44 protein-coding genes and 3 riboswitches are annotated in these 53,576 nt (G+C 37.1%); of the genes, 20 read left to right on the top strand and 24 right to left on the bottom strand.

Going from position 1 to position 53,576, the window contains the following annotated elements; translation table 11 throughout:
• Positions 1-50: 50 nt before the first annotated feature.
• Entirely contained in the window at positions 51-2,354 is a 2,304-nt protein-coding gene (locus PKC55_RS16240; RefSeq protein WP_291129243.1) for a TonB-dependent receptor, read from the bottom strand.
• A 136-nt stretch (positions 2,355-2,490) separates the two neighbouring features.
• Between PKC55_RS16240 and trhA the strand changes: the two genes are divergently transcribed.
• Positions 2,491-3,144 (top strand): PAQR family membrane homeostasis protein TrhA, encoded by a 654-nt coding sequence (gene trhA, locus PKC55_RS16235; protein ID WP_291129241.1) that lies wholly within the window; start codon positions 2,491-2,493, stop codon positions 3,142-3,144.
• A gap of 3 nt (positions 3,145-3,147) precedes the next feature.
• Here the strand turns inward: trhA and PKC55_RS16230 are convergent, their stop codons facing one another.
• Positions 3,148-5,301: a helix-turn-helix domain-containing protein gene (locus PKC55_RS16230; protein WP_291129239.1), complete on the bottom strand. Its 2,154-nt coding sequence runs from the start codon at positions 5,299-5,301 to the stop codon at positions 3,148-3,150.
• Positions 5,302-5,377: 76 nt separating this feature from the next.
• Between PKC55_RS16230 and PKC55_RS16225 the strand changes: the two genes are divergently transcribed.
• Positions 5,378-6,445, top strand: a complete 1,068-nt coding sequence (locus PKC55_RS16225; RefSeq protein WP_291129237.1) for a DUF6340 family protein — start codon at positions 5,378-5,380, stop codon at positions 6,443-6,445.
• 37 nt (positions 6,446-6,482) lie between these two features.
• On the opposite strand, the gene argS is transcribed toward PKC55_RS16225, so the two are convergent.
• Entirely contained in the window at positions 6,483-8,276 is a 1,794-nt protein-coding gene (gene argS / locus PKC55_RS16220) for an arginine--tRNA ligase (protein ID WP_291129236.1), read from the bottom strand.
• 126 nt (positions 8,277-8,402) lie between these two features.
• On the bottom strand, positions 8,403-8,669 hold the full coding sequence (locus tag PKC55_RS16215; RefSeq protein ID WP_006841918.1) for an HU family DNA-binding protein: 267 nt from the start codon (positions 8,667-8,669) through the stop codon (positions 8,403-8,405).
• A gap of 253 nt (positions 8,670-8,922) precedes the next feature.
• Here PKC55_RS16215 and PKC55_RS16210 point away from each other — a divergent pair, with 253 nt between their 5' ends.
• Genes PKC55_RS16210 through PKC55_RS16200 form a run of 3 tightly spaced genes read left to right on the top strand, consistent with a single transcriptional unit; the run spans position 8,923 to position 11,621 of the window.
• The gene (locus tag PKC55_RS16210) at positions 8,923-9,624 is read left to right on the top strand and encodes a rhomboid family intramembrane serine protease (RefSeq protein ID WP_252638043.1); all 702 of its coding nucleotides are present in this window, start codon (positions 8,923-8,925) and stop codon (positions 9,622-9,624) included.
• A complete protein-coding gene (locus tag PKC55_RS16205; RefSeq protein WP_283685320.1) occupies positions 9,599-10,483 on the top strand; it encodes a rhomboid family intramembrane serine protease in 885 nt (294 codons plus the stop codon). Before PKC55_RS16210 ends, PKC55_RS16205 begins: the two co-directional genes overlap by 26 nt.
• Positions 10,467-11,621 carry an endonuclease/exonuclease/phosphatase family protein gene (locus tag PKC55_RS16200; protein WP_291129235.1) on the top strand — a complete coding sequence of 385 codons (1,155 nt, stop codon included), beginning with the start codon at positions 10,467-10,469 and terminating at the stop codon, positions 11,619-11,621. Before PKC55_RS16205 ends, PKC55_RS16200 begins: the two co-directional genes overlap by 17 nt.
• An 86-nt stretch (positions 11,622-11,707) precedes the next feature.
• Here the strand turns inward: PKC55_RS16200 and PKC55_RS16195 are convergent, their stop codons facing one another.
• The 6 genes from PKC55_RS16195 to dapB all read right to left on the bottom strand — a co-directional run bounded on the left by PKC55_RS16195 (position 11,708) and on the right by dapB (position 18,567).
• Positions 11,708-12,523, bottom strand: a complete 816-nt coding sequence (locus PKC55_RS16195; RefSeq protein ID WP_135105724.1) for a DUF3108 domain-containing protein — start codon at positions 12,521-12,523, stop codon at positions 11,708-11,710.
• Positions 12,524-12,555: 32 nt separating this feature from the next.
• The gene (locus tag PKC55_RS16190; protein ID WP_291129233.1) at positions 12,556-14,622 is read right to left on the bottom strand and encodes an Ig-like domain-containing domain; all 2,067 of its coding nucleotides are present in this window, start codon (positions 14,620-14,622) and stop codon (positions 12,556-12,558) included.
• Between the two features lie 81 nt (positions 14,623-14,703).
• On the bottom strand, positions 14,704-15,339 hold the full coding sequence (locus tag PKC55_RS16185; protein WP_291129232.1) for a WbqC family protein: 636 nt from the start codon (positions 15,337-15,339) through the stop codon (positions 14,704-14,706).
• Positions 15,340-15,346: 7 nt separating this feature from the next.
• Positions 15,347-16,336 (bottom strand): signal peptidase I, encoded by a 990-nt coding sequence (gene lepB / locus PKC55_RS16180; protein ID WP_291129230.1) that lies wholly within the window; start codon positions 16,334-16,336, stop codon positions 15,347-15,349.
• A 24-nt stretch (positions 16,337-16,360) separates the two neighbouring features.
• Entirely contained in the window at positions 16,361-17,842 is a 1,482-nt protein-coding gene (lepB, locus tag PKC55_RS16175; RefSeq protein WP_291129228.1) for a signal peptidase I, read from the bottom strand.
• A gap of 8 nt (positions 17,843-17,850) precedes the next feature.
• Positions 17,851-18,567: a 4-hydroxy-tetrahydrodipicolinate reductase gene (gene dapB, locus PKC55_RS16170; RefSeq protein ID WP_291129227.1), complete on the bottom strand. Its 717-nt coding sequence runs from the start codon at positions 18,565-18,567 to the stop codon at positions 17,851-17,853.
• A gap of 782 nt (positions 18,568-19,349) precedes the next feature.
• On the opposite strand from dapB, the gene PKC55_RS16165 reads away from it, so the two are divergent.
• Positions 19,350-20,795 (top strand): C10 family peptidase, encoded by a 1,446-nt coding sequence (locus tag PKC55_RS16165; protein ID WP_291129225.1) that lies wholly within the window; start codon positions 19,350-19,352, stop codon positions 20,793-20,795.
• A 73-nt stretch (positions 20,796-20,868) separates the two neighbouring features.
• On the opposite strand, the gene PKC55_RS16160 is transcribed toward PKC55_RS16165, so the two are convergent.
• The 10 genes from PKC55_RS16160 to lysS all read right to left on the bottom strand — a co-directional run bounded on the left by PKC55_RS16160 (position 20,869) and on the right by lysS (position 32,155).
• Entirely contained in the window at positions 20,869-22,164 is a 1,296-nt protein-coding gene (locus PKC55_RS16160; RefSeq protein ID WP_135105713.1) for an inositol-3-phosphate synthase, read from the bottom strand.
• Positions 22,165-22,404: 240 nt separating this feature from the next.
• Positions 22,405-23,130 carry an HAD family hydrolase gene (locus tag PKC55_RS16155; protein ID WP_291129223.1) on the bottom strand — a complete coding sequence of 242 codons (726 nt, stop codon included), beginning with the start codon at positions 23,128-23,130 and terminating at the stop codon, positions 22,405-22,407.
• A gap of 13 nt (positions 23,131-23,143) precedes the next feature.
• Positions 23,144-24,061: a CDP-alcohol phosphatidyltransferase family protein gene (locus tag PKC55_RS16150; protein ID WP_283685330.1), complete on the bottom strand. Its 918-nt coding sequence runs from the start codon at positions 24,059-24,061 to the stop codon at positions 23,144-23,146.
• A 67-nt stretch (positions 24,062-24,128) separates the two neighbouring features.
• Positions 24,129-24,998 carry an ATP-grasp domain-containing protein gene (locus PKC55_RS16145; protein WP_291129220.1) on the bottom strand — a complete coding sequence of 290 codons (870 nt, stop codon included), beginning with the start codon at positions 24,996-24,998 and terminating at the stop codon, positions 24,129-24,131.
• Positions 24,999-25,028: 30 nt separating this feature from the next.
• Positions 25,029-25,724, bottom strand: coding sequence for a sugar phosphate nucleotidyltransferase (locus tag PKC55_RS16140; RefSeq protein WP_252637887.1), 696 nt, complete (start codon positions 25,722-25,724; stop codon positions 25,029-25,031).
• A 35-nt stretch (positions 25,725-25,759) separates the two neighbouring features.
• Positions 25,760-26,845, bottom strand: coding sequence for a 4-hydroxythreonine-4-phosphate dehydrogenase PdxA (gene pdxA / locus PKC55_RS16135; protein WP_291129218.1), 1,086 nt, complete (start codon positions 26,843-26,845; stop codon positions 25,760-25,762).
• Positions 26,846-26,920: 75 nt separating this feature from the next.
• On the bottom strand, positions 26,921-27,973 hold the full coding sequence (gene rlmN, locus PKC55_RS16130; protein ID WP_291129216.1) for a dual-specificity RNA methyltransferase RlmN: 1,053 nt from the start codon (positions 27,971-27,973) through the stop codon (positions 26,921-26,923).
• A gap of 69 nt (positions 27,974-28,042) precedes the next feature.
• Entirely contained in the window at positions 28,043-29,389 is a 1,347-nt protein-coding gene (locus tag PKC55_RS16125; protein WP_291129214.1) for a glucose-6-phosphate isomerase, read from the bottom strand.
• A gap of 9 nt (positions 29,390-29,398) precedes the next feature.
• Complete coding sequence (locus PKC55_RS16120) at positions 29,399-30,397, bottom strand: NAD(P)H-dependent glycerol-3-phosphate dehydrogenase (RefSeq protein ID WP_006841900.1); 999 nt, start codon at positions 30,395-30,397, stop codon at positions 29,399-29,401.
• Between the two features lie 30 nt (positions 30,398-30,427).
• Positions 30,428-32,155 carry a lysine--tRNA ligase gene (gene lysS, locus PKC55_RS16115; RefSeq protein ID WP_291129212.1) on the bottom strand — a complete coding sequence of 576 codons (1,728 nt, stop codon included), beginning with the start codon at positions 32,153-32,155 and terminating at the stop codon, positions 30,428-30,430.
• A 237-nt stretch (positions 32,156-32,392) separates the two neighbouring features.
• Between lysS and PKC55_RS16110 the strand changes: the two genes are divergently transcribed.
• The 3 genes from PKC55_RS16110 to PKC55_RS16100 all read left to right on the top strand — a co-directional run bounded on the left by PKC55_RS16110 (position 32,393) and on the right by PKC55_RS16100 (position 36,109).
• Positions 32,393-33,166: a DUF2334 domain-containing protein gene (locus tag PKC55_RS16110; protein ID WP_291129210.1), complete on the top strand. Its 774-nt coding sequence runs from the start codon at positions 32,393-32,395 to the stop codon at positions 33,164-33,166.
• A gap of 140 nt (positions 33,167-33,306) precedes the next feature.
• A complete protein-coding gene (locus PKC55_RS16105; protein WP_291029632.1) occupies positions 33,307-34,677 on the top strand; it encodes an MATE family efflux transporter in 1,371 nt (456 codons plus the stop codon).
• A gap of 1 nt (position 34,678) precedes the next feature.
• Positions 34,679-36,109 (top strand): TldD/PmbA family protein, encoded by a 1,431-nt coding sequence (locus PKC55_RS16100; RefSeq protein ID WP_324373576.1) that lies wholly within the window; start codon positions 34,679-34,681, stop codon positions 36,107-36,109.
• An 86-nt stretch (positions 36,110-36,195) separates the two neighbouring features.
• Here the strand turns inward: PKC55_RS16100 and PKC55_RS16095 are convergent, their stop codons facing one another.
• From PKC55_RS16095 to PKC55_RS16085, 3 genes are read right to left on the bottom strand one after another with little or no spacing between them, the layout of a single operon-like run.
• Complete coding sequence (locus PKC55_RS16095) at positions 36,196-37,926, bottom strand: phosphoenolpyruvate carboxykinase (protein ID WP_135105689.1); 1,731 nt, start codon at positions 37,924-37,926, stop codon at positions 36,196-36,198.
• 30 nt (positions 37,927-37,956) lie between these two features.
• Positions 37,957-38,463, bottom strand: coding sequence for a threonine/serine exporter family protein (locus PKC55_RS16090; protein ID WP_291127768.1), 507 nt, complete (start codon positions 38,461-38,463; stop codon positions 37,957-37,959).
• A 2-nt stretch (positions 38,464-38,465) separates the two neighbouring features.
• Positions 38,466-39,308, bottom strand: coding sequence for a threonine/serine exporter family protein (locus PKC55_RS16085; RefSeq protein ID WP_291127765.1), 843 nt, complete (start codon positions 39,306-39,308; stop codon positions 38,466-38,468).
• A 150-nt stretch (positions 39,309-39,458) separates the two neighbouring features.
• Positions 39,459-39,643: riboswitch (cobalamin riboswitch) on the bottom strand.
• A 166-nt stretch (positions 39,644-39,809) separates the two neighbouring features.
• Positions 39,810-40,012, top strand: a riboswitch (cobalamin riboswitch).
• A 173-nt stretch (positions 40,013-40,185) separates the two neighbouring features.
• On the opposite strand from PKC55_RS16085, the gene pflB reads away from it, so the two are divergent.
• From pflB to PKC55_RS16035, 10 genes are all read left to right on the top strand, one after another.
• Entirely contained in the window at positions 40,186-42,417 is a 2,232-nt protein-coding gene (gene pflB / locus PKC55_RS16080; protein ID WP_291127763.1) for a formate C-acetyltransferase, read from the top strand.
• A gap of 83 nt (positions 42,418-42,500) precedes the next feature.
• Positions 42,501-43,220: a pyruvate formate-lyase-activating protein gene (gene pflA / locus PKC55_RS16075; RefSeq protein ID WP_291127760.1), complete on the top strand. Its 720-nt coding sequence runs from the start codon at positions 42,501-42,503 to the stop codon at positions 43,218-43,220.
• 210 nt (positions 43,221-43,430) lie between these two features.
• Positions 43,431-43,620: riboswitch (cobalamin riboswitch) on the top strand.
• Between the two features lie 117 nt (positions 43,621-43,737).
• The gene (locus PKC55_RS16070; protein ID WP_324373575.1) at positions 43,738-45,945 is read left to right on the top strand and encodes an anaerobic ribonucleoside triphosphate reductase; all 2,208 of its coding nucleotides are present in this window, start codon (positions 43,738-43,740) and stop codon (positions 45,943-45,945) included.
• Positions 45,938-46,426, top strand: a complete 489-nt coding sequence (gene nrdG, locus PKC55_RS16065; RefSeq protein ID WP_291127754.1) for an anaerobic ribonucleoside-triphosphate reductase activating protein — start codon at positions 45,938-45,940, stop codon at positions 46,424-46,426. Before PKC55_RS16070 ends, nrdG begins: the two co-directional genes overlap by 8 nt.
• A gap of 158 nt (positions 46,427-46,584) precedes the next feature.
• Positions 46,585-47,565, top strand: a complete 981-nt coding sequence (locus PKC55_RS16060) for a hypothetical protein (protein ID WP_291127752.1) — start codon at positions 46,585-46,587, stop codon at positions 47,563-47,565.
• 396 nt (positions 47,566-47,961) lie between these two features.
• Positions 47,962-48,957 (top strand): hypothetical protein, encoded by a 996-nt coding sequence (locus tag PKC55_RS16055; RefSeq protein WP_291127749.1) that lies wholly within the window; start codon positions 47,962-47,964, stop codon positions 48,955-48,957.
• 406 nt (positions 48,958-49,363) lie between these two features.
• Positions 49,364-51,271 carry a hypothetical protein gene (locus tag PKC55_RS16050; RefSeq protein ID WP_291127745.1) on the top strand — a complete coding sequence of 636 codons (1,908 nt, stop codon included), beginning with the start codon at positions 49,364-49,366 and terminating at the stop codon, positions 51,269-51,271.
• Positions 51,272-51,559: 288 nt separating this feature from the next.
• A complete protein-coding gene (locus PKC55_RS16045; protein ID WP_291127742.1) occupies positions 51,560-51,991 on the top strand; it encodes a hypothetical protein in 432 nt (143 codons plus the stop codon).
• Complete coding sequence (locus tag PKC55_RS16040) at positions 51,948-52,319, top strand: hypothetical protein (RefSeq protein ID WP_291127739.1); 372 nt, start codon at positions 51,948-51,950, stop codon at positions 52,317-52,319. Before PKC55_RS16045 ends, PKC55_RS16040 begins: the two co-directional genes overlap by 44 nt.
• Positions 52,320-52,408: 89 nt before the next feature.
• Positions 52,409-52,861, top strand: coding sequence for a GNAT family N-acetyltransferase (locus PKC55_RS16035; RefSeq protein ID WP_291127736.1), 453 nt, complete (start codon positions 52,409-52,411; stop codon positions 52,859-52,861).
• 75 nt (positions 52,862-52,936) lie between these two features.
• Here the strand turns inward: PKC55_RS16035 and PKC55_RS16030 are convergent, their stop codons facing one another.
• Positions 52,937-53,173, bottom strand: a complete 237-nt coding sequence (locus PKC55_RS16030) for a hypothetical protein (protein WP_291127733.1) — start codon at positions 53,171-53,173, stop codon at positions 52,937-52,939.
• Between the two features lie 239 nt (positions 53,174-53,412).
• Between PKC55_RS16030 and PKC55_RS16025 the strand changes: the two genes are divergently transcribed.
• A partial coding sequence (locus tag PKC55_RS16025; protein ID WP_324373577.1) for a helix-turn-helix domain-containing protein occupies positions 53,413-53,576 on the top strand: 164 nt, incomplete at its 3' end.

The raw sequence follows: 53,576 nt of genomic DNA, 5'->3' as shown, positions 1-53,576 counted from the left end.
GACCTTTTTATAATTCATAATTAAATAGCTGTCGAAATGAAGCTACAAAATTACAACTTTATTATCAAAGATGCACCCCAACGCATAGGTTTTCCTTTCTGAGCAAAATATTTACTATCTGATCCAAACAAAAATGTATTGTAATCACGATCGAGAATATTTTTACCCCAGAATTCTAATGAGAATATATTTTTTTCTAAAGTGAGGTTAGCATTGAGTGTTCCGTAAAATCCTTGCGACATCACATTATCTTCAGCCCAATAAGTTTTTCCGATTCCTGCAAAATTGGTATCGAAGGTTATTCTATCCAGCAATGTATTCTGTTTGAAATCATACGAAACACTGCCGCCGATGCTGAATGTAGAACCGGGAGCAAAAGGAATATGATTGCCTGTATAGTCTTTTACAACTTCTCCCGCACTATTCCTTACTTTATTATCCTTGAATGTAGCATCAGCCAAGCCATAATTCGCATAAAGATAAAAACCTTTACAAGGGCGGGCCTTCAAGCCTATTTCAAAACCTTTACTTTCTGCTTTACCGGCGTTGCTTACCATACGTCCACCCCGGTTGTTTACAAACTGGGTAATCTGTACATCACGTATATCCATATAATATACGGCAAAGTTTGCCTGCAATGAATTTTCTATAATATCAACTTGTCCGCCAAGTTCATAACTCCAGCTATATTCAGGATTATAAGAGATACGGTTGTTAACTGGTGTACCGGCAGATGCAGAATGACCGCCACCCATACTCGGTGGTAGCATACCCATCATTTTAGCTTCGAGGGCTTCTTGCAGAAGATCGGCAAATATCTGAATATTATGTCCTCCTGCTTTGTAGCCGCGCGACGCTGAACCATATACAAATGAGTTTTCATTTATCTGATATTTTAATACGGCTTTAGGCAGAAACTCCAAAAAATCTTTAGAATTAGTACCTACAATGGCAGTATCCGCTGCAAAAGACATTGGAGGCATCGGTGAGTTGGGTATCTTCACATCAAAGTTAGCTACAGTTTCAGCATTGTAGTCCAGCTTTGTTTTTTCATAATCGATACGCAAACCTAAAGTAAGGGATAGCCCCTTTGCTTTGAACAAATTATTGAATGTTGACTGATGAAAAGCAGCTAAGCCATAAGTCGGACGTTTATATTGTCCATTCAGGTCTATCTGATCATCCGTAAAAGTAATGGGAGCCCCAACAGCCGTTAATGGAGCCTGCAAATACTTCTGAATTCCATCCGACATCATATATACAGGAGGAGTGGTATGCAAGTAGTCATAAAATCCATATCCGCCAAACGACCATTGATAATCAGAAGGCTTAGTAGATTTTATTGTGACTTCCTGGCTTAGTGAATTTTGTCTTTGTTTCTGATTAATTTGAAACATAGATAATCTTGTATAATCCTGATCCATGTTCATATCATCGTTCAGGTATTGATAGCCCGTTGTAGAGTTAATCTCATAGCCCTGACCCGTATAGCGAAGCGCTAACCCGTTTGTCAATAGTTTTCTTTTGTAATAGCTATCAGAATTATAATCAACCTCTTCTGTCTCTATATTGGCATACGGAAATGCCCCCTGATCTACATAGTCGAAACTTACAGAATAGGTAGCAGACAAACGTGGATTAATATCCCAAACTAACTTGGCACGTCCTCCCGCATTTTTCATATCATCAACCTTTTTGCCGGTAAATAGATTCTTAAAATAGCCATCATCTTGTTTGTAGTAACCTCCTACAGAAAATCCCATCTTACTATTTATCCGCTGATAGTGTGAAGCGTTTCCCGAGAGCTGACCGTGATTACCAGCCCCTATTTTTATTGTCGTACCCTCGTAAGTCAGAGGAGAATAGGTATAAACATTGATAATTCCGCCCATCGCATTCCGCCCATACAATGTACCTTGTGTTCCCCTCAGCACTTCTACACGCTGAATATCAAACAATTCAGAGTCAAACGAAGTTGTATTGAAATAAGGAATATTATCCACATACATACTTACTGTTTGCTCACCCGAACGTGCGCCGACACCTCTTATATAAAGCGGGGCAGTCATTTTAGAACCATAGTCAGCAGCAAAATAATTCGGTACTATCGCACTGAGGTCTTTGATAGAATGCACTTGCAAGCCGTCGAGATTCTTAGGCGAGAAAACCGAGACTGCTGCCGGAAGCGATTTCAAACTATTTGTCTCTTTTGTAGATGAGAGAACAACAATATCATACTTCAATTCTGTATAGAGCGTATCTTTGGGCATTTCACCTTTGCCTAGCACAAATAAGAAAGAGAATAATAAAGATACAGTAAGAAATAATTTTTTAGTAGAGTTATATAATTTCATAGATTCTATTTATAAAAAAAAACAAAGAAACATATTTTTATAATATCCTTCAATCACTACTTCTAGTGATTTGGAAACAAATCCTTATCTTGCACAAAATTTCCAAACCTTCCATTTCGAGAAAGAAATTATAAAAATGAGTACAGCTAAATATTACACACGTGGAGAAGAAATCGCAAATACCGTATCTCACGGATTAGGCATACTAATGGGAATTGCAGCGGGTTTCGTACTACTCTCCGCCGCCATCAACAGTGGAAACAATTGGGCTATAGGTAGTGTCATCGGTTATTTGTTCGGGATGCTGGCATCTTATATCACATCCACTTGCTATCACGGATGCACACATGAAAAGCGAAAAAGTCTACTTCGTAAATTCGATCATAGCGCTATCTATTTACATATAGCGGGGACCTATGTTCCTTTTACGCTGATCGTGCTTCGCAATGAAAGCGCATGGGGCTGGAGTCTTTTTGCCTTCATCTGTATTGCCGCTATTACAGGACTGGTCATGAGCTTTACCAACTTAAAGAAACATAGCAACTTAGAAACAGTCTGCTTTGTACTGATGGGTGGTGCTATCCTTGTTGCATTTAAGCCTCTTTACGATGTGCTATCTCAAACAGGTCAAATCGATGCGCTATATTGGCTCATTGCAGGAGGCGTATCGTATGTGATAGGAGCGTTGTTTTATTCGTGGACAAAGAAAAAATACATGCACACTGTCTTTCATGTATTCGTTCTGATGGGAAGTTTATGTCACATCATTGCCATATACACTATTCTATAGGTCTTATCTCCCATCAAGATATTTAATGTAATTAATTACGGCTTTTATATCCAGGTATGAGCATTCTTTGGGTAACTTCTCCTTGATTTCCGACAAAGAGGATTTTACACCCATCTTTTTGATTACAGGAAGCATATATTGCACTTTGTTATCGGGAACTAACTCTAAAACATCCAACTCTCCGGTAAGGATAAAGCTCACAAGATGCCCTTCTACCGTAGTTGGTGAAAGATTTCTGTCTATGGCAATCTCTTTCACCGATTTTCCTTCGGTAAAGAGAGACAATGAGAGTCGGTGGCTATCCCCTTTTTGAGGCTTCACTTTTTCCGATGAAGCTACATTTTCGGAAGGAACTTCTACCTTCGAGAAGATTAATTCCTCAGTTAGGTTAATATTTCCATAGTTGATATGCTCTATGCGTGATAGCAGCTTGAGCAATGTATTGTATACATCGTTGGCTTTATTTAAGTATGCCTTTACTTTCGACTTCGTTTTGAATCTCTCCAAATGCAGCATCAATGGGGAAATAATACATTCAGAAACATCTTTATGGAAATATACAGCTGCTTTCTGCACTCTATCTTTCAATCTTGTCAGATCAGGATTGGGAGCAGATAATATATAATTCAGCTCTTTTATAAAGCTCTGTGCTATCTCTTGCTGCTCAATCGCTTTACTACACATTTGAGCAATCATAGACTGTACCTCTTCTTTTTCGGGAATCTTCTTTTCAGCGGCCAGCTCATTCAAAGAATGAAGGCTTCGAATAAAAGGCGTCCAATCAAAATATCTGACTAATTGCTTCGCACAGTAACGAGGTTTCTCTTTTTGCAGTATTCCATCCAAATAGACTATATCCTGTTCTTTTTTTGCAAACTCTATAGCATATGGATCAGTACTTATGCTCTGCTGGGTTATAGGAGAATATAGTACAATACCATCCAACGACGTACAACGGCTAAGTGCCACATACACCTGTCCGGCTGCAAAAGCCTGTCCGGCATCAATTATTACCCTATCGAAAGTCAAACCCTGGCTTTTATGAATGGTTATCGCCCAAGCCAAACGTATAGGATATTGTGTAAATGAACCTAATTCCTCCTCCTCTATTTCGCCCGACTCCTCATTCAACGAATAACGAACATTCACCCACGAGTCAGGCTCCAGTTCCATTTCATCTCCATTTTCAAATCTGACAAGGATATAATCTTCTTTCAGCTGCGTCACTGTAGCCAACTTACCATTATAATATCGACGATTTTCGCCAACATCGTTTTTCACAAACATAACCTGAGCTCCTTCTTTCAGAAGAAGTTCACATTCGGTAGGTAAAGAATTTTCAGAAAAATCTCCTTTTATCTCTCCTTTAAAGACATACCCTTTGCCCGGTAGCTGCGCCAGTTCTTCATTGTTAATGCGGTCAGTTTTATAGTTATGAGTACATAGCGTAACGTAGCTATCACCTTTAACAGGTCTGAAAGCAGGATTATATTTTTGGTTTAATATCTGTAGATCTTGCGAAGTGGTACAATTATTCCTCACACGATTGAGGATATCTATAAATCGCTGGTCTTGCTGCCTGTATATTTTCTTTAACTCAATATAAAGCAGTGGGTAATTATCCAGTACCTGCGCATGAAAGAAGAAAGGTGATGGATAGTAATGCTTTAATTGTTCCCATTCTGCGGTTTGTACCACAGGAGGAAGCTGAAACATATCTCCGATAAAAAGTATCTGAACTCCTCCGAATGGCTGCTGATTGTTACGGTACCTGCGAAGCATGTAGTCGATAGCATCAAGCATATCGGCACGAAGCATACTTACTTCGTCGATAATCAACAAATCGAGTTCTCGCAGCATCTCTATTTTCGATTTGCGAAGCTTGAAGTGATAATCCAGCTTCTTTTTTCCTTCGAAGTTCGGAATAAATGGCTCGAACGGGAGTTGTAGCAATGAATGCAAAGTCACACCACCCGCATTGATGGCTGCAACACCTGTTGGGGCTGCAACGATCACATTCTTATCTATTGTTTTACGTATATGATGCAAAAAGGTGGTCTTTCCCGTTCCGGCCTTTCCTGTGAGGAAAACGGACTGAGATGTATGTTTGACAATATCACTTGCCAATTCAAAGACCTTGTTGACAGACACATCCATTATTTGGTAATATTTTCAATCGTATTTACAAATATAACTCTTATTTTTGTATCACTAGTTCATAACTTAGACCGCTATGACAAAATATATATTCATCTTTTTTTGTATTATTCTTATTCCCTCTTGCACGGTGACGAACCTTGTTTCAATCGAAGTACGTGAACCTGCACTAATTTCTTTCGAAAACCCTCAACAAAAAAACATTGTGATAGTCAACAATAGTGCTTCACAATCGAGCGAGGGAGTAGAGGCAAACGGAGAGGCTCTTAAAGATTCTTCTGTAATGCCCACAGATACAGCAAAAGCCATATTCACAAACTCTTTGCGGCAATATCTGAGTGAAGAAAATTATTTCTCGAAAGTAGAACTCTATCCATACCCAACCAATGGCGGTGCAGCAAATGAAGTCAGATCATTATCGGCAAGGAAGGTACAAACGATATGCAAAGAACAAAATGCAGATGTTTTACTTTCACTTGATTTATTCATTGCATCGGCATCATTAGAATCGGTGAATGTAGAATACTTTAATAATTACAGCATCTTGAGTTCACAAATCGGAGTATTGCTCAAAGCCTACAGTCTGGATGGCAGTCTACTGGCTCCTCCTATAGCATATGTAGATAGTCTTTTCAGAGAGTCTTCTGTTTCTTGGAATAACATGAAAAACAATATTCCGGAAATCAACGATCTGGTAACCGAGATAACCATGAAAGCGGCCGACGCAGTCACCTCCTCTATTGTTCCTTCGTGGAAAACAGATAACCGTTGGTATTATTCGGATAGCTCTAAAGGGATGAGAGAGGCGACCAACATGGTTTTAGCCGGAAAATGGCAAGAAGCAGCTGACATTTGGAGTGAATTGTATGACAAGGAGAAGAATACGAACAAAAAAATACGACTTGCATCGAATATAGCTCTGGCCAATGAGAACCTCGATGATATAGAAAATGCATTAGCATGGATCAATATAGCCTACGATCTCTTACCCCAAAAAAGCAATTCAGATCTTGCCTCACAAGTCTTTTTTTATAAGGAAACTCTGACAAAAAGAAATTTAGACAAAAACAAGCTGTATAAGCAATTGGGAATAGATCCTCCGATCAACGAGGATTATGAAATAGAAAAAGAGGCTACTGAATAAGTAACCTCTTTTTAGTTTTGTTTTTATCCTGTCAATTTTACATTCTGTCGGGAACTTCAATACCTAAGAGAGACATTCCACTTTTCACGACACGCCCTACGTTATCGGAAAGTATCAGCCTGAAATTCTTCAAATCTGCATTTTCTTCTTTCAGGATAGTATAGTCATGGTAAAACTGATTGTATTCTTTTACCAAATCATATATGTAATTTGCTATCAGAGCCGGATTATATTCATCTCCCGCCTGCTTTACAATTGATGCGTATTCGGCAACTTGTTGCACAAGACCTTCTTCTTTTACACTTAGCGAGATATCAGCAGAGAGTGTTGTCGGAATAGAGATTCCTTGTTCTGCAGCCTTACGCAGTATCGATTGTATACGTGCATGTGTATATTGAATAAACGGACCTGTATTACCATTAAAATCAATCGACTCCTTTGGATTGAAAGTCATATTCTTTTTAGGGTCTACTTTCAAGATAAAGTATTTCAGAGCACCCATACCTACCATACGGGCAATGTTATTAGCCTCTTCTTCACTTACCCCATCAAGCTTACCAAGCTCTTGCGATGTTTCTTTTGCTGTAGCAATCATTTCATCTACCAGATCATCGGCATCGACAACAGTACCTTCGCGCGATTTCATTTTACCTTCGGGCAATTCCACCATTCCATAAGAGAAATGCACAAGTCCTTTGCCAAACTCAAAGCCTAATTTATCTAAAAGGATAGACAGCACCTGGAAGTGATAATTTTGCTCATTACCTACAACATATACCATTGTATTGATCGGAAAATCATCAAAGCGCAACTTAGCCGTTCCTATATCCTGTGTCATATACACAGAAGTACCATCGCTACGGAGCAGTAGCTTGTGATCTAATCCATCTGCGGTAAGATCTGCCCATACAGAACCATCCTCTTTCTTATAAAAGATATTCTTTTGCAAACCTTCAAGTACGGTTTCCTTACCGTCTAGATAAGTTTGAGATTCGTAGTATATCTTATCAAAGTCTACACCCAAACGCTTATATGTTTCGTCAAATCCGGCATAAACCCAACTATTCATATTTTCCCACAACGAAACTACTTCAAGGTCTCCGGCCTCCCAAAGACGAAGCATATTGCGAGCCTCGGCCATCAATGTAGACTGAGCCTCGGCCTCTTCTTTAGACAGACCTTTAGATTGTAATTCTGCAAGTTCTGCTTTGTAATGTTTATCGAACATTACATAGTAATCACCAACGAGGTGATCACCCTTCTTGCCACTAGATTCAGGAGTTTCTCCATTTCCCCATTTCTGCCAAGCGAGCATCGATTTACAGATATGGATTCCCCTATCATTTACTATATTTGTTTTTACAACTCTGTTTCCATTTGCTTTTAACACTTCGGACAGAGCAAATCCCAACAGGTTGTTTCGTATATGCCCCAAATGTAAAGGTTTGTTTGTATTTGGAGATGAATACTCTACCATTACCAAAGGAGAATTATCATCAGCCTTTGTTATGCCATAATTTTCTGCGGTATGAACTTCATTTAACACATCAATCCAGCAAGTAGTAGCAATGGTAAGATTAAGAAATCCTTTGATCACATTAAAGCTACTTACCTCCGATGCATTCGCTTTAAGCCACTCTCCTATCTCCTGCGCTGTTTGCTCAGGTCCTTTCTTCGACATTTTCAGAAAAGGAAATACAACTAAAGTATAGTGACCTTCAAACTCTTTCTTTGTTTTTTGTAAAGAAAGCTGTCCTACTGTCACCACTTGTCCATAGAGTGAGTCTATGGCATTAATTATTACCTCCTGTAATCTTATCTCTAGCTTCATATATGATTTTGAAAATTACTTATTCAGGTTGCAAAGCTAAGAAAAAAGTACCCTATAAGGTAGTTTTAGGGCATAAAAAAAGTAGGAAAGATTATTCCCTACTTCTTTTTTCTTTTTTTTAATCAATTATAGTGCAGCTAAATCAGCACCAGCTTTAAACTTAACAGTTTTCTTAGCCGGGATATTGATAACAGCTTTAGTTCTAGGGTTAATTCCTTTTCTTGCTGCTTTTTGAGTTACAGAGAATGTACCGAAACCAACTAGGGCTACTTTGCCATCTTTTTTCACTTCTTCTGTTACTGATTCAATAAAGGCTTCAAGAGCTTTTTTAGAATCAACTTTGCTCAATCCTGATTTTTCAGCAATTGCATTGATAAGTTCTGTCTTGTTCATAATAATTGAATGTAAATGATTTAATTAAACATTATATAACCGAATTGTTTTTTGAATACATTTCTAGTTCTGGCACTCAAATATAAGTGTTTTATTTAATAATCATAAAAAAAAATAGGAAAAACTCATTAGAATTCAGAAAATATCTAAACGTAAAGTGATTTTCCTCAAGAAAAACAAAAAATATCTGTAATTTTGGGCTTTTGAAACAAAAAAACAAGATATCAAGATGAATCAAAATAGCTCGGGATTCATGAGTTCGATTCCGGTAGTTACCCGAAACCTTCTCATCATTAATATACTAGTATGGCTAGCTCAGTTTTTATTAGGTAGGGTTATAGAAATAGATAAATACCTGGCGCTACACTTTTTTGAGTCAGATCTTTTTATGCCTCATCAAATAATCACTTACATGTTTCTGCATGATCCATCTAGCCCCGCCCATTTATTTTTTAATATGTTTGCTGTTTATATGTTCGGTAGAACACTTGAAATGGTATGGGGGCCGAAGAGATTCCTTGTATACTATTTATTAACTGGAATAGGAGCAGCAGTAGCACAAGAGTTAGTATATGCAATAGAATACAGAGAAATTGTATTTAACTCAGCAATAATAAATGTAAATATAGGAGAACAAATAATTAACAAACAAGATTTCTACAACATACTGCCTCCAACATTAGGAGCTTCCGGCGCAGTATTCGGAATATTGGTTGCTTTTGGTATGTTATTCCCTAATGTTGAGCTGATGATGCTTTTCTTCCCTGTACCGATAAAAGCAAAATGGTTTGTTATAGGATACGGAGTAATTGAGCTCTTTTTAGGAATTGCAAATAGTGCAGGAGATAATGTCGCACACTTTGCGCATTTAGGGGGATTGATCACCGGATTTTTCATAATACTTTACTGGCGTAAGAAAGGAAAAGCAAATGGGCACAATTTTAGAGAATATTAAATATCGATTTAAGCAGAAAGATATACTCATACAGCTTATAATCATTAATATCGCTGTATTCTTGATTCTTTCTGTTATCGGGATTATAGGTAAGTTATTTAAGATTGAAACATTTAACTTATTACCTTACATTGCGGTAACATCAGACCTCACTCTACTGATAAAACGTCCGTGGACATTATTGACCTATATGATTGTCCACCTCGACTTCTTCCATATACTGTTCAATATGCTTATGCTCTTCTGGTTTGGGCAGATATTCCTGAGTTATTTCAATCCTAAAAATCTGGGAAGTCTATATTTGCTGGGAGGTTTGGCGGGTGCTATATTGTATATCATATCATTCAACACGATACCATATTATCTGGAAATGAATCATCCCCCAATGATAGGGGCATCGGCTTCAGTCATGGCCATTATTTTTGCTTCTGCCTTTTACAGGCCAAATGCCGAAGTAAGCCTTTTCATGGTATTCCGTGTAAAGATTATCTATATTGCACTTTTCCTTTTCGTTATTGATTTTATATCGCTAGACAGCAATACAAATCCCGGAGGACATATCGCTCATATAGGAGGAGCCCTGATGGGTTATCTATTTGCTAAACAATACCTGAAAGGGAAAGACATAACCCGATGGATAAACAAAACAATCGACTCTGTTGCTAACCTAACCAAACCAAACTATAAAAAGAAGATGAAGGTTAAATATAAAAGACCTGAAACCGACCAGCAATATAATCAACGTCGCCATAAAGAAACAGAGGAGATAGATCGTATTCTGGACAAAATAAAAGCGTCGGGTTATAGCAGCCTTAGCTCAGACGAAAAAAAACAGCTATTTGATGCGAGTAAAAAATAAATTATCCAAGATTAGAGTTGGTCGATTTATCAAATATACAGTATTCGCTACCAACCTAATCGCTATTATCATACTCATCTTGTCAACTCTTGCATGGTATGTAGTGCCATCTCGAGTTACATTTATTGCTTATCTGGGGCTCGGCTTTCCGATTATCCTATTTATCAACATCCTGTATCTGATACTTTGGGTTATTACCTTCCGATGGAAGTATGCATTGGTTCAGCTGATTGCAATATGTGCATTCTGGCAACCGATATTAACATGCTATCCAATTCACTTTAAAACAAAAGAAAAAGATATCCCTCAGAAGCATATAAAAGTACTCACTTACAATGTGCGTGCTTTCAATTGGGCGAAAGGTGAAGCTGCAAGAAACAATCCTATATTGGAATACTTGGTGAACAGCAATGCAGACATAATTTGTTTGCAGGAATTTGCTGTATCGCCTTCCAGCAGTAAGAACAAGAAAAGTATAATATCGGAGGCGGAAATAAAACAAAAGTTGAAAGATTATCCTTATAGCAGGATAATAAAGCTAGGATCATCGCGAGGAAACCTCATATATGGATTAGCCTGCTTTTCTAAATTCCCGATAGAGAAAGCCGAGTCTCTGCCATTAGAAAGTTCATACAATGGATCTGCTATGTATGAATTAAAGATCAATAAGAGAAAGGTAACACTTGTAAATAATCATTTGGAATCGAACCGAATAACATCTGAAGACAAGAAACTATACAAAGAATTCTTCAAAACGAGAGATAGAGAGATGATCGGAGAGGTAGCTATGAATGTACAAACCCGGTTAGGTGCAGCTTATAAGATAAGAGAAGCACAAGCTAAAATAATACGCTCGATCATAGACAAACAAGAAACAGATGCAACTATTGTATGCGGAGATTTTAACGACTCACCCATTTCTTACGCTTATTATACAATCAAAGGAGATAACCTTGTAGACTCTTATGCGAACACTGGTTTTGGACAAGGCATCACCTATCATGAAAACAAATTCTGGTTCCGAATAGATTTCATCATGCACTCCATGGCTTTTCAGTCTTATAACTGTACGGTTGACAAGATTAAATATTCCGATCATTATCCGGTTTGGACTTATCTGGCATTTAAAGAAAAATAATTATCGACTTATTCTATTGCAAAACAAAGCATAAAAAAGGTTGATCCGTAAGAACCAACCCCTTGTATTTTATAGAAATCATATATCTATCTTACTGTCGATACCGGATGTTTATTTCCCTTATAACTCTTTAGAATTGCTCTTGTAGAACCGATATTCAGCTTCGAGTCAAGGCGTACAGGCATACGGTTGTTATCGTTCGTAATATACACCTTCATGGCTTCTTTTTTATCGCTAAAGGCGTCATCCATGATACTTAATACAAGTTTTATACAGCTGTATTTATTTTTATCATTCGCTTCAACGGTTTCTATACCATCGTATTCTATAATCATATTTACCTTTTTCTTTCCCGAGATAAAGTCTGTTTTTGTTGTTTGTCCTTTTCTCATCGAAGAAAAATCTAAAGTTCGAGCATAAAAAACCACACTCATCATATCATATATACACGACGAAGATGTCAAGGTCTCATCAAAACGGAAAGATCCATTTTTGTGGCGCTTTGCTCTTATAATAACATTGTTTCCGGCATATGTATAGCGTACCTCCTCTTTTGTATAATCCTTCCCTTCAAATGCATCCTTGATATACGCCAAAGGTACAAGGTCTTTGGTTGTATAACAAGACAAAGTATCGTTTAATGCAAATACTTTACGGACAGTCCCCGTAGACTGAGCCATCAATGTCATTTTGTAAGCATCAGTGCCGTTATACTTTTCCGAAATGGTTTTCAGCGAGGAAGTACCGGCTTTTGTATAAATGATTCCGTATTTGAAATAAAGATCATAAGACAAATCCTCTCCTGCCTGAAAAAATGTATTATTTAATTTACATTGAGCATTTGCGTTCAAGCCGAATAAAGCTGAAAGCATAATTATGATTCCTGTAATTTTTTTCACCATAACTTTTATTTTATAGTTTGCCAAGTTTTTAATTAAAAGCTATTCGTATTGTTATAGCTATTATTAGAACTATTTCTATTCCTACCTGTCGTATTCCCCTGCTGGGTAGTAGTATTATTTTGGTTTCTAGTCCGCTGATTTTTAGCGTCTTTTTCTTCTAGTTTTTTCTTTCGCGCTTCTTTATCCTCGGGTTTCTGTTTCGTTATATCCAACGGTTTCTGACTATCCATGCTATTCGGATTAATCCTCCAAGCCGGGTTATTCTCTTCAATCTCAAAGTTAGCCTTTACTTCGATTGCTTTGCCAAGATAGTAAACCTGCTCGGGTTGAAGTTTCATATCATAATCTCCCGTATCCCAAACCCCATTATTATTTCTGTCGAGAACAATACGGGCATAATATGTTCCGGGATCAACGTCTTTAAAAACCGCAACATTATCTATGACTCTGGATTTACGAATTGGTTTATCCGACTTATCTAAAATTTCCATAAAAGAAGGAATGCTATCTACACCTTCCACCCATATGGCGAGCTGTCCGTACTGATCTTCATTCTTTACCTTAAAGTTCTGTTCCAGCTTATTATTCCACAATCCGTAGATACTATAAATAGTGGCCGAATCTATTCTCATCTGGTATTCTGAGCCATACGTCCATCTATTCTTGATAGAATATTTTCGTGGATTCACAGAATCTACAACAAGTTGAACAGGAATGTCGCTATATATACTATCTTTCTTCTGACGAAGTACGATTTTACTTATCAGAGAATCTGTCGTAATAGGCTCATTAAATTCTAACTGAATATTTTTATAGGTATCCCACGAAGAATTCAAATTATTATTAATCGTTAAGAAGGTAATTGGGGGCTCTTCTCCCTCTTTAAGCTTTTTCTTCTCTTTCTCCTTTTCTTTTTCTTCTTTCTCTTTATCTTTCTTTCGAGTACGGTCTATAAACTTCAATGTATCCGTTGTTGGGATTAACTGGTTTAAAGAGTCTGTCTTCATATAAGATACACGCAGCATAAGAGTATCATGAGCCATCAGAGCTTTATCTTTCATCCAATAGATCAGGGTATCATTCTTTGGTGTTTTTTCTAATATAGCCCAATTCTCTTTGTTAAAATTGAGAGGCTCTACTTCCGGCATTGTTGTTGGTGCACCAAAGAACAGCGAGAGCTGATTTGGTGTACGCTCATGTTTTTGCAAATATTGTCGCTGAAAACCCGATTTAAAAGATCTCAAAACGATATTATCGGGTAAGAAGCGTGTATATTCTACTGTTTTAATCGTATCAATCTCTTTCTTGGGTGTTTGTTTTTGATTCTTTGCAGTTTCAGCTTCATGATCGTGATCATGATCATGCTCTATAAATATGGTATCAGTCCTTAGAGCCCTTTCTGATGTAGGTTCGATTATAGTTTCCATAAAAGCTATCGCCTCAGCAGGATTATCATACATATAATCTCTGTTGGCATCAGCCAAAGCGTATATCTTATATTTCCCGGGCGCTACACCCTTAATAGAAAATACCCCGGCACTATTGGTACGCCCGATACGATCAAATTTCAGCTTGGTAAAAGCTGAATCTTCCAAGTTGGCATGTAATCCCACATAAATTCCTTTCACCGGCTCAAGGTTATCTGCGGTTATCACCTTGCCCGAAATTGCTAAAGAATCGACAACATCTCCTGTAGAAAAAGAATATGAAAAGTTTTCTAAAGGATTCTCCTCATTATTATCTACAATGGCATCTGTAAAATCTACTGTGTAAGTAGTATTCGGCATAAGAGTATCACGCAATTCTACTGTTACTCGCCTGTTTACGGAGTGTATAATAGGAAAAGCTTTTTGCGGAGGGGTGATAATCACATTCTCCGAAGGATTCTTTATTGTTACATTCTCATCAAAATCTATCGTTATTTTTCCTTTCGCCACACGAGTTGCATTAAAACCCGGCGAACTACGTACCACCTTCGGAGGATCGAGATCAACCGGTCCTCCTGTTGGCGTAGCCATATTTGCACAGGCAACAGCGATCAAAATAGTGACTACTAAAACAAGTAATAATGAGATATATTTCTTTATGGACTGTACCATGTTTTATTTAATTTAACGCAAAAATACGATGTTTTATAGATAAATAGGTAAATAGGGTTATAAAATACTTTAACAGAATGCTTATCTGTGGAAAGAGTTATTCAAAATCAATTGACTTTCATTTCCCATATTAAAAAGCAAATCCACAATACTCATATTTTCCACGAACCCTAGTTTTTGTTCAAAAACCTGATAATAACGAATTGACACAAAGGAAGGATCTAGCGATAAATCTTTCTTTGGGTGAATCACATCCCGCATATCGAGCTCATAGTCTTCAAATGCCGTCTTATATTCGGAAGTGTATTCTATCACAGGCAATTCTATATTGAGCAAACCCAGAATAAGACCCCGAAGTTCTTCATTAAAATCGAACAGGAAAGAATATTTCTTATGATAAAACGGATAAAAATCATCCTGATAATATTCGAAGAAAGGAGTTGAGTTGTAAGCAGAAACAATCGCATTCCAATGCATATGCTGCCAATTGCCATGATCAGCAATACGAATATCCTTCGTCAATATTTTTTCGGAAGATGAATGAACGACAGGAATAGATAAAGGAATAGGCCCATTAGCCGAAACAATCATAGAGCGATTGCGATACGACTGTTTTGTGTAATTCTCATTCTGCTCAATAAACATATGGTCTCCCTGCACAAATTTTGCATAATACTGAATAGGCGCTAAATAAGCCGATGAAAGATATATATTCATTACAGGATCAATTTACAGAAGTTAAACAACGTTCTTTTCTTACGTTTCCATTATGGGAGCTATACCAGATAAAACGAACTTTGCCTATTATATTCTTAAAAGGGATAAAGCCCAACATCCGAGAATCTAATGCATCTTTCGCATTGTCTGACAACATCCAATAGTAATCGTCTTGAAACGTATAAGTTGTCTGCTCTTTTCCCCCGATGTATAACTTATCATTAATAACATGGGCATTACCTTCCTGCTCTTGCAGTATCAGCTGCTTATACATATTAATATTCAGACTATTAAGACTTATCACTTTACCCTTCGACGGTACTATCAAATGATAATTTTGAGTTGTATCGATCTTACAACATATAGATACAGTGGAGTCTTCTATATTTTCATTAATAATAAAAGCCTCTAATTTATTCAGGAGAATACTTATTGTATCTGCTCTATGCTTCAAGCTACGAATAGGAATATTATGCTCTTCCATTATAGCCTGTATATCCTTTAAAGCGAGAATATGCATAGAATATTCATTCATAAGGTCGGGAGAAGCAATATGACTTATACGATTAAGGGATAGAAGTCCTTTTTCTACTGAAACGGTATCGCCGGGCATTGCAATACAACGGCTGACAATGAGATCCCTCTTATCTAAGGGCTTACCAATATCCATCGGATTGTTGAACAAGACAATATCGTTTCTTTCAATCTTTTTCTCGAGTATTCTTTTGTAAGGAGCTTCTATAGATGTGAGATATGAACGAACTCCAAATATTTTATCAAAAGTAAACGGAATAGTTAATATTGTGATAGGCAAACGAATACCATATGATGTTTTATCAATAAGTACCTGATCACCTTCCAGAAGAGAGGTTTGCATCTGAGATGAGGATATAGTATATGACTCCACAAAAAAAGTTCGTATAAATAACACAATGAGCAAAGTAATCAAAATCACTTTGCCCAAATATGTATAGATATTTTTCTTTTTTGAAGACATTTTTCAATCCCCAATTTTAGCTTATTATTTTTTATTGCCGGATGTGAAAAGTCTGTTCCAGCGTATTCCGTTCTTATCTTTATCCAAAGAGAGCCATATAAACAAAGGTTTACCTACAACATGATCTTCAGGAACAAATCCCCAAACACGCGAATCAGCCGAATTATCTCTGTTGTCTCCCATCATAAAGTAATAATCCAATTTGAATGTATAAGAATCAGCCTGCTGCCCATTAATGTAAACTTTTCCATTACGATAGTCAAAATCGTTTAGTTCATAATTCTTTATACAACGTATATATGTTGCTACCTTACGATCTACATCAGTATCAAACTTAATTGTTTCACCTTTTTTAGGTATCCATAGAGGATGCAAATCTCCGGGTTGTGTTTGCATATCATAAGTGATAGGATAAATAGTAGGTTGTACAAATTTTTGCCCCATTCTATTAGCCAACTTATAAAACTGGTTTAGAGGAATTACTTTTTCTACAAATGGCTTTTGTTTCATTTCCTCCACCATTTCTTTAGTCATATTTACACCGGTATATAAGAGTCCCGGATTTCCATTTTTAGCCTTAGGGAAAATTGCCCTCACATACGAAAGGCTATCCACTTCGCTCAAGTCCTGATACATCCCTATTCTCTTTTTGTCTTCCTGGCTTAAGCCCAAATCATCGAAAGCAGCCGAAGATATATCTGTACCATTGGTTTGCACACAATACAACAATTGCATTTTCTCAGGGCTTTGAATTGGTTTTCCGTTGATATAAACGGTATCACCTAAAATAGAGATTGTTTCTCCCGGCAATCCTATACAGCGTTTTACATAATTTTCGCGTCTGTCTACAGGGCGATAAAGTATGTCTCCGTATGTATTCTTATTTGTCCAAACTTGGCTTCTTCCGGCTTCTTTGCACAAAACATAGTAATCTACTTCCTGAAATTTTGAAGCCACAGTATCTCCCGATGGATAGTTGAAAACAACTATATCATTTCGCTCAATATGTCCTGTTCCCTTGAATCGCTTATATTCTAGCTGAGGTTTTTCAAGATACGACTTAAACCCAAAGAAAGGAAAAGTATGCTGCATCAATGGTAACGAAAACGGAGTCATTGGAGAACGTGCCCCATAACTCAGTTTACTAACACATAGAAAATCACCGACCAAAAGAGATTTCTCTAAGGATGAAGATGGAATCTGATAGTTTTGGAAAAAGAAAGTATTTATAAAATACACCCCTACCAGTGCAAAAAGAATAGCATCGACCCAATCGAGGATACTCTTTACTTGGCGGTTGTTAGATTGTTTCCATCTACCCCAAGGAACAAATTTCGTGATGTATATATCTATAAAAACAGGGATCAGGATCAATACAGCCCAATACCCGGTCCAGATAACAAACGCAACACAGCAAACACTTGCTAGAATGGCATATATCCATTGCTTCATTCCCGGTTTGCGACGTTCTCTTTTATTTTGCTGATTCGAAGAGTTCTTTTCCATATCTTATTTTAAAATTTGAGCATATCACCCATTCCTAAGAATCCTTTTTTACCATTGGTGAATTCGGCAGCTAACACTGCACCAAGAGCAAAACCCACACGGCTTTTAGCATCGTGCTTTATACTTATAATATCTGCTTCAGACTCATATATTATTTCATGTATTCCGGGAACTTCTCCTTCACGAATACAATGTATAGGCAAGTCTGTTTGTGTTTCTTCTACTTCCAAGCTCCAACGTTCTTTGCGGTCAACCTCCTTTATAAGATCTTCAGCCAGCGTGATAGCCGTTCCACTCGGTGCATCCAATTTATGAATATGATGTACTTCTTCCATCTTTACTTCATAGCTTGGATAGTTATTCATAATCTTTGCCAAATATTTATTCAGGGCAAAAAAGATATTAACACCAAGACTATAATTAGAAGCATAAAAGAAAGTTTTTCCCTGTTCAGCACAAGCTCTCTTTACTTCGTCCAAATGTTCTAACCACCCTGTTGTTCCTGCAACAACAGCAACACCAACTTCAAAACATTTACGATAATTTTGTATGGCGCTATCAGGTGTAGAAAACTCGATTGCAACATCAGCACTTTTGAATGCCGGAGAATTAAACTCCTCCAGATTGTTCATATCAATGATTGATACAATATTGTGACCTCTTTTCAGGGCTATCTTTTCTATCTCATGCCCCATCTTACCATATCCTATAAGTGCTATATTCATTCCGAGAGTTAATTTAATGAGTAACTAAAGCCTACAAATATACATAAAAACTTATTTCCATGAGATTGGATTTCTAATTTATCCCTGACTATTAGTCTATTTTATGCTAAGGAAATTACAGTTGATAAGAAATATAAACATAAATTATCTATTATTTTCATTTAACTAAATTTCAAGGCGAAAACAATAAACATAATCAAAAAAATAATGTTCTAATAAATATAGAAACTTTATCTGCTTCAACATACTAGGAGCAGGCAATATTGAACTTTACATTTATATATTTTCTAAAAAGAGGATAACTTTTTTCTAAGGTTATCCTCTTCTCTTTTAAACCACAGAGTTATAGCAGAAAGCCCCCTTCCTTCCTCCAATTGACAGTTAATATGAATTATAAATAAAATTTTAATTAAAATAATAATACATTTTCCACCACAAGCTATAATTTAAAAACACTAAGGATTTTAGAATTTAGTTATAATCATTTTTAACTGCGATAAGAAAAAGGCATAACACTTAGAAGATTGAGAAAGGAATCCCCTCATTATAAGATAATCCACAATATAATAAAAGTCATATTTAAAAGACATTAAATATACACAAAGCTTCTGACATACAAATATCTAACCAGACAACAACTTTAATAAAAGTCATATCAATTTCACTAGATGTTTCAAGTCTCTCTATTTTATATAACTTCGTAACAAAAAACAGGAAAACAATTTTATACTGATATGATATACTCGAGACATTTAACTATTACTAACCTATATTTTAAATTTATGAAAAAATCATTATTGCTAACGTTGTTATTTATATTTATTACATCTTGTTCTGAGGAATTAGAAATCATTAGGTCTGAAAAAGAAAAACAGACTAAAGATCTATCTAATCCCTTATTAATTGATAGAAATACGGCTAAAATAACACCTGAAGATGCTTCCAATATTTCTCTGTTATTTTTTTCTCAAGAAAATAAAGGATTCAAAACAAAATCTCAAAGTTCTTCAAATGTAATTACTGTAAAAGACTCATTAGATAATCCTCTATTCTATATTATAAATTATCAAAGCAACAATGGTTTTATCCTCATTAGTGCTACTAAAAAGTATCAACCCATTCTAGCTTATTCCAATGAAGGAAATTTTGATATAAATAATCTAAATAGTGGCATAGAATTATTTCTCGATTCGTATAAAAAAAATATTAAATATTCTATTAGCAATACATCCGATAGCCTTAGGCTCAAGTATGCTATAGAATGGAGTCTATTTGAGAAACCTTTATCTGAAAAGCAAGAAAAAGCGAATACTTCTACAGACATCAACAGTCTTAGACAAAAGGAAATCGAAAAATGGACAGCTCAAGGATACGATTGTCACAGCTTTGGGGCAGCTCAATATTTGATAAGTCCAGATAAATATCCAGGATTTATGCAGGACATTTGCAATCACACTTATCCAGAATACGATTGTAACAGCGTAAATCTATTACTTATAAAACGTACCTCTGAAAATATAGGTCCATTGATGCGTACGACATGGAATCAGAGAGCTCCGTTCAATGTCGATGCTCCAAATAAACTGGCTGGATGTGTTCCCATCGCTGTCGCTCAAATAGCGAACTATCACCAATGGCCTAATAGCTACAACTGGAACCAGATATCAAGTTATTATGATTCCAACACAGGTTATGGAAGTTCTGAAACAACTAGATTTATAAAGGATGTTCGTAATTACTGCGAAGTAGAATATAAAAGTGACGGCACGGCTTCTAATCATAATAAAGCCGTAAAAGCATTTAACAAACTAGGATATACAGCTATACTAAAAGATTTTGACTTTAACAGTAAGTATGACGTAATTTCTGAAATTAGAGCTAAAAGGCCTATTTACATGGATGGAAAAAGAGATCTAGTTCCTGTTTTCGAAATTCCTTATAATGGACATGCATGGGTTTGTGATGGTTATCAGGCTACAAGCACCCAATATGCTGTAGCTATGCTAAGTAATGATTTGTTTATGCCAAATAAGCCTGGAACTCCAGAATACGTATTCCATAGTGGATTTACAGAAACTACTGGATACTTCCATATGAATTGGGGATGGGGGGCTAGTTATCAAGGCATTAATTATCAAAATGGTTGGTTTTATACAGATAGAGCCAATCCTACTCCAGAGTATAACTATCAATATGGACGTCATTTTATAATAGTTAAAAAGAAATAGAAATGACCTTGAAAACTAAAAAAGACTGTCTAGATTAATCTAGACAGTCTTTTCAATATTATAAGATTATTGTTTAATCAATAAAATCTACAGTTTCTTCTCCAATCATTTTACGAAGTGTATTTTTCAACTTCACATATTGGATAAACAAATCGTGCTCTGCAATCTTACTTGGTTCATGCATTGGGCTCTTGAAGTAGAAAGACAACCAATCTTGTATTCCGCTCATACCTGCACGTTTCGCCAAATCGGAGAACAATACTAAGTCAAGACATAAAGGAGCAGCAAGGATAGAGTCTTTACAAAGGAAGTCCACTTTCATTTGCATTTTGTAGCCCAACCATCCGAATAGGTCAATGTTATCCCATCCTTCTTTGTCATCATTGCGAGGAGGATAATAATTGATACGTACTTTATGATAAACATTTCCATAAAGTTCAGGATACAATTCAGGCTGAAGAATATTGTCTATAACTGAAAGTTTCGACTCTTCTTTCGTTTTGAATGAACCCGGATCATCGAGTACTTCTCCATCACGGTTTCCAAGAATATTGGTTGAGAACCATCCGTTAAGACCCAACATACGAGTTTTGAACATTGGAGACAATACTGTCTTCAACATAGTCTGACCAGTTTTGAAGTCTTTACCACAGATAGGAGTCTGGGTTTTAGCTGCTAGTTCCCACATTGCAGGAATGTCTACTGTAAGATTTGGTGCTCCATTGATATATGGAATACCCATCGACACTACTGCATAAGCATATACGTTTGAAGGAGCCAAATCTTTATGATTTTCCTTAAGTCCTTTTTCGAATGCTGCTAATGTTTTATGAACTTCACCAAGCGGAGTGAAAACTTCAGTACTTCCGCACCAGATAACTACGATACGATCGCAATTATTTTTTGTTTTAAAATCTTGGATGTCTTGTTTTACTTGTTCAGCTAATTCCCATTTAGTAGGAGCTGATTTTACCCATGTACCGTGTAGACGTTTAACAAAGTCTTGATCGAAAACAGCTTTCATTGGTTTGATTGCTTCCATTTCGTCTTTCACCTTGTTCAGGTCGTCTTTTGTCAATACATCTGCGTGTACTGCAGCTTCGTATGCGTTTTCTTCGAAGATATCCCATCCACCGAAAACAACATCGTTAAGATCTGCCAAAGGCACAGCGTCTTTAATCTTCGGAAAGCGATTTTCTTCCCTTTTTCCCAGACGCATTGTAGCTAACTGTGTAATTGAACCTACAGGAACACCTTGTCCTTTACGTGTTAATAACGTTCCTGCCATGAATGTTGTAGCAACAGCTCCAACACCAATTGTTAGAATACCAAGTTTACCCTTGGCTTCTTTCACTTGTACTTTTTCCATTTTTAATTAATTTTTAAAATACACTGCAACCCGCAGTAATCCTTTAAACCGGAGACTTTACTTCATCTGGATATTATCTCCCGAATTCATAAAATCTTATATAATAGTATAGTTTCAGTGAAGATCTGTTTTACTTTATTCTCCCAACCCGGGCTTTTCTACCATACAAACGGTATCCATTACTAAAGCAGATAGTCAGACTGACTCTATAGTATTATCAATGTATTCAAGTATTGCCTTTCAATCTAATTGAAAGATAGATTTCAACTCCATGAAATCCGTTATAATTATATCAGCCGTAGCATTTTCGTCATCGTCACCCCAGCCCAAGCCTTTGAGCCAAATAGTTTGGCATCCATTTTTTGTAGCTGGAACAATGTCTTTCGTATAAGAATCTCCAATAACGACAATGGAAGAACCAGGAAGACCAAGCTTCTCAACGCCTAACCCAAATATAGCGGGATCGGGTTTTCTTATACCTACAACAGCCGATTCTATAATATCATCAAAATATTTAAGTAAGTCAAAATCGCCTAATACAGACTGTACATTTCCATAGAAATTAGATACCAGAACCATTGGATAACGGTCTTTTAGTGCTATAAGTATATCAACTTCCTTTCTAATTAAATCTTTTACAAAGTTATAACATTGATCTGAAATTGCAAGGCTATACATCTTTGTCTTATCATTTTCCTCCAAAAAGCCCTTCTCCAAAAGATATTCTATTTGAAGAGTTACTTTCTTTTTCAGTAAAACATGAAAGTTATCTTCGGGTAATATAACAAGATTCGCAGCTAGATAACGTTCTACATATACAAACGCCTCACGGAACTGTTCTCTGGTTACAGGAACTTTATTATCCAAATATGATTCCCATAAAACTTCAGCCCAATGCTTACCATTGCTATCTATAGTACCTCCGTAATCGAAGATAATCCCTTTTACTTTTGACAAATCAAACATGCTAAAACTTATTTTAATTGTATTTTCCACTCTTTATATCCAGAACAAAGCCTTTGCTTATCTTCTCATGCCTTGTTACCATATATACAAGCAGTATATTCAATACAGTTAATTCAAATACAAAATACAACCAAGGCCACCCCAACAATATAGACACAAACAATGCGATAGATCGTGTATTGAAAGAAAGAATATTGGTATATTTCATCAAGGGGAGGCTTTTCTCTCGGAAATCGTTGCGGAAACTTTCAGGAGCAACATCTCCAAATCTTTCTCTGAGTAATCGAAATAAAACCTGAAGTCTTGGAGATCGATTTTCCTGATCGGTAGTATAATTACGATAGAAAAACAATACGATTTTTGCTCCGAAGTTTTTACTCCAAGTTAGTTCTTTAAATTTGGCAGTAAGCTCGGCCGAATTGTCTAATTCGCTTCCTGATTTTCCTTTAAGAAAGAGTAAATGCACATTACGGTAATAATCCGCCATCTCCGCTTGTTTGGAATGGAAATAACCTGTAACACAAGCTAAAACCCATATCCATCCGCCCCATTCAGGATAAAGACGTAAGCAAATACCTACATAAATGGAAGCGAACCACAGATTACCGGCAAAACCATCCAAGACACGCCCCAAAGCAGAGAACTGCTTTGTCATACGAGCCAACTGTCCATCTGCACTATCATAAGAGTTTGCCCATACAAGTAAAAATATCCCTAACAGAGATATCCATATATTGTCAAAATAAAAACATATCCCAGACCCTATCCCCAAGAAGATACTTGCTATAGTGACAGCATTAGGAGTAACACCTAATTTCTGAAACAATAGAGCCCAACGATAACCGATCGGACGATAGAAATGAATATCTATAAACTCTTCTGTATCCGTTGATTTTAGAGTAGATTCAAGTGTCGGTTGTTTATTATCCATTTAATTTATTGATACTACTTTTATTACAAACTACTTTTCGTATAATGCAAATATAACCTTATTATAATTATCCTTGCAAATCTCTTTGAATCTGCTTATGAACACATTCTGCAATCTTAGGTGCTGCATCACTTCTACAAGGAGCAAAGCTCGGCCAATCGTTAAAGTCAATAATTTTAAAAGAGCCATTTTCGTCTACAACGCAGTCTCCTCCATATACTTTAACATCTAATATCTCGCCGGCCTTATCACATGCTTTCTTCAAAGCCTCTACATCAAACGGAAACTCATGCGCTTCACCATTTATTGCTTCAAGTCCGAATTTACTATGACTCAAATCGTAAGGATAAAACCAATAGAAGAAATCAGTATCTGCCACCCCATAAAACTTAACAAGATCTCCCACAAGATGTTCGTTGATCACAGCATTCGGAATATCACGCAAAGCGAACTCTTTTAATATTGATTTCACTTCGGGTATATTACGTGCATAGGTTACATCTTCTCTATGAATGGCATGCGAATCACCTCGTTTGATCCAATATGCATCCGCCGTCATTTTCTTCAGTTCTTGACTCGGATCGTCGGTTACATCTACGATAAGGCTGGTTGGATATGGTATATCATTTTCCAACAGCAAGCGAGTCATTGCCTCTCGTGTGCAGTTTTCAATACCGGTTCCCGGATTTATTATAACAGCTCCATCCTCTTCTCTTTTCTTTAATTTACGGATGGTTGTTTTGTCACGAGCCATATTGAAGATATACCGCTCATTCTCTTCACTTAAAATAAATTCGTCTTCTGTATATTCTCTTACATCATATCCCATATTTCTTAAACATTCGGCTGTCTCACTGAATATCATGCCATCATTGCCTATATGATTGGGAGAGAATTTTGTTTTCCTTTTGATTCCTGCTACTTTTATCTTTGACATAGTGTTTATAATGTCCCTATCTCTTTTATATTAATTGTTTAAGAATTTCTCTGCTTTAACAATATCGCCTGCATGATCCACATCTACTATTTTCTCAAAAGGATATGCTTTTAATTGTAAATTGTCGGCGACTAATTGTCTCTGAAAGTTGCGCATACGAGCTTGCCCGGAGTCTAAACAGGCCTCAAGCGTATCAATCGCCTTTGGTGTTAAACCGTAAATACCTCCGGAGATGTATTTACAATTATCAGAATGATCGAGAAAGCCCTTTATTGCCATACGGTCATTTACATCCACATAAAGCGGTTTTTCGTCATCTATGAAGTCTGTCACAGCCATCATACCATCACTATCCGAATCATTTATGAATGTTTGAATATATTTAGAAAACTCGTCTTCTTTAAAAATCGTGTCTACTGTTGTTAAGCAGAATTTTCCGTCTCGAAGAAAATCTCTTAACTCAAAAAAGCTATGCATTGAGCTGGGTGTCGACTTAATCACAACATTAAAAGGAATACCCAATTCGAGATTAGTCAGATAGTCTTGTACTTGAGTCATTTCTTCATTCACAATAATACTTATTGAAGAAGCATTATTTTTGAGAAATATATCAATCAGCCGACGAATCATTTCCACCCCATTTAGCTTTACTAATGGTTTTGGCAAAGTAACACCTTCCTGGACAAGTCTAGAACCTTCTCCCGCAGCAATTATAGCGTAATTCATTTTTATTAACTAAATTTTAACTAAGAGGTAAAATACTATTCTTCTGCTTCTTTTATCAGGTCAACACTATCATCACCGCCTTTATCCACATATAACTTTCTCAGTGGATTAGCATAAGCTTTATCATATTCTATACGATTGCCATAAGTATCAATAGCCATATATATTGCCTGACGGAACGACTCTTCTGAAGCTTTATTTTGCCCTGCAATACTGTATGCAGTACCATGAGCAGGTGATGTGCGCACAATAGACAGACCGGCAGTAAAATTAACGCCGTCTTCCATCGCTAGGGTTTTGAATGGAGCTAATCCCTGATCGTGGTACATAGCCAATATACCATCAAAATGAGTATAATCGCCCGAACCAAAAAATCCATCAGCCGGATAGGGTCCAAAGCAAAGTATCTTTTTATCTTGCAACTCATTCAGAGCAGGAATTATAATTTCGTTTTCTTCATTTCCTAACAATCCATTTTCTCCGGCATGAGGATTCAGTGACAAAACAGCAATACGAGGTCGTCCCACTCTAAAGTCTCTTTTAAGACTTCGTTCGAAGCGAGTAGCTGTTTCCACTATCTTTTCCTTTGTCAATGTATTAGGAACCTCCGACAATGGGATATGCCCTGTAACAAGAGCTATCCGAAGAGAGTCTTTTACCAGAATCATTAAACTTTTATCCTGCTCTTTCCCAAAACGTTCTTCCAGATATTCTGTATGTCCCGGGAATTTAAAGTCTTCTCGTTGTATGTTATGCTTATTAATAGGTGCTGTTACAAGAACATCTATTGCGCCATCCCTAAGGTCGGCGACGGCTCTTTCGAGCGATTGGTATGCAGCTTCACCTGCAACAGGAGTAGCTTGACCTAGCTCTACTTTAGTCTCTTCATTGATACAATTGATGATATTAACCTTATTTACAACAGCGTCTTTTACATCACTTATCTGATTGAAAGCAACTGTCTGCAACTCCATCGCCTTACGATGATAAGCGGCAACTTTGGCTGATCCGTATATTACGGGAATACAGATTTCAGCCATACGGATATCTGCGAAGGTCTTTAATATAACCTCATAGCCTATTCCGTTTATATCACCTTGTGTTATTCCTACTTTAATCATAGCTTTATATTTAGGCCTCTCAACTTCCACAAAGGAAGACTACACGAGGGTCATTTCTTTATTTTGCCTGATAGATTATTCTAAATTCGTTTTAGGAGTAGCTAAAGCATCTCCTTTTATTGTCGACAACATACCACAAGCCGCAAAAATATCTTCTCCACGAGATGCACGAATCGTACTGGTTACTCCCTTTTTAGTCAAATAATCACGGAATGCCTCCATTTTCTCTTTAGTAGAAGTTTTCAAGTCGACATTAGGTATCGCATGAAAGCGGATAAGATTTACCCTACATTCAATTCCCCTAAGTATCTGTGCCAACTCTTTTGCATGAATTAAAGAATCGTTGAAGTTGTCAAACATTATATATTCGAAAGACAATCGTCTCTGTTTTGTCCAATCGTATTGCCGCAATAAATCCATTACCCCTGTAATAGGAAATGCTTTTTCGGCAGGCATTATTGATAATCTTTGTTCTTTTTCAGGACTATGTATACTGATAGCCAGATGAGCGTTACTCTCGTCCAAGAAACGTTTCAACTTGGGTGTTACACCTGTTGTAGAAACCGTTATACGCTTCGGACTCCACGCCATTCCATAATCAGCAGTCATTATCTCGAGTGTCTTTTTCAGTTCTTCATAATTATCCAAGGGCTCACCCATTCCCATAAAAACCACATTCGTCAAGCTCTCTGCCTCGCGAACAGAATAGAGCTGATTCAATATCTCGTTTGCTGTTAGATTTCCATTAAAACCTTGTTTTCCGGTCATGCAAAACAAACAATTCATTTTACAACCAACCTGAGAAGACACACAAAGCGTTGCCCGATCGTCCTCAGGTATCATAACGGCTTCTATCAGCTTTTCTTTTTCCGTTCTGAATAAATATTTTACAGTACCATCTATAGATTGCTGAAATTCGAGAGGGTTATACCGCCCTATATCATATTTCTCTGACAACAAAGCTCTGTTTGCGACAGAGAGATTCGTCATTTCATCGATAGATGTTATCCTTTTTTTGTAAACCCAGTCTGCTATTTGTTTGGCAGAAAATCTGGGTAAACCACACTCACCCACTACACCATAGAAATCTTCCATAGTCATACCCAGCAAGTGCCTTTTATTTTCCATATTCTAGTATTTAGCTTTTAGCAAACAGCCCTTAGCAAATTGCTAAAGGCTATCGGCTAACAGCTTATTTTATAATCTTTTCTTAATTGCTTCGCTTTCCTTTTCAAAACCCGGTTTATCGAGAAGAGCAAACATATTCTTCTTATACGCCTCTACTCCCGGCTGATCGAATGGATTTACGCCAAGAATATAACCGCTTATACCACATGCTTTTTCGAAGAAATAAAGTAACTGTCCGATACTATATTCATCCAGTTTAGGCAACTCTACTTTTATATTCGGAACACCTCCGTCAACGTGAGCAATCTGAGTACCCAACTCTGCCATCTTGTTTACAAAGTCTATTCTTTTACCTGCAAGGAAGTTCAACCCATCAAGGTTTTCCTCATCAGTCGGTACTGTCAAAGTTTCGTTTGGCTGAGCCACAGAAACAACAGTTTCGAAAATAGAACGCTCACCTTCCTGAATCCATTGACCCATCGAGTGAAGGTCGGCAGTAAAGTCTACCGCAGCATTAAATATCCCTTTATTTTCTTTGCCTTCACTTTCTCCATAAAGCTGCTTCCACCATTCCGCGATGTAGTGCAATTTAGGATTGAAGTTGGCAAGGATTTCTATCTTTTTGCCTTTTTTATACAGCTCATTACGAGTAACGGCGTATATTTCAGCGATATTCTTCTCGAATGACACACTTGGTGCTGTTTCTTTTTCCATATAAACCGCACCGGCTACTAACTGACGAATATCAATACCAGCCAATGCTATCGGAAGTAACCCTACCGGAGTCAATACAGAGTAACGTCCTCCTACATTGTCAGGAATTACGTATTTCTTGTAACCTTCTTTTGTTGCCAACGTATACAAAGCTCCGCGAGCCGCATCTGTGATTGCAACAATACGGTTTTTAGCTTCTTCTTTACCTACAGCTTTTTCTAATTCAGCCTTAAGAATACGGAAAGCCAAAGCTGGTTCTGTAGTTGTTCCCGATTTGGAAATATTGATAATTCCAAAAGATTTACCTTTCAGGTAGGCTAAAAGCTCAACAAGGTAATCTTCACCTATATTATTTCCTGCATACAAAATAACAGGATTCTTACGATCTTTCTGTAACCAGTCAAATGCATTTGATAAAGAATCGATAACTGCTCTTGATCCAAGATAGCTACCACCGATACCGACCAATACAATGACTTCACATTTGGCTTTCAATGCAGCTGCTGTATCTTCAATATCTTTCAATTCTGCATCTGTAATAGAAGATGGCAAATTGAGCCAGCCTAGAAAGTCATTTCCTTTGCCTGACCCATCGTGAAGAGCCTCATTGCATTTTTTAGCAAGAGCTGCCTGACTGTTGATATCAGCTTGGCTTATAAAGCCTAATGTTTTGCTAATGTCTAATTTGATAACCTTATCCATATTGTTTCTTTATTTTAGTATCTGTTCTCTTAATGTTTTCACTTCTAAATGTGCAGGAGAATTTTCATACAATATACGATAAACCATATCTGCAACAGGAATATCCACATTATATTTTTCATTGATCTCTCTTACACACTTTGTGCCATAATAACCTTCCGCTATCATTTCCATCTCTACCTGAGCAGCTTTTACCGAATAGCCCTTGCCAATCATTGCACCGAAGGTACGATTGCGGCTAAAACTAGAATAGCAAGTTACAAGAAGATCTCCTAAATAAGCAGAATCCTGTATCCGTCTTTCGATAGGAGAAACGATATCAACAAAACGTTCCATCTCTGATATAGCATTGGAAACCAATACCGCCTGAAAATTATCGCCATACTTCAGCCCGTGGCAAATACCCGAAGCTATTGCATATACATTCTTCAGGACTGCGGCAAGTTCAATCCCCGCAACGTCATTCGACACCGAAGCCCGTACAAATCTATTATTGAAGACTTGAGCAATCGCATTTGCCTTCTGAATATCGGCACAAGCGATAGTAGGGTAAGTCAATCGTTCCAAAGCTATTTCCTCGGCATGACAAGGTCCTCCCACAATCGCCATATTTTGAGGCGATACATTATAGTATTGCTCCAGATAATCTGTCACAAGCAAATTTTCCGGAGGGACGATACCTTTAATCGCTGAAATAATAAATTTATTCGCCAAACTTGTATTCAACTTTTCAAGATGGCTTTTCAAGAAAGGAGAAGGTACAGCAAGAACTATTGTATCCGAATCTTCCACTGCTTGTGTTATATCCGAATAAAATGTAATTCTATCCAGATTGAACTCAACGTTTGAAAGATAAGAAGGATTATGTCCTGTTTTCTTAAAATCCTCTATTTGTTCAGGACGGCGCATGTACCAGTTTATATGCTTTTCGTGATTAAGCATAATTTTGGCAAGGGCTGTAGCCCATGTACCACCTCCAAATATTGTTATTTTACCGGGAAAACTCATTCATTCATACTTTAATTAGACACAAGGGGATTAGCTAAGCTTTTTCACCCATCCTTCTACTTCGTCTACAGAAGGTAGTGCTAAATCCAGTTTATATTTTTTATTGACTTCGCCTATATCTTGTCTTATCTTCTGTGAATTGACATCCTTCATGCTTTCGACAGTAAAATATCCTGCTTTTTGTAGTACAGGGACAAGATCTTCAGCTATTCCTAATTCTTTATATTTTGATACAGCATCTTTCTTCGGTGCTTTCTCAGGACGCATTTGAGGGAAGAACATCACCTCTTGTATGCTTTCCTGACTGGTCATAAACATAACCAGACGATCCATACCGATACCGATACCACTTGTAGGAGGCATACCGTACTCTAATGCACGCAAGAAATCCTGATCGATAAACATCGCCTCATCATCCCCTTTTTCAGACAATTTTAGCTGATCCTCGAAACGAGCACGCTGATCAATCGGATCATTCAGCTCAGAATATGCATTCGCCAATTCCTTGCCATTAACCATCAGCTCGAAACGCTCTGTTAGCTCGGGATTATTGCGGTGCTTCTTTGTAAGCGGAGACATCTCTACCGGATAGTCTATTATAAATGTAGGTTGTATATAGTTTCCTTCGCACTTTTCACCAAAGATGGCATCTATCAACTTCCCTTTGCCCATAGTTGCATCTTGCTCTATATCTAATTGCTTACAAACATCACGTAGCTGATCTTCATCCATACCACTAATATCAAAACCTGTAAAATGTTTAATAGAGTCAATCATCGTAACACGAGGATATGGAGCCTTATAGTCTATCTCCTTATCGCCCATCTTCACCTTAGTTGTACCATGAACATCTGTACAGATCTTCTCCAACATCCTCTCTGTGAAGTCCATCATCCAGTTATAATCCTTATAGGCGGCATAGAATTCCATTACTGTAAATTCCGGATTATGAGTACGATCCATACCTTCGTTGCGGAAATTACGAGAAAACTCATATACTCCATCAAACCCACCAACAATAAGGCGTTTTAGATATAGTTCGTTTGCAATACGCAGATATAGAGGAATGTCTAGTGCATTATGATGTGTGATGAAAGGACGAGCTGTAGCTCCTCCGGGAATGCTTTGCAGCACAGGCGTATCAACTTCTATATATCCATGTCTGTTAAGGAATTCACGCATGGAGTTGAACACTTTTGTTCTTTTAAGGAATACATCTTTAACGTTGTCGTTAACAACCAAATCAACATAGCGTTGACGATAACGTTGCTCAGGATCGGTAAAACCATCATAGGTAACACCATCCTTTACTTTTACGACAGGAAGAGGACGAAGCGATTTCCCCAAAACCGTTAATTCTTCGGCATGCACGGATATTTCGCCCATCTGAGTGCGAAAAACAAATCCTTTAACACCAACAAAATCGCCAATATCGAGCAATTTCTTGAAGACAGTGTTATAAAGCTCTTTATTTTCATCCGGACAAAGATCATCTCGAGAAATATAAACCTGTATACGTCCTTCCGAGTCTTGCAATTCCATAAAGGAAGCTTTACCCATAATACGACGCCCCATTATACGTCCGGCTAAAGACACATAACGCTTATCCGCATCATCCTGAAAGCTCTCTTTGATCTCTTTCGAATATGCATTTACCTCATACAATGCAGCCGGATAGGGTTCTACTCCCAAAGCTCTTAGTTCATCTAAACTTTGTCTGCGAATTATCTCCTGTTCGCTTAATTCCAATATATTCATTATTAATCTATCCTCAGATTTTTATTATTTTAATAATATTTTCGCACACGAATAACCCCGCAAAGTTAAGAAATATAATGGAAAACAAACATCTTATTTTTCACTTAAATTTGAGAGACAACACATTCCGATTCAAAATTTAACAAGGATATAAAAATCAAGAGACAAAACACAGGAAAAGAAAATTATATTTTGTTTCTTTATTCTTTCTAATTTTTACACATAAAACCTGAAACAATGTACAACAAAAAGATATTATTTTCTCTGCTTCTATTGTTCTGTGCCATATCATTGACAAATACTGCATTTTCTCAAAACCGGAAAATTGTCATTTTAAAGCTAGATGATGTAACTGCAGGAGGTACAGAAGGAGTTGTTTCCCCCCGCTGGCAACGTGTCGCAGATTATATAGAAAACAAAAAGATAAAAGCTGGTTTTGGTATAATTGGATTTTCTCTTGCCGAAGACAACCCGGCTTACTTCAAATGGATTACCGACCGTGCAGAAAGAGGTTTCATTGAATTCTGGAATCATGGTTATTATAACCGCACCAAAGGCGATACAATAGGCGAATTTGAAGGCACTTACGAGCAACAGTTCAAAGCTCTACTGCTGACAGACAGCCTTGCAAAAGCCAAACTCGGACTTCAGCTTCGGGTATGGGGGCCTCACTGGAGCAGTACAAATACGAACACAGATAAGGCCTTAGCTCAACTTCCTCAAATAAAAATGACATTAGGCAGCCCTATATCTCCCGTCTACTACAAAGGATATGTATTGCCCAACACACTAGATATGGAATACCCGGTACATAACCCGAATTATGATGAATTTCTTAAAGCTTATCGCGAAAAATCGAAAAATTTAAACTTTTTCTACCTACAGGGGCATCCAAATAGTTGGAACGAAAACCAATGGCAAAATTTTGTGAAAATAGTAGAGTTTTTAGAATCGGAGAATGTAAAATTCGTTACTCCATCGGAATTTCTAGAAATAATAAAAGGTAAATAAACACTAGATAGGCCTAACCTCAAATTAACAAAGTTAAATACTTAATTATGTAAAAAACAACGCCGATGGTCGTGTTTTTTGTACCTTTGCACGCTCAAAAGATGGGAGGAATCACTCCTTAACAGTTAAATGCTTTTTAGATGTCAAAAACAGCTAACATTGATGAATTACAAAACAAAAAAATAAGTAAACTTCTTTGGCAGTACGCATTGCCGGCCATAGTAGGAACTATGGTGAATGCCTTGTATAACATTATAGACCGTATTTACATTGGACACGGTCCTAATCTGGGAGACCATGCCATTGGCGGACTTGGTATTGTTTTGCCGATAATGAATCTTACCGCCGCCGTGGGTATGCTTGTAGGTGCAGGTTCAGCCAGCCGTATTTCAATATGCTTGGGTAGCGGAGATAAAGAAACCGCAGAAAAGATAATAGGAAATTCGTTCCTTATGACTCTTTTATTCACAGGAGTACTTGTTACTACGTTATTTATTTTTCTCGATCCTATATTATTAAGAATTGGAGCCACAAAAGAAACGTTTCCGTATGCGAAAGAATTCTTACTTTATTACCTGCCCGGCAATATATTTCTGACCATGTGCTTCAATTTCAACAGCATGATGCGCGCTTCGGGCTATCCTCAGAAGGCAATGTATACAATGCTGATCGGCGTTATAGCCAACATTATAATAGCTCCAATTTTTATTTTCTGGTTCGAATGGGGAATAAAAGGAGCTGCGATAGCGACTATCATTTCAATGTTTATCGGGTTATGTTTTGTCATGTACCACTTCATGAACAAAAACAGCATGTTGCGTCTGCGCAGAAAGCATATTGGCTTAAACAAAAAAATAGTATGGGCGGTGGCAAGCATCGGTATGTCTCCGTTTTTCATACAAGTTGCAGCGTCTATCGTCGTATTCTTCATCAACAATAATCTGAAAACCTACGGGGGAAACATTGCTATCGAAGCTTATGCCATAGCAAATACCCTGATAATGATCATTGTAATGATTATGGTCGGGCTTACTCAGGGAATGCAGCCTATTGTAGGATACAATTATGGAGCCAAAAGAATACAGAGAGTTAAAGAAACCTTGTTTTATACAATAAAAGTCGGCGTGGCTATTGGCTGCATAGGTTTAGCTATAGGCGTGTTGTTGCCGGACATGATAGTTAAACCGTTCAATCCTTCGCCGCCTTTAGCTGCCGAAACAGCAAAAGCCTTACGTATTGTAACGATTATGCTACCACTAGTCGGATTCCAGATTGTGGTTACAAACTTTTTCCAATGTATAGGTATGGCAGGAAAATCAATTCTATTAAGCCTTACCCGCCAGTTCCTATTATTATTACCAGCCTTGTTTATATTACCGCAGTTTTTCGGAGTAAACGGAGTATGGTATTCATTGCCAACAGCTGACTTTTCGGCAACTTTACTGACCGCAGCTTTGTTTATATGGCAGATAAATAAATTTAAGAAAATAGAATCCGCAGAGAGATTATAATATGATAGATCATTTGAACAAACAAAATATATTAGATCATTTCTCCATAACGGAGATTGACTTGCTTAAAGTAATAAACGAAGCTCTAGGTAAAGGTGCTGACTATGCCGACATATTTTTTGAGCACACTTTCAGCAATAGCATATCACTCCGTGATGGAGAAGTAAATCGTGCGGCCTCGAATATAGATTTTGGGGTAGGAATACGAGTTGTTTCGGGAGATCAGACAGGGTATGCTTATGTAGAGAACACCGAAATAACAGAACTACTGAAAGCGGCAAAAACAGCCGCAGGAATAGCCTCTATTCCGTCAAAAGGAATAACTCCGATAGAGATAAAAGAGAAACATTTCAGAAACCACTATAAAATAGAAAGACCGTGGCTTGACATTTCTGTTGCAGACAAAAAATCATTTGTTCAAAAATTGAATGACAGAATTTTCGAGTTAGACGCTCGGGTCATCAAAGCTTCGGTCAGCCTAAACGATTCCACATCTTATATTTTCTTCTTTAACTCAGAGGGTATCCTTACCTGGGATTATCGCCCAATGAGTCTTATGTCAGGTTCGTGTACAATGGAACAGGGCGGCAAGATAGAAAACGGATATGCTTCACGTGCCTACCGAAAAGGTTTTGAGTATTTAAACAATGATCTGATAGAGACTTTAGCAAAAGAAGCCGTTGCACAAACCTCTCTGATGTTTGAAGCCATAAAACCCAAAGGCGGTGAGATGCCTGTAGTGATGGGTGCAGGAAGTTCGGGAATCTTATTGCATGAAGCGATAGGCCATACATTCGAGGCGGATTTTAACAGAAAGAATATCTCCATATTTTCCGATCAGCTTGGAAAACAAATCTGTTCACCAGACATAAATGTTGTGGATGACGGCACCATAGACAATGCCCGAGGCACAATCAATTTTGATGATGAAGGAGTAGAAACTCAAAAAACGTATATTGTGAAAGATGGAGTTTTGGAAAGCTATCTTCACGACCGAATAAGTGCGAAGCATTACAATGTATCGCCAACAGGAAACGGAAGGCGACAATCGTTCCGCTATGCTCCCCTACCCCGTATGCGGGTAACATATATGGAAAACGGAAGCGTTCCCGAAACTGACATTATAGCATCAGTTAAACAAGGCGTATATGTAGATAATTTCACCAATGGACAGGTACAAATCGGAGCAGGAGATTTCACCTTTTTCGTAAAAACAGGTTATCTGATTGAGAACGGTAAACTTACTCAACCGATAAAAGATATAAACATCATTGGCAACGGAGCCAAAGTCCTCACCGACATTACAATGGTGGGCAATAATCTGAAGATAGATGAAGGCACATGGACTTGTGGAAAAGACGGACAGAGTGTACCTGTAGGACAAGGGCTACCTTCGATTTTAGTACGCAAGCTGACTGTAGGCGGAGAATAATATCAGAATTTTACAGCATAAAAAAACAGGATCGGTATTCACGAAGAAATCGATCCTGTCTTATTTTAAATATCAGCTACTGCAAATTACTCATTGATAATACTGAAAAGCTCTTCAGCCGCTTCACGTGGACCTTCTTTGCTTTTACCATCAATAGCCAGAGAAGTATGCATCTCTCCTATTTTTGCATCACTTTCGTCTAAAGCCAAGAAGAATTTACGTACAAGCTTTTCAGCTTTATCTCTTTCCTGCACAGGGCCAAAAGGATTTGCGAAATAAGACTTAACAAGCCCTTTCTCGGTTGTTGTTCCTTTTGCCTTTCTTGCTCCGTCTTCAAAAACCTCTATTGCTTTATCGACATCCTCAAAGAAACTGATCTTTGTTTCCGATTCGGCATAATTATTAGCATATAGCATATAGTCAATCGTATATCCTCTCGATATAACCTCATAAGTAGATATCGGAATGGTTACTCGTGCATTTATTCTATCCGGGTTAGTATAAATACCTCTATCCAGCTGAGCAAAAGCATAAGCAGGATCCAAGTCGTCGGTACGGACAAAGGCTCCTATCTCAGTTCCATATCCTTTTATCTGTCCGTCTGCTTCAAATTGCAAATATCCCATATCATCGAATATTACACGCATGTGACGTATATATTTTTCGTTGAGTGTGCGGAAAGCTTCAAGACTTTCAGATTTACCAGCTCCACTATCTCCCATTATGATAATATTTGCTTCTTTACCATTCTTCAGAGCAATGTTCACCATAGCCCCATGAATAGGCAGATTGCCTCTTTCCATTTGCTTGATATTATGCAGCGTAAGAAGCATCTTCTTCATATAACCAAAATAGTCGATATCATCGCAATAATTAGCATAACCGATCAATATATCATTCTTCTTATCCTTATGATAGAAAGTACGTTTTTCTTCATAGCCGTCAGGGTATCCGAATACGTAAATCAAATCAGGTTTCTTTCCTACATAATCATTGCCTTTAGCCAACTCGAACAAGTTAGCAAGACCTAAACCATGACACATAAAATCTTTATGGAAGTAAACAAAAGCTAACAAGTTACCAACTTTTGCAGGGTACAAAAACCACTCATCCTCATTCAGAATCAAATTAGCCAATGGATTTGTTTGATGTTCCTGAAAAATACCATCTCTGGTGTTCTTCTTCGTATATGAAATATAAGGAGGATTGATAACGACTGTTCCTATAAATGGTATAGATGCAAGCCCCTTATATTCAATCGGGCAATTCCATTGCATATCGTTAAGCATCAAGCCTGCATTCGCCCCTGCGATAGTCTGACGGTATACGCTATGACTGTATCCCATTACGGTTTCTTCTGTACGTCTGTAGATAGATAGTATCAACTCATTAAGAAGTTGGTTTGCTTGCACAAATCGCACATTTTGAAGACCATCACCCATGCGATTGTTGTGAACAACAGTAACCCTTTCCAGCCTTCTCCAATAGTTATACAGCATTTCTATAAGCTCTATAAACAAGCCTTTATCCTTAAAGAATGGAGCAAATTTATTATTTACTACCAAAAGCTCATCTATTTCACATACAGTCAAAAGCTTCATCACCTCTATCAAAGACAAGGTGAGCTCTTCATCAGTTTTGAAATCTTTAATAAAATAATCGTAAATAATCTGGTTATCTTTCTTTATTCTGAAAATAAAGGATTCAACCACCCGATGAAACGCATAACTACTTAAAATTTTCTGTCTGTTATCACAATACTTCAAAGAGAAATTGATGATAGCACGACCCCTGTTTAATGTAAATTCTTGCAGCATCTTTGTTATTAATTAGTTAATATATTAGTATCAAAATATTTTTACCCCTAAATCTTTTATCTTCTTTATTTTCTTTACGCTCTTTTTCCGAAACAATAATGCGGCAATACATATACCGATTGCCAGACAAAAGAGTAAAGAAGATGTCAATATAAAATTGTAAACCGTGTCATGCAATAAAAATGCTGTTTTTGCACTGGTCGTTCCCTCTTCATATATCCGTATACATCCCAGCATCGTCTTGTAGGCATACAAGCCCGGTATCATGGTTATACAAGCCGGCAATGTAAATACAACCGGAGGAGTATGTATCTTATGAGCACAGTAGATACCCAAAAGCCCTATCACAACAGTGCCACTTAACGTAGCTGAGATCAAGCCAAAGTCGAAATACAACAACGTAAAACGAATAGCATGACCAAGCCCTCCCAGCAAACCGGCAACGAACAATCCCTTCTTAGGCGTTTCGAACAATAGTGCAAAACCTATAGCAATAAAAAAACTAAGAAAAGCGTCTTTCAATATATCTATTAGCATAATCAAAAGTTATTTATTCCTATTATTGTCATACTAATAAACATCCCCACAGCGATACATAAAAGAATAAATCCGCCGAATGCTCCACGGGCAATACCTGTAGGGATATACCCTTCAAGCAAATCGATTATACTATTTATCAGAGGAACTCCCGGAATAAGGAATAATACAGAAGTAGCAATAGATGTTTGAGGCAAATAACCAAATCCAGATAAGATATTCAATCCTGATATGGTTGTTGTCACAAACGCTGAGCAGATTACAATAACCATCAGGTTAAACTTTCTCTTAATCATCTCCTGACGCACCGCAAGCCCCACGAATGAGGCTAAAAAAGCAAAAGCCCCATCTATTAAATTCCCTCCGGCCAGTAGGCATAACGATCCGCAAGCTATTCCAATAAACAGGCGAACAAGCCAAACAGAATAACGAGAGGTATCTTTCAATCTTTTTATACGCTGGTGCAACTCCTGCAAAGAAATCCGATCTTCGGCAAGTTCCCATGTCAGCAAACTGGTATTGGTGAGTATTCCAAAGTGTACCCCATGATGTATTATCTTTTTATTGGCCGTCACTATGTTTTCCTCATTATCCATATCGGTTACTGATACCGATACTGCAGTAAATGATATCAGCATTTCTACTTTATAGTTTGTTTTCTGTGCTATACGTTGTACATTCCTATTAATTCTTTCACAGTGGGCTCCCGATTCAAGCAACAGGGTACTGACCTCCAATATGATGTCTACAAATTCCTTCAGCGACAACTCTTTGTCTGAACGTGTGTTTTCTACATCTGCACATCGATCATCAACATGCGAATAATCAAGAACGTTTGCGCGCATTTCTTTCTAAACTTTTTACGATTAAACATAAATGTAAAAAGCTCTTTTGAACTTCTCAATGCTGCAATAAGAACACACCTGGATAATAACATCTCCTCCGACAAGAGGGATGAATGAAATTATTAGACATAACACTTTTATCGCGAAGCATTGTCAATCCGATTTAAGGCAGGTATCCTGGCTTTCACCATTTCTATTTTCCTTCCCATCTCTGCACGAAACAGTGGATTTTTAAATAGAAACTTTCGCGGTGATTACAGTTGCGCGACAGCTCAGGACTTTCACCTGATTCCCTATTCTCCTCAATATCTGAGGCACCTTAGCGGTTGAAGAATAATGATAAAGAACTTTCGGGAGGCAAAGGTATAGGAAAAAATAATAAATAGCACATCTTTTTTATTTTTTCCTATACAAAAAGATATAAAAGAAAACAAAAAGAGAAGAGTCTCAATCAATAAGCATTTTTGCATTAAATGTTTATTTTTATGCTTAAAAACATATAACTTTGTCACAGGTTTTGGTGTCATTTACTATATCCATAGAAAATGATGAAAAGGGAATCAGGTGAAAATCCTGGACAGACCCGCTGCTGTAAGCTCCTCCAAAGACTTTGAACAATACTCTATCCACTGTTCTTACACTGAATGGGAAGGATGCTCAAAGATAAAGTAAGTCAGAAGACCTGCCAAGACCATATAGATTGAAGCTTTCGAGGAATAAAGCTGAAGATTTAGGATGGGATTTTTTCAAATAGAAAAAGCCTTCTCTATTTTATTTTTATTCTGTTACATTTATTTAAATACGTCTGTATTTATTTCTTATTCTATTCCACGTAAGCTCTGAAAATTGAGTACTTAGAAATTTATTTTATAATCAAATGGAAGCATATAAAAACTTTAAAGGCACACGGTGGCAAGAGGAAATCAATGTAAATGATTTTATACTCCAAAACTATAAAGAATACACAGGAGACGAATCTTTTCTACAAAACCCTACTGAAGCAACAATCAAGCTATGGGAAAAGTTAAGCACAATGTTTATTGAAGAAAAAGAGAAAGGCATATATGATGCCGAGACTCGAATACCTTCTCAAATTGATGCTTATGGACCCGGATATATAGACCAAGAGCTGGAAAAAATTGTAGGGGTTCAAACAGACAAACCGCTAAAAAGAGCAATATTCCCTAACGGAGGTCTCCGTATGGTGAAACAGAGTTTGGCCGAATATGGTTATAAACTCGACAAAGGGACAGAAGAAATATTCTCAAAATACAGACGCACACACAACGAAGGTGTATTCGCTGCTTATACCGACAGCATACGCAGAGCCAGAAGCAATGGATTGTTAACGGGCCTACCCGATGCTTACGGACGTGGACGTATTATCGGCGATTATCGCAGAGTAGCTCTTTACGGTGTAGATCGATTAATCTCGGAACGAGAAAAACGTTTCCAAGAATGTGACCCAATTGTGATGACAGACGATCTGATTCGTCTTCGTGAAGAGCTAAATTCGCAAATAGAAGCATTACTAGCCTTGAAACGTATGGCTGCTTCGTACGGGTTTGACATTTCTCAACCGGCGAATACAGCCCAAGAAGCTATCCAATGGACATACTTTGGATACCTGGGTGCTATTAAAGACCAAAACGGTGCAGCGATGAGCCTCGGACGTGTAACTACTTTCCTCGATATATATATTGAAAGAGATTTACAAGCAGGCTTAATAAGCGAGGTAGACGCACAAGAGCTTATTGATCATTTTGTAATGAAGTTGCGCATAGTCCGTTATCTTCGCACAAATGAATATAATGAACTATTTTCGGGAGATCCGGTATGGGTAACCGAATCGATCGGAGGTATGACAAATAACGGAAAGTCGATGGTTACGAAAAATAGCTACCGTATGCTTCATACACTATACAACCTAGGGCCTGCACCCGAACCTAATCTAACAATATTATGGAGCGACCGTTTACCTGAAAGCTGGAAGCATTATTGCGCCAAGGTTTCTATCGATACTTCATCACTTCAGTACGAGAATGACGACCTGATGCGCCCTCAACTAGGCGATGATTACGGTATCGCATGCTGTGTATCGCCCATGCGAATAGGACACCAGATGCAATTCTTCGGAGCTAGAGCAAACCTACCAAAGGCTCTACTATATACAATCAACGGAGGTAAAGACGAAATAACCAAAGCTCAAGTATTACCAAAACATTGGGTAGAAAAGGTATCAGGAGAGTATCTTGACTTTGAAGAAGTTTGGGAGAAATTTGACCGCACCTTGGATTGGGTTGCCGAAACTTACGTAAAGGCATTAAATATCATCCATTATATGCACGATAAATATTCATACGAAGCTTTAGAAATGGCTTTGCATGATGTTGATATCGTTCGGACACAAGCATTCGGCGTTTCGGGTTTGTCCATTATCGCTGACTCTTTTGCTGCCATCAAGTACGGAAAAGTACGCATCGTAAGAAATGAAGAAGGTGACGCAGTCGACTATATTATAGAGAAAGATTACGTTCCGTTTGGAAACAACGACGACAAGACCGACAGGTTTGCTGTGGAAATAGTAGAAAAGTTCATGAGCAAAATCCGTAAACGTAAGATGTATAAAGATGCGATACCTACACAGTCGGTATTGACCATCACTTCAAATGTTGTTTACGGAAAGAAAACAGGAAACACCCCTGACGGACGACGTGGAGGAACACCTTTTGCTCCGGGAGCCAACCCTATGCATGGGCGTGATACCAGAGGAGCTGTAGCATCACTTTCATCTGTAGCGAAGCTTCCGTTTGCTCATGCAAATGACGGTATTTCATATACTTTCGCTATCACACCAAACACATTGGGTAAAAACAGAAAAGAAGAAGCTCAAAACCTCAGCGGACTTCTTGATGGCTACTTCTTACAAACAGGTCACCATCTCAACGTTAATGTATTTGACAGGAATCTACTTATCGACGCGATGGAACATCCTGAAAAATATCCTCAGTTGACAATACGTGTATCAGGTTATGCTGTTAATTTCGTAAAACTTACAAAAGAGCAGCAATTGGATGTTATAAACAGAACAATTACTACATCATTCTGATACTCCGTTAATAAATAAAAAGTTGCTCCAAAACAAAAAAAACACTTTTGGGGCAACTTCACTTAGCTGGAAGAAAATAAATAATGAAAGGTTTAATTCATTCTTTCGAATCTTTTGGAACTAAAGACGGCCCGGGTATAAGATTTGTATTTTTTATGCAAGGCTGCCCTCTTCGTTGCCTCTATTGCCATAACCCAGACACATGGAATATGAACGATAAGAAGTACGAACTAGCTCCGGAAGAGGCTTTTGAAGAAGTAAAGAAGGTAAAAAACTTCATACGCAATGGGGGCATAACCATTTCGGGAGGAGAACCCCTGCTACAACCCCAGTTTATTATTGAACTATTCAAGATGTGTAAAAATGAAGGTTTACATACAGCTATAGACACATCAGGATATATATTAAATGATAAGGTAAAAGAGGTTTTAGAGTACACAGATCTTGTACTGCTAGACATTAAACAAATCAACCCTGATAAATATAAAAACCTCACAGCAAAACCACTGGAGCCAACACTTCGCTTCATGCAGTACCTCACAGAAATTGAAAAACCTGCATGGCTAAGATATGTGCTCGTTCCGGGCTTCACCGACGATGAAAAAGACCTAAATGACTGGGCAAAACAAGTTTCTGTATATAAAAATGTACAGCGAGTAGATATTCTACCTTTTCATCAAATGGGGTTGCATAAATGGGAGCAATTAGGTGAAGACTACAAGCTTAAAGACATTGAACCTCCCGAACAGTCGGAAATAGAGAAGGCTGAAAATATTTTCCGAAGTTATGGACTTAAGGTCTGATATATAGATTATTCATAAAACATTTTTCATTACAAAAACAAAAAAAGATCATCAATAAGAATATAAAATTTTATTTTTAGAAAACTTTTCAACAATAATAAAATTACAACAAACTCATAAGAAGCTAATTAACAACAAACAGAGAAAATTTAAATCAGAAAATACTTAAATAAAATATCCAATCAAGTCTTTTATTAAGTAAAATCATATAACTTTGTTAACATATACGGTTCCGAATATAATCGGATGAAAAGGGAATCAGGTGAAAGACCTGAACTATCCCCGTAGCTGTAAATTTCAGAAAGGTAGTTGGACTCTCACACCACTGTCAACGAATACTGATGGGAAGGTTACCAACTGCGAAATAAGTCAGAAGACCTGCCGTATATACATTCTAGCTTTCGGGAGAAAAGCAGCAGAATTATACAACATATTAACTCCAAATAAGTCTGTGTACTTCCCTGCTCCTGTCAGTTATATTTTAATTGATACAATAAAAGTATAAACGATAACGAATATGATTCAGACAGTTGTAAAAAGAGACGGACGTATCGTCGGTTTTAATGAGGAAAAAATCATGGCGGCAGTTCGCAAAGCCATGCTACACACCGAACAAGGAGAAGATTCCACTTTAATCAGACGCATTACAGACTATGTATCCTGTCAGGGAAATGAGCAGATGACAGTGGAGCAAATACAAGACATGGTAGAAATGGAGTTGATGAAAAGCCCGCGCAAAGAGGTGGCAAAAAAATACATCGCCTATCGTGACAAACGCAGCATTGCTCGCAAAGCAAAAACGCGAGACATGTTTCTGGAAATTATAGATACTAAATCGAACGATATCACGCGCGAAAATGCAAACATGAATGCCGATACTCCTGCCGGTATGATGATGAAGTTTGCTAGCGAAACCACCAAACCATTTGTGGATGATTATTTATTATTACCGGAGGTAAAAGAAGCTGTTCGTCTCAACTATCTGCATATACACGACAAAGATTACTATCCAACCAAAAGCCTTACTTGCGTACAACATCCTTTAGATAAAATATTACAAAACGGTTTTTTTGCAGGACATGGAGAATCTCGTCCCGCAAAACGCATCGAGACAGCCAGTATGCTAGGTTGCATCTCTCTGGAAACAGCACAAAATGAGATGCATGGAGGACAGGCTATTCCTGCTTTCGATTTTTATTTAGCTCCATTTGTACGTAAGAGTTTTATTGAAGAAATAAAAGTTCTCGAACAAGCTACAGGAATAGAATACAAACATTTGTACGAAACTGAAATAGAAGATTATATCCCTTGTTCCGTCAAAGATTTAGCAGGAGACAAACGAATTATACAGCATGCTATAAACAGAACAGTGAGCAGAGTTCACCAATCGATGGAGGCCTTTATTCACAACATGAACACAATCCATTCTCGTGGAGGAAATCAGGTCGTATTCAGTTCGGTCAATTACGGAACGGACACCTCCGCTGAAGGGCGCTGTATTATTCGCGAATTACTCCACAGCACATACGAGGGTGTAGGAAGTGGCGTAACTGCTATTTTCCCTATACAAATATGGAAAAAGAAACGAGGCGTAAACTATTTGCCGGATGACAAAAACTATGACCTTTATATATTAGCAAGCAAGGTAAGTGCCCGCCGTTTCTTCCCTAACTTCTTGAATCTGGATGCGACATTCAACCAACATGAAGACTGGAAAGCAGACGATCCTCGCCGATTTGAACACGAAGTAGCTACAATGGGTTGTCGGACACGGGTATTCGAAAATCGTTTTGGAAAGAAAACTTCTATTGGACGGGGAAATCTCTCTTTCTCCACTATCAATCTTGTACGCATTGCCTTAGAATGCAGAAATATAGAAAATGAAAATGAAAGAATAGATTGCTTCTACAGCAAACTAAACCAGATACTCGACTTAACAGGATTACAATTGCATCGTCGTTTCGAATTTCAGAAAACTGCCGCTCCCAAACAATTTCCATTACTAATGTCTGTATTATGGGAAGGATGCGAGCAAGTAAAAGATGAGAACACGATAGAGAAGGTTATTAATCAGGGCACATTGGGCATTGGTTTTATAGGACTTGCCGAAGCTCTTGTTGCACTTGTAGGTAAGCATCATGGAGAAGATGAGCAAGCTCAAAAACTCGGATTGGAGATAGTAACTTATATGAAAGATCGGGTAAATGAATTCTCAGAAAAATATCAGCATAATTACAGTGTACTTGCAACTCCTGCCGAAGGTCTGGCCGGACGCTTTACCCGTCGTGATAAAAAAGACTTTGGGCTAATCAAGGGCATCACCGATCGTGAATATTACACCAATTCCAATCACGTACCCGTATATTACCAATGCAGTGCACATCAGAAAGCAAAGACAGAGGCTCCCTATCATGACCTAACTCGAGGAGGACATATCTTTTATGTAGAGATAGACGGTGATGCCACACACAACCCCGATGCTATATTGACAGTAGTAGATATGATGGATAAATATAATATGGGGTATGCATCAGTCAATCACAACCGCAACCGTTGTTTGAAATGTGGCTATGAAAATTCGGATACAAAGCTCACCCGATGCCCAAAATGCGGTAGCGACGAAATAGATCGCCTGCAACGCATAACAGGTTATCTGGTAGGGACAACAGACCGATGGAACAGCGCAAAACTGGCAGAGTTAAACGACCGCATTATTCATGAATAAGCTATCAATACTAAATATTATACATGACACCACCGTAGATGGTCCCGGATTCAGAACGGCCATCTACGCTGCGGGTTGTGCACACAGATGTTCGGGATGCCACAATACCCAATCGTGGGATATAGAAAATGGCACACCACACACCATCGAGCAGCTATTAGAGATAATAAAAGAAGATGAATTCGCAAACGTTACCTTTTCGGGTGGGGATCCCTTGTTTCAAGTAGAAGGTTTCACACAGCTTGCACAACGAATAAAAGCAGAAACAGACAAAAACATCTGGTGCTATACCGGATTTTTGTATGAAAACATTCTAAAATCAGAGAGGCTTTCTCAAATTCTTCCTTTTATCGATTTTTTGGTAGACGGCAGATATATTGAAACACTGCGAAGCGAAGAGCTACGATTCAGAGGCAGCAGCAATCAAAGAATCATAAATGTGCAAACTTTGGATGAATACGGGGATTCACCTCAACGATAAAAGCTTTCAAAAAAAAGTGATAAAATAACACATTCTTGAATAAAATCCATATCAATTTTCAAATAAATATAATAAATTTATGCGATAAAAAAAGATTTACTAAAACTTAGATTAAAGTTAACCACTAAACATATCTCAATCTCAATAAATGTGAGTCTATGATGAATAAAGAGGTTGTAAACAACTTGGTGTATAGAATCAAATCTGCACTTCCCGAAAATGTCAAAATAGCCCATTACCTGATGGATTTGTTATCGTTAGGCCGAGAAGCTGTATATCGCAGACTAAGAGGAGAGATAACATTCAATCTGGATGAACTCATACTAATATCCAAAGACTTGGACATATCTTTAGATAGTATTGTAAATCCTGAAAAAATGGAAAAATATGGCATTTTGTTTGAAACAAAAATGCTGATAAAAGATACTTCTTTAAAACATCTTATGGAGAACCTCAAACAGACATTAAATGGACATGTCGAATTGTGTAAACTCGCAAATAGACACCCTGAAGCCAAAATGTCTATCGCAACAAATACGATGCCCTATCAGTTTTTTCTCAATTATAGAAATCTGGCGAGAATTCCATCTTACAAATGGTTGTATCAAACTCAACCAGTTGAAAATATGATGTCCTTTAGTGACTATAAGGTATCGGATGAAATAATCAAGCTTGCTCATGAATTTGTAAAAGAATACAATACCATTGACTCTGATTTTATATTTGATCCCAACACCTTTAATTCTATAGTTGAAGACATTGTTTTTCTTTACAAATTAAATTTAATAACTAACGAAGAGGTCAACTTATTGAAAGAAGAATTTTTGAACTTGATTGACGACCTCGAAATAAAAACTGCTTCGGGTAAATTTAGCCCAACCTCAAAAATATCGGTTTATATATCTAATATTAGCATAGATACAACTTACACATTTCTAGAATGGGATAATAATCAGGTTACACATTTCCGCATATATGGCCTTTGCAGTATAAACACTGAAGATCCGACTATATGTAAAGTACATAAAACTTGGATTAATTCATTAAAACGATACTCTACATTAATAACACGCAGTGCGGATTTAGTTCGAATCGAATATTTTAACAAGCAAAGAGAATTTATAATGCAAAAATTATAACTATTTCCTATACCGCATTTTCAATAACAGGCACGGTTAAACTTTTTCCTTAATTTGTGCTGACATACCTTATCACACTTTATAGAAAAACACGAATAAAGACACAGAATAAACACTGTTGTCGAATCAGCCTATTGTCTAATACAGATTAATATTTCACTTTTACACTTCGTTTTTTCAATCTTATCATATAAACTGTTTCCACCCATAACTGTCTAAAAAATAGGACAAACGATATTCATTCGTTATATCGAATACAGAAAAGTTTAGACTTAAGGGCTCTACAAATATACTTATGCAAGGCCATGGGCTGAACAATAAACTCTCTAATATTAAGTCCATAAAAGAGCTTTTTCTTTTATAAAAAGTATATCTACGAAGTAGAAAATATAATATATGCAACAAAACAATAAAGCTATAAAAAGACTAGTTACATTAATAAAATTGGCAATTCCTGACAATGTCAAGATTTTATATTACTTAATGAATTTGCTTTCCTTGGGAAGAGAAGCTGTATATCGCAGATTGAGAGGAGAAGTAATGTTCAATATGGATGAACTCATTAAAATATCTAACGACCTAAACATTTCATTGGATGACATTATCAATCATCAGAAAAAAGACGCCAAGAATGCATCTTTTGAAACAAAGATGATTATAAGTGATAACCTTGAAAATACACTCAAAAAAGTTGCAGAATCATATATAGAACTTCATAAAGTAGCACGGCAGTCAACAAATGCAAAACTTATCATTGCCTCCAACATGATCCCTTTTCAGCTTTTTCTGGAATATAAAACTTTAGCGAAAGTCGCATCTTACAAATGGCTATACCAAACAAAAGCAATAGAACATAAACTGCCTTTTTCGGAGTATAAAATTTCGGATGAAATTGCGAACCTGGTTCATGAATTTATAAAAGAGAGTAAGACTATTGATACTGAATATATCTTCGACTGCAATACTTTTACTTCATACATTAAGGATATAGTTTTCTTCTCCAAGCTTAAATTGATAACAAAACCGGAAGTCATACTACTAAAAAAAGACCTCCTCGACTTAATAAACAATCTCGAAACAAAAGCTGCGAAAGGCAGTTTGGGTACATCATCAAAGATATCTGTTTATATCTCGAGCATCAATATAGAATCTTCTTGTTCTTTAATCAAGTCAGACAATAGTCAAATAGCTCATTTTAGAATTTATGGGATAGGTGGTATTACGAGCTTCGACTCCCATCTACTGGAAGTTCATCAAATCTGGATTGAATCGATGAAACGATATTCTATTCTTATAACGGGAAGTGCCGATCTAATAAGAAAAGAATATTTTAATGAACAAAGAAAAGCAGTCGAAATAATGTTGGGAGAGGATACAACTTCTGACGATTAAAAATTTAACAACTACAAGTTTACCTGCAATTCAATGTATATTCATTTTTTTTCACGTCAATACATCGAATATCCTCCCTAACCTTATAAACAAGCTCTAAAATAGATACATTATTAACAGCGATGTCGATATAGCTTATTGTTTACACAAAATAAATCTCTCAATTTTGTCAAAAATTCCCGAACAGACAAACAGCATGAAGGTAATATAAAGATATAAGATAAAAATATCGTAGCACATATATCTAAGACATATCATCAAGACGAATTACTCTATCACCCTAATTATAAATAAGTTCTGCATTTGTAACTATCGTTACGTGAGGTATTATTTATGCTGTCCTGTTTTTTACAAAACAAAATATGATTGTAGCACAAATTAATAGAAATAAACTAAAAGAGAACTTATGAATCGAAACAAATCAGTAACAACATTTCTCGTTTTTATAATGTTGTTCTTGCCCTTATCTACACTACAAGCGCAAGTCTCAATCGGCTCGGGTGAAGAGCCGATATCCGGATCTATCTTACAACTAAAAGAGAAAGATGCGGTGACCGATGCCAGCTCTAATGCGCATAGGGGTTTAGCCTTACCACGAGTAACCTTATCAGAAAAAAAAGCTCTTTATCCCATGTTCTTGGCAGACCCGGATGATCCGGCTTCGGGACCGAATAGTGCCTATAGCGGAGTAGCCAATAAGGAGGCTTTAGATAAGGCTCATACGGGCTTGATCGTTTACAACCTGACAGAGAATGATGATAAAGAATTATGCTTAGGTTTAAATCAGTGGGATGGAGAGCAATGGAATTGTTTCCAATACGCTTTAGGAAAAGCTGTTGTTGAAATTTCATGCCCCGATGTATCAATAATGGGATCTTATGTAGAGAGTACCGCATTAACAAGCGAAAATAAAATAAAACTAATTATAGATGTAAAGAAGCCCGGGGCATGGACTGCAAGTGCTTCTATCAACGGATCTTCAAATGGTTACTCTTTTTATGCAAGTGGTGTATTCCTTGAAAAGGGACAATATGTAATTTATCTCGATGGACAAGGCATGCCTGTTAGCCCACAGAATGATAACTTTACGATTAAGATCAATGAAAGCAACATCTGTTCGACTACAGTTAAAGTACAATCTAAAATAGGAGGATACGACTTGCTATGCAGCTCTACTACCGTAATAGGAAAATATCTGAAAGGGATAGAATTAGATGGGACCAATACGATTACAATAAGAGTTAATGTCTCTAAATTAGGATCTTATCTCATTGAGACAAATGAATCAAAAGGAATAAAGTTCTTTCGATCCGGAGACTTTACAACTCTGGGTGTAAATACAGTCACGCTATATGGCACAGGAACACCAACTGTAAATGAAGACATCGCACTAACTTTAACCGCAAATACAAATTCTGGAAATGCAACATGCAATGTAACTATACCAGTGACATTACCTAAAATGACCTATGCCATAATTGGGAGTGGAGACTATAGTTGGAATACATCCCTAAGATTAGCTGCATTAACTAACTCAAACAAGTCGTTTGGCCCGGACGGGATCGTTAAAATAAAAGAATTTTCGAGTTTATGGGTAACAACCAATGTCAATGATGCAGCAACAATGCTGAATAATGGATATAACAGTCAGTATCCTGATATAGTATTATACTTTGCTTATGGAGCATCACCTAATGATAATATTTCTAAAGCTTTAGCTAGCTACATCAACCGAGGTGGAGCTATAATCTATGGCTCTTCCGATAATACAGCCTCAGCCGTAAATGTATTAATGAATGGGATATTTGGGATAAGCCCGGCACAGAATCAAATATCAGGAACATATTCTAATGCTGATGGATATCAGGTTAACAACTATACTGATAATAAAGTTATCAATGGTCCATTCGGAAACACAGCCGGATTATATTGGGTTGAAGATTCCAGTTCATCGAACTCTATTGTTATGTCATCATTGCCAGATGGCTCTGTGCAAATATGTCCGGCATCAAACACCTGGTCTAAAATGAAACAAAGTCCAACGACATCCATTGTTTGGATGAATGATGCAAAAAACTTCATCTATTTCGGAGACAGTGTTGCTACGAGCAGTAACACTACAGCGGGAGACGTATGGTATCCGGCAAGATACACTTCTGACGGAGTGCCATTCTATTTTATACAACAATATGGCACACAAAATGGAGGAGCCACCCCACCTTGGGGGACTAATGCAAACTCTTTTTTAGAGTTAAACTCTGTCGCCTACCTAATAAAAAAGGTTGCAACAGAAGGAGGAATTAATCCTCACTAGATAAAAGACAACTCAAGGGGATTGGCTTAACTAGTTATTAAATTAAAGATAGCAATCTCTAGAGCTTTTGGGACTTTTCAATCTTAGGTAGGCTTTCCTAAGAAAGCCTGATTAACAAAGCTATGCGTAGGAAAGGGAGATCTCAGTATCTCCCTTTTTAATAAAAACCGGTTAGGAATAAATAAACAGGTAAAATTTATATTAAACATTTTATTGTCGAAAGAAGATTATATGCCAAACCTTAATAATTTTAGAAGTATTCATATCGGAAAGTTAATTCAAAAACGCATGTCGGAATGCAATGTGAATATTAACCGGGCATGTAATTTCCTGAAAGTATCAGAGGAAGACATTAAAGATATGTTTGATCGAAAGTCTTTAGAGAGTGAACTCTTATTGCATTGGAGTAAATTGTTGGAATATGATTTTTTTCGAATCTATAGTCAACATCTTATTCTTTATGCTCCGCAGGATATCAATAAAACAAATAGGGAAAAGAACACATCTCTACCTGTATTTAAGAAGAACATCTATACTCACGAAGTAATTATGTACCTACTAGAACTAATAGAAAGTGGGCGCAAAAACAAACGTGACGTACAGCAAGAATACAATATTCCTTCAACAACAATTAACCGCTGGATGAGAAAATATGGAAATAACACAAACAAACCGAATGGAGAGGAAGAAAAAACAAAAATTGAAAAACAAAGAGAATAGACCCTTATACCATAAGATATATGCCGACATGATTCGTGATAAGTATCCCGATAGGGAGGAGAACTGCATCAATTACTTAAATAAAAGGAATTGGACTGCTTTAGACGTAATACGGGTTAATATGATTTTATTCTCAAATAAACAAGGGCGCAAAGAAATACTTCTGGGACAACGTCACCGTGCTTACGACCAAGAAAGTATAAAGCAAATACTCCAAGACCAGAAAGAGAATATGCTAAACAACAAAGAACTAGCCACAAAATACAAACTTAGTCGCAATACTGTAGCCAAGTGGAAAAAACTGTTCGGAGAAGAAGTAAGCGAGTAGACAGCCATTCTTTTCTCAAACCGATTTCTTGACGTTTTAAACCTTATTTATTAATATTGCCTTGTTATTAATATCAACATGCTGCTAAAATGAAAATAAAAAAAATAACAGAGGATAAAGACCGGTTTATGAACCTGCTGCTATTGGGCGATGAACAGGAAAGCATGATCTACAGATATTTAGAAAGAGGAGAACTATTTGCTTTATACGACACTGATCTAAAAACCGTTTGTGCCGTTACCCAAGAAGACGAGAAAACTTTCGAAATCAAAAATATTGCAACTTACCAAAAAGAACAGCGGAAAGGATACGGGAGTTTAATGATGAGATACATAATTGACAACTACAAAGACAAATGTGACATATTATTGGTTGGCACAGGCGACGATCCTACTATATTGTCATTTTACAAAAAATTTGGCTTTGTATATTCACACACTGTAAAAAACTTTTTCATAGACAATTACGACCATCAAATATTTGAAAATGGCAAGCAACTAATAGACATGGTTTATCTAAAAAATGAAATGAAAAAATCCTGACAGATTTCTCTATCAGGATTGCTGTGCACCCTTAACAGTTCTACTCTCAAACCTGTATTTTGGAATTTGATCACTTTATTGCCTTTTATAACACAAAGGAGCAATATCCCGTAAGGTTTTTAGATAGTGGATAAATTCAAGAGTATCTTTATGCGTGCTAATTATAGCATCAGATTGAGACTGTATGAATAGAATGACATAGTTATATAAAAATTCATCCAATAGTTTAGCAAAGTCTTTAGGTGAGATATCTTCTTTAAAGAATGTATACATCGGTTCCAGATTTATATCCCCTCTTTCTAATTTTTCCATAAATATTTTTATTAGGCTTACTGCACTTTTGTAAGGGTTGCTATATTTGAGTTTGTATAATTCACAATTGCAAAGTAAAGGGCACAGCCTCTTATATCCTATCAATTGAGACAATAAGATATCAGAAACACAAATAATATATTAATATCCTAACTGTTAAAATATTATCTTCACAAATAAATTATTATTTGCTCTAAATGCTTATTTTTGCATATAAACAAATTCACAAATAGAAAGACATGGAAGAAACAAGCATAAAGAAGAGCAATCATGGTCCAAACGTTCGCCGTTGGAGAGAATGGCGAAACATTAATCAAGATGTTCTGGCAGAGCAAATAGGAGTATCACAAGCTACTCTTTCGAGCTATGAGAAAAAGGATAAGCTCGAACAGGATATTTTAGA

This window comes from Dysgonomonas sp. (assembly GCF_035323175.1).
Lineage (GTDB): Bacteria > Bacteroidota > Bacteroidia > Bacteroidales > Dysgonomonadaceae > Dysgonomonas.
Note: the sequence above shows the minus strand (reverse complement) of the source record. Positions and strands in the feature narration are given on the sequence as shown.

Excerpts from the sequence above, each read along its gene's own strand:
- PKC55_RS16240 (WP_291129243.1), bottom strand. The coding sequence starts at position 2,354 with ATGAAATTATATAACTCTACTAAAAAATTATTTCTTACTGTATCTTTA.
- trhA (WP_291129241.1), top strand. The coding sequence starts at position 2,491 with ATGAGTACAGCTAAATATTACACACGTGGAGAAGAAATCGCAAATACC.
- PKC55_RS16230 (WP_291129239.1), bottom strand. The coding sequence starts at position 5,301 with ATGGATGTGTCTGTCAACAAGGTCTTTGAATTGGCAAGTGATATTGTC.
- PKC55_RS16225 (WP_291129237.1), top strand. The coding sequence starts at position 5,378 with ATGACAAAATATATATTCATCTTTTTTTGTATTATTCTTATTCCCTCT.
- argS (WP_291129236.1), bottom strand. The coding sequence starts at position 8,276 with ATGAAGCTAGAGATAAGATTACAGGAGGTAATAATTAATGCCATAGAC.
- PKC55_RS16215 (WP_006841918.1), bottom strand. The coding sequence starts at position 8,669 with ATGAACAAGACAGAACTTATCAATGCAATTGCTGAAAAATCAGGATTG.
- PKC55_RS16210 (WP_252638043.1), top strand. The coding sequence starts at position 8,923 with ATGAGTTCGATTCCGGTAGTTACCCGAAACCTTCTCATCATTAATATA.
- PKC55_RS16205 (WP_283685320.1), top strand. The coding sequence starts at position 9,599 with ATGGGCACAATTTTAGAGAATATTAAATATCGATTTAAGCAGAAAGAT.
- PKC55_RS16200 (WP_291129235.1), top strand. The coding sequence starts at position 10,467 with ATGCGAGTAAAAAATAAATTATCCAAGATTAGAGTTGGTCGATTTATC.
- PKC55_RS16195 (WP_135105724.1), bottom strand. The coding sequence starts at position 12,523 with ATGGTGAAAAAAATTACAGGAATCATAATTATGCTTTCAGCTTTATTC.
- PKC55_RS16190 (WP_291129233.1), bottom strand. The coding sequence starts at position 14,622 with ATGGTACAGTCCATAAAGAAATATATCTCATTATTACTTGTTTTAGTA.
- PKC55_RS16185 (WP_291129232.1), bottom strand. The coding sequence starts at position 15,339 with ATGAATATATATCTTTCATCGGCTTATTTAGCGCCTATTCAGTATTAT.
- lepB (WP_291129230.1), bottom strand. The coding sequence starts at position 16,336 with ATGTCTTCAAAAAAGAAAAATATCTATACATATTTGGGCAAAGTGATT.
- lepB (WP_291129228.1), bottom strand. The coding sequence starts at position 17,842 with ATGGAAAAGAACTCTTCGAATCAGCAAAATAAAAGAGAACGTCGCAAA.
- dapB (WP_291129227.1), bottom strand. The coding sequence starts at position 18,567 with ATGAATATAGCACTTATAGGATATGGTAAGATGGGGCATGAGATAGAA.
- PKC55_RS16165 (WP_291129225.1), top strand. The coding sequence starts at position 19,350 with ATGAAAAAATCATTATTGCTAACGTTGTTATTTATATTTATTACATCT.
- PKC55_RS16160 (WP_135105713.1), bottom strand. The coding sequence starts at position 22,164 with ATGGAAAAAGTACAAGTGAAAGAAGCCAAGGGTAAACTTGGTATTCTA.
- PKC55_RS16155 (WP_291129223.1), bottom strand. The coding sequence starts at position 23,130 with ATGTTTGATTTGTCAAAAGTAAAAGGGATTATCTTCGATTACGGAGGT.
- PKC55_RS16150 (WP_283685330.1), bottom strand. The coding sequence starts at position 24,061 with ATGGATAATAAACAACCGACACTTGAATCTACTCTAAAATCAACGGAT.
- PKC55_RS16145 (WP_291129220.1), bottom strand. The coding sequence starts at position 24,998 with ATGTCAAAGATAAAAGTAGCAGGAATCAAAAGGAAAACAAAATTCTCT.
- PKC55_RS16140 (WP_252637887.1), bottom strand. The coding sequence starts at position 25,724 with ATGAATTACGCTATAATTGCTGCGGGAGAAGGTTCTAGACTTGTCCAG.
- pdxA (WP_291129218.1), bottom strand. The coding sequence starts at position 26,845 with ATGATTAAAGTAGGAATAACACAAGGTGATATAAACGGAATAGGCTAT.
- rlmN (WP_291129216.1), bottom strand. The coding sequence starts at position 27,973 with ATGGAAAATAAAAGGCACTTGCTGGGTATGACTATGGAAGATTTCTAT.
- PKC55_RS16125 (WP_291129214.1), bottom strand. The coding sequence starts at position 29,389 with ATGGATAAGGTTATCAAATTAGACATTAGCAAAACATTAGGCTTTATA.
- PKC55_RS16120 (WP_006841900.1), bottom strand. The coding sequence starts at position 30,397 with ATGAGTTTTCCCGGTAAAATAACAATATTTGGAGGTGGTACATGGGCT.
- lysS (WP_291129212.1), bottom strand. The coding sequence starts at position 32,155 with ATGAATATATTGGAATTAAGCGAACAGGAGATAATTCGCAGACAAAGT.
- PKC55_RS16110 (WP_291129210.1), top strand. The coding sequence starts at position 32,393 with ATGTACAACAAAAAGATATTATTTTCTCTGCTTCTATTGTTCTGTGCC.
- PKC55_RS16105 (WP_291029632.1), top strand. The coding sequence starts at position 33,307 with ATGTCAAAAACAGCTAACATTGATGAATTACAAAACAAAAAAATAAGT.
- PKC55_RS16100 (WP_324373576.1), top strand. The coding sequence starts at position 34,679 with ATGATAGATCATTTGAACAAACAAAATATATTAGATCATTTCTCCATA.
- PKC55_RS16095 (WP_135105689.1), bottom strand. The coding sequence starts at position 37,926 with ATGCTGCAAGAATTTACATTAAACAGGGGTCGTGCTATCATCAATTTC.
- PKC55_RS16090 (WP_291127768.1), bottom strand. The coding sequence starts at position 38,463 with ATGCTAATAGATATATTGAAAGACGCTTTTCTTAGTTTTTTTATTGCT.
- PKC55_RS16085 (WP_291127765.1), bottom strand. The coding sequence starts at position 39,308 with ATGCGCGCAAACGTTCTTGATTATTCGCATGTTGATGATCGATGTGCA.
- pflB (WP_291127763.1), top strand. The coding sequence starts at position 40,186 with ATGGAAGCATATAAAAACTTTAAAGGCACACGGTGGCAAGAGGAAATC.
- pflA (WP_291127760.1), top strand. The coding sequence starts at position 42,501 with ATGAAAGGTTTAATTCATTCTTTCGAATCTTTTGGAACTAAAGACGGC.
- PKC55_RS16070 (WP_324373575.1), top strand. The coding sequence starts at position 43,738 with ATGATTCAGACAGTTGTAAAAAGAGACGGACGTATCGTCGGTTTTAAT.
- nrdG (WP_291127754.1), top strand. The coding sequence starts at position 45,938 with ATGAATAAGCTATCAATACTAAATATTATACATGACACCACCGTAGAT.
- PKC55_RS16060 (WP_291127752.1), top strand. The coding sequence starts at position 46,585 with ATGATGAATAAAGAGGTTGTAAACAACTTGGTGTATAGAATCAAATCT.
- PKC55_RS16055 (WP_291127749.1), top strand. The coding sequence starts at position 47,962 with ATGCAACAAAACAATAAAGCTATAAAAAGACTAGTTACATTAATAAAA.
- PKC55_RS16050 (WP_291127745.1), top strand. The coding sequence starts at position 49,364 with ATGAATCGAAACAAATCAGTAACAACATTTCTCGTTTTTATAATGTTG.
- PKC55_RS16045 (WP_291127742.1), top strand. The coding sequence starts at position 51,560 with ATGTCGGAATGCAATGTGAATATTAACCGGGCATGTAATTTCCTGAAA.
- PKC55_RS16040 (WP_291127739.1), top strand. The coding sequence starts at position 51,948 with ATGGAGAGGAAGAAAAAACAAAAATTGAAAAACAAAGAGAATAGACCC.
- PKC55_RS16035 (WP_291127736.1), top strand. The coding sequence starts at position 52,409 with ATGAAAATAAAAAAAATAACAGAGGATAAAGACCGGTTTATGAACCTG.
- PKC55_RS16030 (WP_291127733.1), bottom strand. The coding sequence starts at position 53,173 with ATGGAAAAATTAGAAAGAGGGGATATAAATCTGGAACCGATGTATACA.